This is a genomic window from Mesorhizobium sp. WSM4840, assembly GCF_055811755.1.
In genome coordinates this window covers 1-54059 of sequence record NZ_JBVVQD010000011.1, presented here as the reverse complement: position 1 = coordinate 54059, position 54059 = coordinate 1, and the positions used below count along the sequence as shown (strand labels likewise).

Below are 54059 nucleotides of genomic sequence, written 5' to 3'. Positions count from 1 at the left end.
CGAGTTCGCTAGCCTTCTCACCGAAATGAACACCGTAGACGTCGCTGCCACCCCGGCGCGCAGCGCGTCGTATGACGACGAATCCTACAATGCAGGTTTCCCGTCAGGGGCCGGAATCCAGTCAGCGGCCGGGTTCCAGTCAGGCTATGAGCCCGAACGCGTTGAAACGCGGACCTATGCGGCGAGACCCGCACAAGCGTCTGTCAGTGCGTCTTATGCCGATGCCGCCAGCGGCTTCGATTGGGGCGACTTGCCCAACGGCCGGCCGGCCTCGCAGGCCGACGACTTTGGATTGGACGAACTCGACTACGACCCCGAACTGGATGAGGCCATGTCGGTTCCCGGCTTGGCTGGGCACGATGCCGCGAGGCCGCGGAGCCGCGGCCTGCTGGTCGCCGCAGTCGTCGGCGCCGTGGCGCTCGCCGGCGGTCTCGGCGCCTTCGCGCTGTCTTTCGGCGGCGCCGGCGGCACCGATGCGCCGGTCATCGTCGAGGCGGACAACGCACCGATCAAGGTCAGGCCTGAAAATCCGGGCGGCACCGTCGTGCCGAACCAGGACAATAAGGTCTATGACGCAGTGGCCAAGGGTGGCGCAAAGCCTGCCGAACCGGTCCAGGAAAAACTGGTCACCAACACCGAAGAGCCGGTGGACGTGGCGGCCAAGGAGCCGCCGCAGAGCCGTGTGGTCGATCTTTCGCCCGACGATATCGACACGGCTGAAGCCCCCGATGCAATCCGCAATGCCGAATCCGCCGCCGCTGAAGGCGCCAATGCGATCCGCGGCACGCAAGCGGCCGGAAATGCCGACGTCGCCGCCGCGCCGGCACCCAAGTCCGAGGATCGTATCGCCCAGGTTCTGCAAGAGGCCGACCAGGGCATCGAGCCCGACGTCGTCGCCGTTGCACCGCGCAAGGTGAGAACCATGGTCGTCAAATCAGATGGCTCGCTGGTTGCGCGGGAGGATCCGGCGCCTGCGGCACCGCAGACGGCTGCCGTTGAACCTGTCGATCCGGCGCCTGCACCGCAGATGGCTGCCGTCGAACCTGTCGATCCGGCGCCGCAGCATGTGGCCCCAGCGGGACAGGCCGACGACGCAGCAGAACAGACCGGTACGGTACCGCCTGTTGCCGACCAGGCAAGTGGCGATCTGATGGGTGGCGACCCGGTGGGCGGCGATCAGACCGAAATCGCCAAGCCGGAAACAGCCAAGCCGGAAACAGTCGATCCGATAACCGCGCCGGCAGCCGCGCCTGAGGCTGAGGCCCAAACCGCCCAGCCTGCCAATACGCCGGCCACGGTTCCGGTGGCGCCGCAGCGTCCGTCCGACCAGCCGGTCGACGTCGTCGGCGAGGTCAAGCCCGACCAGGTTGCGTCCATCAGTCCGGCGGCCGCCTCGACCGGCGGTGGCTCGTGGTCGATGCAGATCGCTTCGCAACCGACTGTCGAAAGCGCCCAGTCGACCTATCAGGATCTGCAGCGCCGCTACGGCAGCGTGCTTTCCGGCCACACCGCCAACATCGTCAAGGCCGAGATCGCCGGCAAGGGAACGTTCTATCGCGTCCGCGTCCCGGCGAAGTCACGCAACGATGCGATCAACCTGTGCACCAACTACAAGGCTGCCGGCGGCAACTGCTTCGTGTCGCGCTAGCCATTTCGAATACCCGCCCTTGGGCGGAAAGAACCGGCGCGGTCACGAACCGCGCCGTTTTTTTGGTGGAAGGGAGTTCTTTGTGTGGAAGGGGTTGTGGCTCAACCGCATGTGGTTCGATGCGATTCCCTTTGTCCGCGTGAAGCTCTAAACTCCTGTTCATGACCGAATCAAAATCCATGATCCTCGGCTGCGCCGGGAAATCGCTCACACGCGACGAAATCAATTTCTATCGCAATGAATGCCCGTGGGGCTTCATCCTGTTTGCGCGCAACATCGGCGAGACCGAGCAGATCCGCGATCTGGTCGCGGCGATGCGCGACTGTATCGAGCGCCCGGACGCCCCGGTGTTCATCGACCAGGAAGGCGGCCGGGTGCAGCGCCTGCGGCCGCCGTTGGCGCCGAATTATCCGGCCGGTGGTGCGCTCGGGGCCTTGTGGCGCAACGATCACGATGCCGGCAACCGCGCCGCCTGGCTGATGGCGCGGTTGCACGCCTTCGACCTGCTGCGCTACGGCATCACGGCGGATTGCCTGCCGGTGCTCGACGTTCCGATCGAGGGCGCCAGCGACGTCATCGGCGCGCGCGCCTATGGCAAGGAGCCTCGTGCCGTCATCGAACTGGGTCGCGCCGCGGCGGAGGGCCTGATGTCGGGCGGCGTGCTGCCGGTGATGAAGCATATCCCCGGGCATGGACGGGCCTTTGCCGACACGCATTTCGAACTGCCGACGGTCGATGCCTCAATGAGCGACTTGCAGCGGCATGATTTCGCCCCGTTCAGGGAGCTCAATCATTTGCCGATGGCGATGACGGCGCATGTCGTCTACAGCGCGATCGACCCGAAGAACCCGGCCACCACCTCCGGCAAGGTCATCGACGAGATCATCCGCGGCGAAATCGGCTTCGACGGGCTGTTGATGAGCGACGACACCTCGATGAAGGCACTTTCTGGGGATTTCCCGACAAAGGCGGCCGCGATCCTTGCGGCGGGCTGCGATCTGGTCCTTCACTGCAACGGCGTTTTCGAGGAGATGGCCGGCATTGCGTCGCGCACAACAGGGCTTGAAGGCACGTCGCTGCAACGCGCGCAACGGGCGCTGACCTATATCAAGAAGCGCGATCGGGCTGATGAAGCCGAGATACGCGCCGAATTCGCCACCTATTTCGATGCGGTGGCCTAGACCATGATCCCGAAAAATGGGAGCCGGTTTTTCGGAACAGATCATGGTCAAACAAGAAGCTAGAAGCAAAGGAAAGCGACAGGAAGTGGCGGAAACATTGGACAGCAAGGCCGGCAAGGCCGCACCGATGGACCGTCTGTGGGCCGAGAACGACGATTCGCGGCTGACTGGCGATCCCGCGCTGGTCGTCGATGTCGACGGTTTCGAGGGCCCGCTCGATCTTCTGCTGCATCTTGCCCGCAACCAGAAGGTCGATCTGTCGCGCATCTCGATCCTGGCGCTGGCCGAGCAATATCTGGCCTTCGTCGAGAAGGTGAGAGCGCTCAGGCTGGAGCTTGCCGCCGACTATCTCGTGATGGCAGCGTGGCTGGCGTTTCTCAAGTCGAAGCTTTTGATCCCCAAGCAACCCGGTGACGACGGCGAAAGCGGCGAGGAGTTGGCGGCGGTGCTGCAATTCCGGTTGAAGCGGCTGGAAGCGATGCGCGACGCGGCGGCACGCCTGGTCAACCGTAACCGGCTCGGACGAGACGTGTTCGCCCGCGGCATGCCGGAAATGGTCATGGTCGAGAAACGCAACGCCTATTCGGCCTCGCTCTACGATCTGCTGACCGCCTATGCGGCGCAACGCCAGAAGCAGGCGATCACCAATGTGACGATCGCCAGGCGCGGTGTGTGGTCGCTCAAGGATGCACGCGACATCCTCAACAGGCTGATCGGCACGCTTGCCGACTGGACGGCGCTGGACAGTTTCCTGGTCGAATATCTGACCGGCCCGGACGAGCGGCGTACCGCGATTGCCAGTTCGTTCGCGGCCACGCTGGAACTGGTGCGCGAAGGCAAAATGGAAATGCGGCAGGACGAGGTGTTCGCGCCGCTCTATCTGCGCGGCCGTGCGCAAGGCATCAGGGCAGTCGAGGTGGCATCATGAGTGAACGCGCCAACGCTTCGGTCATTCCGTTCAACGTCGACGACGAGACCGAAGAGGGCGTGCTCGCCGGGGTACCGGCAGAAAATCAAGCCCAGAACTTGTCCCAGAATCCTGGCGAGCGGCTGCATATGGCGGAAGCCGTGCGAATGGCCGAGGCGATCGTTTTCGCCAGCGCCGAGCCGGTCAGCGAAAAGCAGCTTGCCGCGCGCCTGCCCGACGGCATCAGCATTGCCGCGGCGATGGCCGAACTGCAGCAGATTTATGCGCGGCGCGGCGTTAATCTGGTGCGCGTCGGCGATGCCTGGGCGTTCCGCACCGCCGGCGATCTCGCTTTCCTGATGAGCCGCGACACGGTGCAGCAGAGGAAGCTTTCCCGCGCGGCGCTCGAAGTGCTGGCGATCATCGCTTACCACCAGCCGGTGACGCGCGCCGAGATCGAGGATATTCGCGGCGTCGAGACCTCGAAGGGCACGCTGGACACGCTGATGGAGACCGAATGGGTGAAGATGCGCGGCCGGCGCCGCACGCCCGGCCGTCCCGTCACCTACGGCACCACCGACATCTTCCTCGACCATTTCGCGTTGGAGGAGATCCGCGATCTTCCCGGCATGGACGAATTGAAGGGCGCCGGGCTGCTTTCAGGCCGCATGCCGTCGAATTTTTCCATTCCGCTGCCGCCGGCGGATCCGGATGCGCTGACCGACGACGAGGATCCGCTGACCGACATCGACCTCGAGGAACTCGGCCTGTTGACGCCGCGCGTCGAGGAAGATTGACCGCAAACGACGTGCCGAAAGCCGTTGGTATTTCGCGGCTGCGCCGATTGGTAGCGGGCTATGGCGCCGAAAGTGCGTGACTTCGGCCACTCATTTATAAACTCTGTCGCGGTTGTGTTTGAATCCCGACGCGAAAGCGCATAGATCATCGTCAGAGAAAACTTTCGAGAGAGATTGTTATGGGTTCATTTTCGATTTGGCACTGGCTGATCGTTCTGGTGATCGTGTTGCTGGTGTTCGGCCGCGGCAAGATTCCCGAGCTGATGGGTGACATGGCCAAGGGTATCAAGAGCTTCAAGAAGGGCATAGCCGACGACGAGGTTGCCGAGGACAAGCGCACCGTTGAACACCGTGCCGACGAAACCGTTTCGGCAGTGAAGGAAAAGGCCAGCAAGAGCTGAGCCCAAAACTTTAGTCGGAACGTATCGCCATGTTCGACATCGGCTGGACCGAGATGCTGGTGATCGCGATCGTCATGATCGTGGTCGTCGGGCCTAAGGATTTGCCCAAGATGCTGCGCACTTTCGGCCGCACGACGGCGAAGATGCGCGGTATGGCAGCCGACTTCCAGAAACAGTTCAACGACGCGCTGAAGGAGGCCGAGCTTGACGACGTCAAGAAGTCGGTCGATTCACTCAGAAGCCTTAACCCGGCCGCCGAGATCAGGAAACAGCTCAACCCGTTCGAGCAGGCGGCAGCCGATGTCCGTTCGGGCGTCGACGCGGTGATGAAGCCGAAGCCGGCCGTCGACCCGGTCACGCCAGCTTCGACGCCGCAGGATACCGAGCTGAAGAATGGCGCGACAGTGCTGCCGGGCGTCAATGCCCCGGAAGCGGCGCCGGCGGCGCCAACCTTTCCGGCGATGACCGATGAGTCGGTGGTGACACCGCCTGTCGCGGCGGCGACGCCGGCTGCACCGCAAAAGGCCTCGGCGGCGAAGACGAAGGGTGCGCCAGCGAAAGCGATGCCGGCCTCCAAGGCTGCAGCGAAGCCAGCGGCAGCATCGGCAAAACCTGCTGCGACGAAGACCGCCGCTAAGAGGGCCGCCGGTAAGAAGGCCGAGCCGAAGCCTGCACCGGCAGCGGCGAAGAAGCAGGCTGCAGCCGCCAAAAAGACGGCGGGAGCCGCCAAGTGAGCATTTCGGAAAAGGACGAGATCGATAAATCGGCGGCTCCGCTGATGGAGCATCTGATCGAATTGCGCCGGCGGCTGATGTGGTCGATCGGCGGGTTCTTCGTTGCCTTCCTGTTCTGCTTCTTCTTCGCCAAGCAACTGTTCAACCTGTTGGTCATCCCGTTCAAATGGGCGACTCAATGGGCAGGGCTCGACCCGCACAAGGTCGAGCTTATCTACACGGCGCCGCAGGAATTCTTCTTCACCCAGGTCAAGCTGGCGATGTTCGGCGGCATGGTGATCGCCTTTCCGCTGATCGCCACGCAGATCTATAAATTCATCGCGCCCGGCCTCTACAAGAACGAACGCAACGCTTTCCTGCCGTTCCTGATCGCTTCGCCGATCCTGTTCCTGATGGGCGCGTCGCTGGTCTATTTCTTCTTCACGCCGATGGTGATGTGGTTCTTCCTCGCCATGCAGCAGGCCGGCACCGACGACCAGGTGCAGATTTCGCTGCTGCCGAAAGTGTCGGAATATCTCAGCCTGATCATGACGCTGATCTTCTCCTTCGGCCTGGTGTTCCAGTTGCCGGTGGTGACCAGCCTGATGACCCGGGTCGGCATGCTGTCGTCCGAGGCGCTGGTCGAAAAGCGCAAATGGGCGATCGTCATCGCCTTCGTCGTCGCGGCTGTGCTGACACCGCCCGATCCGATAAGCCAGATCGGCCTGGCCGTTCCCACGATCCTTCTCTACGAGGTCTCGATCTGGTCGGCCCGGCTGATCGAGCGCAGCAAGGAACGGGAACGTCTGGCGCGCGAGAAGCGGGAAGCTGCGGAAGCGGCGGCCGAAAAGCCGGCGGACGCGTCGTCTACATAAGTGCATCTACAAGGCCGCGTTCCTTCGCGCCGCCTCTGTCCGGCAAGACAGAGGGGGGCGCGAAGGAACTCGATCTTGACATCTTGCATCGGTCAAGGATGCAGTTTACGCCCTCTGACCTAGCTCAGGAGCGTTCAGGACCATGCTTGACATCAAATGGATTCGCGACAACCCGAAGGCCCTTGTCGAGGCGCTCAGGAAGCGCTCGTGGTCCGCTGAGGACGCGCAGTCCACGGTCGATGATCTGATCGCCAGGGACGAGGCGCGGCGCGAACATCTGACCGAGCTGCAGACCAGGCAGGAGCGCCGCAACGCTGCTTCGAAGGAGATCGGCAACGCCATGCGTTCGGGCGATGCCGCCCTTGCCGAAAAACTCAAAGCCGAAGTCGGCGAGATCAAGGCCTTTATCCAGAATGGCGAGGCGCGCGAACGCGAACTCGACAAGGCGCTGAACGACGCGTTGGCGGTGCTGCCCAATGTGCCGCTCGACGATGTGCCGATCGGCAGGGACGAGCACGACAATGTCGTCAAACGCATCGTCGGCAAGGTGCCGGCGCGCCCGAACTGGGCGAAGGAGCATTTCGAGGTCGGCGAAGCGCTCGGCATGATGGATTTCGAGCGGGCGGCGAAGCTTTCCGGCTCGCGCTTCACCGTGTTGAAAGGCGGGCTGGCGCGGATGGAGCGGGCGCTCGGCCAGTTCATGCTCGACCTGCACACGACCGAACACGGCTATGAGGAGATCCAGCCACCGCTGATGGTGCGCGATGAGGCAATGTTCGGTACCGGACAATTGCCGAAATTTGAAGAAGATTTATTTCAGACGCAAAAGCGCGTTGAAGAGCTTCCATCTTTTGAACGGTTTTTTGACAATGTAAAAGCCAAGACTTGGGCGGCGCTGCCAGAAGTTCAAAGAGAATACAAGGAGCGAACCGGAAAAGAGATGACCACCGAGGAGGCATTCTCCTGGTTTAATGCCGCTATTGAACAGGGTATGGTCGATTACCGGCGACAATATGACGAGGCAAAAGCTCTGGCCTCTCGGCTGTGGCTCATCCCGACCGCAGAAGTCCCACTCACAAACCTTGTGCGCGAGGACATCACACCGCATGAAAAGCTGCCGCTGCGCTATACGGCGCTGACGCCGTGCTTCCGCTCGGAAGCGGGCTCGGCCGGGCGCGATACGCGCGGCATGCTGCGCCAGCACCAGTTCTACAAGGTGGAACTGGTGTCGATCACCGACCAGGACTCCTCGCTCGCCGAGCACGAGCGGATGACCGAATGCGCCGAGGAAGTGCTGAAGCGTCTCGGCCTGCCGTTTCGCACCGTGACGTTGTGCACCGGCGACATGGGATTTGGCGCGCGCAAGACCTATGACATCGAGGTCTGGCTGCCGGGCCAGAACGCCTATCGCGAGATTTCGTCCTGTTCTGTCTGCGGCGATTTCCAGGCGCGGCGCATGGACGCCCGCTACAAGGACAAGGACGGCAAGAGCAACCGCTTCGTCCACACGCTGAACGGCTCCGGCACCGCCGTCGGCCGCGCTCTCATTGCTGTCATCGAAAACTACCAGAATGAGGATGGCAGCGTAACCATTCCTGAAGCGCTTCGGCCTTACATGGGCGGTCTGGAAAAGATCGAATCGAAATAATGCGCATTCTCCTGACCAATGATGACGGCATCCATGCCGAGGGCCTTGCATCGCTCGAACGTATAGCCCGCACACTGTCGGACGACGTCTGGGTGGTGGCGCCGGAGCAGGACCAATCCGGCTACGCGCATTCGCTGTCGATCTCGGAGCCGCTGCGCCTGCGCAAGATCGGCGAAAAGCACTTCGCCGTGCGCGGCACGCCGACCGACTGCGTCATCATGGGCGTGAAGAAGATCCTGCCTGCAGCACCCGACCTGATCCTGTCCGGCGTCAATTCCGGCGCCAACATCGCCGATGACGTCACCTATTCGGGCACGGTCGCCGGCGCCATGGAAGGCGCGCTGCTCGGCGTGCGTTCGATCGCGCTCAGCCAGGCCTATTCCTATCTCGGCGAGGATCGCGTCGTCCCTTACGAGACCACCGAGGCGCTGGCGCCGGCGCTGCTCAAGAAGCTTGTCGCCATGCCGCTGCCGGACGGCGTGCTGCTCAACGTCAATTTTCCGAATTGCCTCCCCGAAGATATCGCCGGCACGGTGGTCACCTCGCAAGGCAAGCTTGTCCACAGCCTATGGGTCGACGAGCGCCGCGATGGGCGCGGGCTTCCCTATTATTGGCTGCGCTTCGGCCGCGAGCCGGTCGAGGGCAAGCAAGGCACCGACCTCCACGCCATGCGCAACCGGCTGGTATCGGTGACGCCGCTGCAGCTCGATCTCACCGCTCATGAAATCCGCGATCAACTGACCAAGGCGCTCGCATGAACCTGAACCATGGTCCGACGGTCGACGACCGCGAAGGCTTCGCCGCTTTCCTGCTCCGTCTGCGTGGCAAGGGCGTGGTGCCGAAGGCGCTGATCGCCGCCTTCGAGGCGACGCCGAGGCGCGGCTTCCTTTCCGCGCAGTTCCATCCGATCGCCTGGTCGGACCGCATGCTGCCGATCGAATGCGGCGAAGCGATCGAGGGCGCCGATCTGCAAGCTGCGGTGATCGCAGCACTTGCCATCGAGCCGGGCAACCGCGTGCTCGAGATCGGCACCGGGTCGGGCTACACGGCGGCGGTGATGTCGCGGCTTGCTGCGCGGGTCGTCACCGTCGACCGCTACAAGACGCTGGCCGAGCAGGCCAAGCAGCGCTTCGACGCGCTCGGCATCGGCAATGTCATCGTGCGCCAGGCGGACGGCTCCAACGGACTGGCCAATGAAGCGCCGTTCGATCGCATCGTCGCATGGGCGGCCTTCGACAGCCTGCCGCGCTTCCTGCTCGACCAATTGTCGAGCGGCGGCATCGTCATCGCTCCGATCGGACCCGAGGAGGGCGAGCAGGTGCTGGCCAAACTGACCAAGGTCGGCAGCCGCTTCGAACGCGAGGACATCGGTCTCGTCCGCCTGCAGCCGATCCTGCGCAGCGTAGCCGCGGTCATCTAGGTTCTGTCGATATTCAGGTGATGGCGCAACCGACCTGTCTGGTCGCTTCGCGCCCGTCTGTGACTCGGCCCCAACCTCAACCCGACCAGGTCCAGCCTTAAATATTTTAAGAAAATTTGCGTCTGATTCTAGAGGTTTAACCGACCGGTAACATTAACGCGCTTTAATCACGGTCAGTCTGTACCGGGTATCTGCGGGTAAAAGCGATGCAATTCAGTATTTTGAAGGCAAACGGACGCAACCTGGCGCGTGGTTTCGCTGTCCTTATGGTTGCGGGCACCGCGGCGGGATGCAGTTCCCAGGTCTCGCGGTTCAACAGCGTCGACGACGTCTTCACCTCCTCGACCAACAACCAGCGCGCCATCATCGACAAGCAGGACGCCGCCCAGCCTTATCCGGGTGATGCGCCGGTGTCGGCCGCGCCGCTCGACGGCAGCCATACCCAGTCGGTCAGCCGCTCAAGCCTTGAACCGGTTACGACGCAGCAACTGCCGCCGGTCAGCCAGTCGCAGCCGGCCCCCGCCGCCAGTCCGGCTCGCACCGCTTCTGTGCCCGCCGCCGCACAGGTCGACCGTACTGCGACCGGGACAGCGGCAAAGCCGTTCAAGAACGCACAGCCTGATGATCCGCGCATGGCGACGGCAGGCGGCGAACCGCGTGCCGCCGAAATCATCGTCAAGGACGGCGAGACCATTTCCGGCCTGTCGCGGCGCTACGGCGTGCCGGCCGATGCCCTCATGAAGGTCAATGGGCTAAGCGCGACCAACGGGCTGAAGACCGGCCAGAAGCTCGTCATCCCCGCCTATGCCTATTCAGGCAAGAAACCGGCGCCGAAGCTTGCAGACGCCAAGCCTGCGAACGACACCAAGCACGATTTGCCGGCCAAGGCGCCGGAGATGGTGGCCGTGCTGCCGCAGCAGCCGAAGCTCAGGGAGGGCAAGTCCGCCGCGCAGGTGGATGCATCGGCCGCAACAAGCCAGCCGAAGGACGGAAAAGCCGCACCCAAGACGACTGGTGCCGGCGGCACCTACACGGTCCAGCAAGGCGATACTCTGTCGGCCATCGCCAGGAAGACCGGCGTCGGCGTGGTTGCGTTGAAGCAGGCGAACGGCATGCAGGATGGTCTGCTCAAGATCGGCCAGATCCTGAAGGTACCGGCCGGCGGAACCGCGACGGTTGCCAGTGCCAAGCCGGCAAAGGTCGATCCGGTTACGACCGCCACCACCCCGCCTGCGGCAAAGACCACGCCGTCGGAGACGCTCGCCGCCTACACGCCGCCGAAGAAGGATGCGAAGGTCATCGAGCAGGCCGAGGACGACGACGCGGTGGCGCCAAACGCCACCGGTATCGGCAAGATGCGCTGGCCGGTACGCGGCCGCGTGATCTCCAGCTTTGGCAGCGGCAAGGATGGTGTCGACATCGCCGTGCCGGAAGGAACCCCGGTCAAGGCGGCCGAGAACGGTGTCGTCATCTATGCCGGCGATGGTCTTAAGGAATTCGGCAATACGGTTCTGGTGCGCCACGAGAACGGGTTGGTTACAGTCTATGGCCACGCCCGCTCGATCGAGGTCCAGCGCGGCCAGAAGGTCAAGCGCGGCCAGGAAATCGCGCAGTCCGGGATGAGCGGCACCACCGACTCGCCGAAACTGCATTTCGAAGTCCGCAAGAATTCGGCGCCGGTCGATCCTTCGACCTATCTTGAATAAAAGAAAGTCGATCTTTCGACCTATCTTGTATAAAAGAAAATCGACCCTTCGACCTATCTCGAATAGAATAAGAAAAGCGATTGCGCGCCGCCTGACCTCCAGTCCGGCCCGCCGGCTCAGCCCGCCCGCAGGGGCGGGCTTTTTCAGTCTTTGTCCCTAATCTTTGAGAGATTTGCCGAGCCGGCCTGCCAGATCCTGGGTGAATTGCCAGGCAACGCGGCCCGAACGGCTGCCGCGCGTCGTCGCCCATTCCAGCGCCTCGGCACGCAACGTCTCGGGAGCGATGGCAAGACCGTGATGGCTGATATAACCGTCGATCATATCGAGATACTCGTCCTGCGAGCATTTGTGGAAGCCGAGCCAGAGGCCGAAACGGTCGGACAGCGAGACTTTTTCCTCGACCGCCTCTGACGGGTTGATGGCGGTCGAGCGCTCATTGTCGATCATGTCGCGCGGCAACAGATGCCGCCGGTTCGACGTGGCATAGAAGATGACATTTTCCGGGCGGCCCTCGACGCCGCCTTCGAGCGCCGCCTTCAGCGACTTGTAGGACGTGTCGTCGTGGTCGAAGGAGAGGTCGTCGCAAAACAGGATGAAACGGTAAGGTGCCGCCTTCAGCAAATTCATCAGCTTCGGCAGCGTGTCGATGTCCTCGCGGTGGATCTCGATGAGCTTGAGCGGCAGGTCCAGCTTTGCCGACGCGTTGATTGCGGCATGCACGGCCTTGACCAGCGAGGACTTGCCCATGCCGCGCGCGCCCCACAACAGCACATTGTTGGCTGCGTATCCGGCGGCGAAGCGCTCGGTGTTGTCGACCAGTATGTCGCGGACGCGATCGACGCCGCGGATCAGGCCGATGTCGACGCGGTTGACCTTGAGCACCGGCTCCAGATAGCCGGGATCAGCCTGCCAGACGAAGCAATCGGCCCCGCCGAGATCGGTTTCCGGCACCGGCGGCGGAGCGAGGCGGGCGACCGCCTCGATCAGGCGGTCGAGCTTCTTGTTCAGGGCTTCGATGGTGCTGTCGGTCATTTCTTGTCTTTTTGTTTCTGCATTCAGGAAGGCGTGACAACGGAACCTATTTGATTCCGGCGGTTTCGGAACCGGCTCCAACCTTTTGTTAGAGCATGATCTTTTCCGAAACCGCGCTCCATTTTTCGGGATCATGCTCTAACACGGCTCAACCAGCCCGAAAAGCAGCCGAAATGCCTGGCCGCAGTTGCATTGGCAACTTTACCGACTATATTCCGGCCAAATTTCACGGGGCCGCCAAATTTCCCCAGGACGGTTTGGCGGCTGTTTTTCAAAATTCAGGAGTACCTCGATGTTCGTGACACCGGCATATGCCCAAGGCGTCGGCACCTCCCCGGATATGTTCATCAGCATTTTGCCGTTTGTCCTGATTTTCGTGATCATGTATTTTCTGATCCTCCGGCCGCAGCGTACGCAGTTGAAGAAGCGCGGCGAGATGCTGGCGGCGGTTCGCCGCGGCGACACGGTCATCACCGGCGGCGGTTTCGTCGGCAAGGTGACCAAGGTGATCGACGACAACGAGCTCGAGATCGATCTCGGCGGTGGCACCAAGGTAACGGCGCTGCGCTCGACGATTGCCGATGTGCGCGTCAAGGGCGAGCCAGTGGCGAACCAGAACGCCAAGAAATAGCCGAAATTTCTGGGGGAGCGGTCCGCGGATACGCCCCTGACGGACGACGCCATTTGCTGTATTTTCGCACTTTAAGACGACACTGATCTGGCTGGCCACCCGGTCCAGGGCGCCAACATCTCGTGATGCCATTGCGCGCTGGTCTCTTGCCGGCAAGATTGACAATAGTGGAAGAAAGCCCGATGGCAGCACCAAAGTGAACTGCCTCGTGCTCGACAATCACCCATATGCTGACCGAGGCGAGCCGGTGGCGAACCAGAACGCCAAGAAATAACCCAATTCCAGGCGGAACGATCCGCCAGAATGCCCTGACGGACGACGCCATATGCTCTATTTCTCGCGCTTCAAGATGATCCTGATCTGGCTGGCCGTGGCCGCCACAGTGATCTTCGCTGCGCCCAATCTTTTCTCAGCCAGCACGCTGGCCAAGCTTCCCGACTGGGTGACGAAGCGCCAGATGACGCTCGGCCTCGATCTGCAGGGCGGCTCGCATATCCTGCTCAGGATGGATCCGAACGATCTGACCAAGGATCGGCTGGAGACGACGCGCGACCAAATCAGGACACTGCTGCGCGACGCCAAGATCGGTTACACCGGCCTTGCCGGATCAGGCCGGACCGTGCAGGTCCGCATCACCGATCCCGGTCAGGTCGATGCCGCCAAGACGGCGCTGAAGACACTGACCGACCCGGTGGCCGCCGGCCTGTTCAGCGGCGGCTCCGTCCAGGAGATGTCGCTGGATGATTCCGAGCCCGGCCTGCTCAAATTCACCGTTACCGATGCCGGCATCAAATACCGCACGTCGACGGCGCTGGCGCAGTCGCTCGAGGTCGTCGAGCGCCGCGTCAACGAACTCGGCACCACCGAGCCGATCGTGCAACGCCAAGGCGACGACCGCATTCTGGTCCAGGTGCCGGGCCTGCAGGATCCGCAAAGGCTGAAGGAAATTCTTGGCCAGACCGCCAAGCTGACCTTCCAGATGGTCGACCAGTCGATGCCGGTGCAGGACGCGCTCAACGGTCGCCCGCCGGCGGGATCCTCGGTTCTGTATTCGCAGGACGATCCGCCGGTTCCATATCTGATCGAGAACCGCGTCATCGTTTCGGGCGAAAATCTCGTCGATGCGCAGGCGACGTACAATTCCCAGACCAATGAGCCGGTGGTTTCGTTCACCTTCGATTCCAAGGGAGCGGCGCGTTTCGGCCAGGCCACCTCGCAGAATGTCGGCAAGCTGTTTGCCATTATCCTCGACAATCAGGTGATTTCGGCACCGCAGATCCGCGAACCGATCCTTGGCGGCAGCGGCCAGATCTCGGGCAATTTCACCGCCGAGAGCGCCAACGACCTCGCCGTGTTGTTGCGTGCCGGCGCGCTGCCGGCGACGCTGACGGTGATCGAAGAGCGCACAGTAGGCCCTGGGCTCGGCGAGGATTCCATTCACGCCGGCAAAGTCGCCGGCGTGATCGGCTCCATCCTCGTCGTCGTGTTCATGTTCGTGGCCTATGGCTTTCTCGGCTTCATTGCCAATATCGCGTTGGCGGTGCATGTGGCGATGATCATCGCGTTGTTGTCGTTGCTTGGCGCGACACTGACATTGCCCGGCATCGCCGGTATCGTGTTGACCATCGGCATGGCGGTCGATTCAAACGTTCTCATCTACGAGCGCATCCGCGAGGAGCGGCGAAACGGTCGCTCGGTAATCCAGGCGATCGACACGGGCTTTTCGAAAGCGCTGGCCACCATCGTCGATTCGAACGTCACCTCGCTGATCGCGACCGTGGTGCTGTTCTGGCTCGGGACCGGACCAGTAAAGGGCTTTGCCGTAACCTTCGCCATAGGCATTCTGACCACCGTCTTCACCGCCTTCACCTTCACCCGGCTGCTGGTGTCGATCTGGCTCCGCCGCGCCCGCCCGAAGGAATTGCCGCGCGCGCCGGTGACCTTCGTCCCGGCGGGCACGAGAATTCCGTTCATGGGCATCCGCCGCTGGACATTCGCGCTGTCCAGCATGCTGTCGATCCTGTCGGTCGTGCTGTTCATGACAGTCGACATCAATTACGGCATCGACTTCAAGGGCGGTTCGCTGATCGAGGTCCAGGCCAAAGATGGCACCGCCGATATTGCCGACATCCGCGGCAGGCTTTCGGAACTCAACATCGGCGAAGTGCAGGTGCAGCAGTTCGGCGACCCGAACGACGTCTTGATTCGCGTCGGCACGCAGGAGGGCGGCGAGAACGCCGAACAGACCGTCATCGACAAAGTGCGCGGCGAGTTGCAGGACAACTACGACTTCCGCCGCGTCGAGGTGGTGGGGCCAACGGTTTCCGGCGAACTCGCCAAGCAAGGCACCATCGCCATGCTCATCGCACTACTCGGAATCCTGATCTATGTCTGGTTCCGCTTCGAATGGCAGTTCGCGGTCGGCGCCATCATCGCCACGGTCCACGATGTGGTCATGACGATCGGCTTCTTCGTCATCACCGGTCTCGAATTCAACCAGTCGTCGCTCGCGGCGATACTCACCATCATCGGCTATTCGCTCAATGACACGATCGTCGTCTATGACCGTGTTCGCGAAGACTTACGAAAATACAAGAGAATGCCGCTGCCGCAATTGTTGAACAACGCCATCAACGAGACGCTGTCGCGAACGACGCTGACCTCGGTGACGACGATGCTAGCGCTGCTGGCGCTGGTGCTGTTCGGCGGCGAGGTGATCCGCTCGTTCACGCTGGCGATGCTGTTCGGCGTCGTCTTCGGAACGTATTCGTCGATCTTTATCGCCGCCCCGCTGCTCATCCTGTTCAAGCTGCGGCCGCAGGCCGCGACGGCCGATGAGGAGAAGCCGGTGGGCGGCGGCAAAGCCTTGGCAACCTGACGATTGCCGCGGCAGAAACATCTATTTGCTGGTGGTCCCTATCGTTCTAACATTCGCAAACGACGCTGTTGGAATGGGATGCGAATGTTAGAATCGGACCACTAGTGGCAAAAGGCATCGTCATCCGCGAAGCGCATTTCCCTGGCCGTGCGCCGATCGAGGCCTACGGCAATGGCGGGTTTCGTTTCGCCGACATGTCTCATCGCGGCTCGCTCCTGTGCCTGCCGTCGGGCATCTATGGCTGGGAGCCGGCTGATCCCCTGGCACTGACGGCGGCGGATTTCGCCAAGCTGCTCAACGAGGCTGACAAGGTCGAGATCCTGCTGGTCGGCGCCGGCAAGGATCTCAGGCCGTTGCCGGCGGCGCTGCGTGCTGCGCTGAAGGCGGCGGGCATTGCGGCCGATCCGATGTCGACTGGTGCTGCCGTGCGGACCTACAATGTTCTTCTGGCGGAAAACCGTGCGGTGGCCGCCGCACTGATCGCCGTCGAGTGACGTGACCGAAAACGCCAAAATCGTCATGGAAACGGTGCGAGCCGCCGACCATGACCGCTATGTTTGCGCGCTCTATGCGCCTGAGGACAAGCGTGACGCACTTTTTTCGCTCTATGCCTTCAATGCCGAGATATCAGGCATTCGCGACCGTATCCGCGAGGCGCTACCCGGCGAGGTGCGGCTGCAATGGTGGCGCGATGTCATCGCAACCGAGGACAGTGGGGACGGGGTTGGCCATCCTGTCGCGGACGCGCTAAAGGCTACGATTTCCGCCCACCACCTGCCGATACCCGCCTTCGAGCACATGCTCGAAGCCCGCGTTTTCGATCTCTATGACGACCCTATGCCGTCGCGCACCGATCTGGACGGCTATTGCGGCGAGACCGCAGCGGCGCTCATCCAGCTTGCAGCGATGGTACTCGATCCGGTCGCAGCACCGCGGTTTGCCGAACTTGCGGGCAGGGCAGGTTGCGCACAAGCGATGACCGGCCTTTTGCTACTGCTGCCATTGCACCGCAAGCGCGGGCAGTGCTTTGTCCCGGCCGACATTCTGGCCGCGGCAGGGTCGTCGCCCGAGGAGTTCGTTGCAGGCGATGGCGGGCCGGGCGCAGAACGCGCTGTCGCCGCGATGATCGCACTGGCGCAAGAACATCTTGCAGCTTTCGAAAGCGGCGCATCGGCGTTGCCGGTTTCGCTGCGACCGGCATTTTTGCCGCTGGCCTTGTCGCGCGCCTATCTCGCCAAGATGGAAAGTCATTCGCCTCTGAACGGCGTGGCGCGGCTCTCGCCCTGGCGCCGCCATTGGCTGCTGTTGCGCCGGGCGACTCGAGGCTGGCCTGCTTCAACCGGCTGATCTGGCGCCGAACTGGAACCATGAAGCGGCGGCGATCATAGAATCGCTTTCATTATGATGGTTCGCTAGGCCCGCTATCGCGCATCAGTGTCTCGTAGTCGCGCCCGCCATAGAAGATGTTGACGATGCGTACGAGATCGTCATCGACCATGTAAGCGATGACGGCAGAATGCTCGAACGGAACTGTTCGCAAGCCTGGCACGATGTCGTCGCGCGGGCGGCCACCGCGAGGGGCATTGCCGATGTTTTGGCAGCGGTCTTCGATACGCAGAACGAATTTCAGTGCGATGTCAGCACTTCCGCTAGCCTCGACCATATGTCTGAAAATTGCTGCCAGATCACCGCTGGCGCTTTCGCGATACTCGACCTCAAGCCGCCGAATCATCGGCGCGGCTCGAATACTGCGCGAAAAATCCCTTAAGACGGTCGCGAACCTCCTCCCCAGAAAGGTTCGGTCTCGTGTCCTCGATAGATGCCTTCACGCGCGCCCTGATCGAGGCCATGCGCTCGGCATGCTCTTCCTCCTCGCGCTGGAAGGCGCGAAGTGCTGCGCGGATGACCTCGCTTGCCGATCCGAAGGAGCCGTCCTCGACTTTTTTGCGGATCATGCGCGCCATTGCGGGCGTCACCGTGACGGACAGTTTCTCGGCGGGCTCCATGGAATTGCTCCCTATGATGGAGAGTAGGATAATATCCTACTCTCCTGTCGCCCGATCGACAAGAACAGACAGGCGGACTATTCCGCCGCTTCCGTCGCCAATGATGCAAGTCCCAGCCATTCGCGGCAGTCGGCCAGTGCGCGTGACGTCACCGCACGCCGCTTGGCGACGGTCTTGTCCTTGCCGCGCAGGCGCTTTCCCTCGGCTTTCGGCGCTTCCACAGGGGGAAACAGGCCGAAATTGATGTTCATCGGCTGGAAGGAGCGCTTTCCCGGCTCGTCGTCGGAAACGATGTGACCGCCGGTAATATGGTTGAGCAGCGCCCCAAAAGCTGTGGTCATCGGCGGCAGCGCCGGCGCGTGGCCCAACCGCTCGGCGGCGGCAAAGCGCCCGGCAAGCAGGCCGATGGCGGCACTTTCGACATAGCCTTCGCAGCCGGTGATCTGACCGGCGAAGCGCAGGCCGGGCCGCGACTTCAGCTGCAGCGATTGGTCAAGCAGCGTCGGCGAATTGATATAGGTGTTGCGGTGCAGGCCGCCGAGGCGGGCGAATTCGGCGCTTTCGAGGCCCGGGATGGTGCGGAAGACGCGCACCTGCTCGGCGTGCTTCAGCTTGGTCTGAAAGCCGACCATGTTGTAGAGCGTGCCCAGCGCATTGTCCTGTCGAAGTTGCACGACGGCATAGGCCTTCACCGATGGATTGTGCGCATTGGTAAGCCCCATCGGCTTCATCGGCCCATGGCGCAGCGTCTCGACGCCGCGCTCGGCCATGATCTCGATCGGCAGGCAGCCGTCGAAATAGGGCGTGCCTTCCCATTGCTTGAATTCGGTCTTTTGGCCCGCCACAAGCGCCCCTACGAAGGCGAGATATTGCTCCTTATCCATCGGGCAGTTGATGTAGTCCTTGCCGGTGCCGCCGGGCCCGACCTTGTCGTAGCGTGACTGGAACCAGCAAATGTTCATGTCAATTGTGTCGAAATGGACGATCGGCGCGATAGCATCGAAGAAGGCGAGCGCGTCGGCGCCGGTCACTTCCGCGATCGATTGCGCGAGCCCAGGTGAGGTCAGCGGGCCCGTGGCGATGATCGCCTGGTCCCAGTCCGCCGGCGGCAGGCCGGGTACTTCCTCGCGCCGGATGGTGATGAGCGGATGCGCTTCGAGCTTTTTGGTCACCGCTTCGGAAAATCCGTCGCGGTCGACGGCCAGCGCACCGCCGGCCGGCACCTGGTGCGCGTCGCCGGCGCTCATGATCAGCGAACCGGCCAGCCGCATTTCGGCGTGCAGCAGGCCGACGGCGTTGGTCTGCGCATCGTCGGAGCGGAAGGAATTGGAACAGACCAGCTCGGCCAGCCCATTCGTCTTGTGCGCATCGGTGCCGCGGACGGGACGCATTTCATGCAGGACAACGGGAACGCCGGCCTCGGCGGCCTGCCAAGCGGCTTCGGAGCCGGCGAGACCGCCGCCGATGACGTGAATGGGATTCTTGCTCATGAGCGCCGAAATAGTCGCTTGTAGCTGCGATTGCAATTGCCCCGCTTAGCGGCGCTGTTGCCGCCAAGTGCTGCAATCGTCTACTGTCGGAGAATGGACGGGAGTCTCGGGGTCTTTGCCAGAGCGGCATTTCTGACAGTCTTGATCGCTGTGGGCGAAACAGCCGCCGCCGGCGAACTGGCCGCGACGGCTTCCAGGCGGATCCCCATATGCCACGGCTACAGTTGCAACTATCGCACGATGCTGGCGCTTGGCCCCGGTGACGGCGCGCGTTTCCGCGCTATCCTGCGTGCGGGTGCGGGTTCGCCCCAGGCCGAGCGTTCCGCTATTTCGAAGGCTGTCCGCTATTTCGAGCAGCGCATTTTCCGGGCCACCGGCATTCGCGATCTGCCGCAATCGGAATTCGGTGCATCGCGCATCAGGGGCCAGATGGATTGTGTCGACGAATCGACCAATACGCATGCGCTGCTGGTCTATCTTGCCGAGCGAAAACTGCTCAGGTTTCACAAGGTCGAGGACAAAGCTTCGCGAGGCCTGTTTGTCGACGGACGCTATCCCCATTGGACGGCGGTGATCAGCGACCGCGGCGGCACCGAATGGGTGGTGGATTCCTGGTATGCGCCGATGGGCGGCGCACCGGACATTTTTCCGTTGAGCCAGTGGAAGAAACGGGGCGTTCTGGAAAGCGGTGCGCTGGACTGACAGGGACATGCCGCCAAAACGGCTCCCAGAGTGCCTCGACCCTGAAAAAAACAACACCCGCCGGGGGAGGAGGTCCGGCGGGTGTCGTTTTGCTGGTCGATCCTCGGGAGGAGGTGAAGATCGACCGTATTCGTCATCGCCGGGGAGGAGGTCGGCTTTGACGAAATTCCGTTCGCCTGATGAAAGGGGGCGAAACCCTTTTGGGACGAAATTCCTTTCGCCCCTGGGACGAAATTTCGTTCCGGGGAAACAGCGCCCGCCGCGGGAGGAGGTACGGCGGGCGCCGTTTTTGTGGTCAACCCTCGGGAGGAGGTGAAGGCTGACCGTATTCGTCAGGGTCGGGGAGGAGGTCGACCCTGGCGAAATTCCTTGACTAGATCGCCTTGCGGGCGATGCTCTTGATCTCTTCGCGGACGATGCCGAGATCATGCAGCTGGCGGTTCGAAAGGCGACCCAGCTCGGTAACCGTCGAGCGATAAACGCGCCAGTTACGATAGTTGCGGATCAGGTTCATTGTCGTTCTCTTTTCAAGTCAAACTGGTTCGGACCATTTGCGGTCCGAAGAGGATTAGACCGCCTTGCGGGCGACGTAGTGGATGTCGCTGCGGCTGATGCCGAGGTCGGTCAGTTCGCGGGTGCTCAGGCGGCTCAGCTCGGAAACGGTGTCCCGGTAGCGGCGCCAGTTGCGGTAGTTGCGGATCAGGTTCATGGTATTTCTCGTTTCGTCTTTCTTCCGGATCATTCCGTCTTTGTGTACGCCCTGAAGATAGGTGGGGTCATATCGATTTAAAAGCGCTATTGGTGCATGGCAGCAATGCAAATTGTGCAATGCACCATCGCCGCCAAATCACGTCTTCGACATAGATAGGCCCGAATCGGAAAATGCCGTAGCGTCAACGGTTTGGCCGGATCGGCTGAAAAAAAGAGCAAGCTGGGGGAGAAAGGCATGGCGAGCTATTCGTCACGCGTCAGGACCGATATCGATGATGGCTGCGCTGCTTTTTGGTGCGGCCGTCCTTATCTTCGTCGCCGCCAATTGGGAAGCCATCCCGCGGCTGGCGCGGGTGGCAGCGCTCTTCGCCATCATCCTCGCCGGCTATGTCGGCGGCGCGGTGCTGAAGACACTCGACCATGCTGCTATCGGCGAGGCACTCTGGATCGCCGCCGCGGCGGCATTCGGCGGATCGATCGCGCTGATCGGCCAGATGTATCATTTATCCGGCGACGAAACATCGGCCTTGATCACCTGGGGCGCTGGCACGGCCTTAGCGGCGGTTGCGCTGCGCTCGAACCCACTGACCGTCGCTTCTGTCGGCATTGCCGACGCATGGCTGTTCCTGAGGGGGTTTGACTATTTCGGGCGCGCGGAATTTCCGCATCTCTTCGTCGTCATGGCGAGCGTGTTGTTCGCCATTTCGTTCTGGACCCGCAGCCAGGCGGCTCGGCACCTGATCATCCTGTCGGTCATTTTCTATCTCGTGCTGTTGTTTACGGAATACGAAACGCTGCAGGTCCCGTCCCGCTCATTGTCGTGTCGACGCTGCTTTTCGCGGCTGCGATCTTCGCTGCCGGGCCCGTCGACCGGATATTGCAGCTTGGCGGCCGTCTGCCCTTACACGCGCTGATCGGATTTCTCACCGGCCTGGCGATGATCCAGTTCGAACTAGCCGGTGAGAGCAACAACGGCGGCTTCGGCATTGCCTCGGCCGTTGCGCTTGCCGGCATTGTCGCGGCGATTGTGCTGGGAGGCCGCGAGAGCAGGGGCTTGCGCTGGGTTGCCTATGCCGGCTTCGCCCTCGAACTCGCCATCATCTATGTGGTGATGTTGCAGTCGATGCTCGACACAGCAGGCTTCTTCCTTGCAGCCGCTGTGCTTCTTGGCCTGCTTGCCCTTGTCATCCTCCGCGTGGAAAAGCGCATGAGGGCCTCGAGCGTGGAAGGAGCGGCGGCATGATGACCGGTAAAAGACTGATCGTTTCGGCGGTGGTGCTGGCGCTCGTCCAGATCGGCTTCCTGAGCTGGATCATCGCCGGCCGGGCGGCGATCCTGCGCGACGGCAGGCAAGTGCTGCTGAGGGTCGAACCGATCGATCCGCGCGATCTCCTGCGCGGCGACTTTATTCGCCTTGGCTATGAGATTTCGCGCATACCGGTGAAGCTGATCGCCAACATTCCGGCCGGTAAGCTCACGAGCGACGACACGCCGATCGTCGTCAGGCTGAAGCAGGGCGCCGACGGCTATTGGGAGGCGACCGCGGCCTGGTTCGGGCAAGCGCCTGCGCCGGCAGCATCCGACGAAGCCGATATCGTCGGGCATGTGGCTGCGGGGTGGGATCTCAGTGCAGCCACGACGATCGCGCCGGATTACGGCATTGAACGCTTCTATCTGCCGGAAGGCGAGGGGATGGCGATCCAGAACGACATGCGGGTGCGGCCGTTCGGCGTCCGCGTCGCAATCGCAGCCGATGGCGCCGCGCAGATCAAGGCGCTGATGGACGGCGACAAGACGCTGTTCGAGGAACCGCTTTATTAGAATTGGCCCGGATTAGAATTGGAAAGCGTGGCCGGCTCGGACAGCATCAAACATGACAATTATCCTGACGACACGAGAAGACATAGATCTCAGCTCTGTTTTCCGCGTCGCCTGGAAGAAAGACACGGTGCAAATCAGCGGCAATGCCTTGCAGCGCATCGCAGAGTGTCGCGCGTCGTTCCTCCGTCTCATCGAGACCGACCCTGTACCGGTCATCTATGGCGTGACCACCGCCATGGGAGAACTGGCGAGCAGGCGGCTCGAACTTGGCGAGCGGGATCGCCACGCGCGCATCAAGGCTTTCGCAGCCGCCACATCGTTCGGCGAGCCTTTGCCAGATCGCGTGGTGAGGGCGATCGTGCTCGCCCGCCTGGCGAATTTCCTCGAAGGAAATGCTGCGACCACACCACGCGTGGCGCTCGCCGTCGCTGCGATGCTGGATGGCGGACCCATGCCCCTGGTGCCATCCTCCGGCCAGGGCGGTGCCGGTGAAATCCTCGCCCTCTATCCGCTCTTTGCAGAACTTTCGACGCGCTTCGACCTGGAAGTCAAGGAACGGGGATCTTTGATCAATGGCTCGCCCTGCGCTGCCGCACTTGTGGCCGACGCGGCCTTGGCGGCTCGCCGCCGCATTCGCCTTGCCGAAAAAGTCTTTGCGCTTTCGATCGAAGCGTTTCGCGCGCCGCTCGAACATTACGACCCGGCGCTCGACGCGCTTTGGGGCGATGAACACGAAGCAGCGGCCCTGCGCGGATTGAGGGAGTTTCTTGCCGGCGCCGGCACCGGGCGCCGCAATTATCAGGCGCCGGTCAGCTATCGCATCGTTCCTCGCATCCTGGGGCACGCGCATCGCGCGCTAGCATCGGCGGAACGCGCGGCCACCGTGTCGCTCGCCTCGGTCTCGGACAACCCGGTCTACATCCCGCCTGACGACGGGCATCCGCTCGGGCGCTGCATCAGCACGGGCGGCTATCACAATGCCATGGCAACACCCGCCCTGGATGATCTGGCGGCGATATGGGCCGATACCTGCCTGTTGTGCGACCGCCACGCCTCGAAGCTTTTGAACGGCAAGGTCTCGCTCCTGCCCGATCTGCTTTTGACGGGGCGGGACTGGAGCGACAGCGACGGCCACGGCAATGTCGGCTATGTGCCAATGGCGATCACGGGTTATCTGGAGCAGGCGAAACTCGCGGCCCAGCGAACCTTCATCCCGGGAACGGAATCGGCCGGCGCCGGGCAGGACGATGTCGCCGCGACGGTCTTCCTCGCATGGACGAAGGAGGCACGCGCTGGCCGCTGCCTCGATGCGGCGATGGCGATGCTGGCTGTGATCGCCTCGCAGGCGCTGCATGTCACCGAGCGCGTGACTCCTCCGGCGCTTCAGTCGTTCGTCGCAGATGTCAGAGGCATCGTGCCGCCGGTCGGTGACGATCGCGTGCTGGGGCCTGAACTTGCGACTTTGACCGGATGGTTCACGCGCCAGGTCTTTGAGGAGTAGGCACCAAATTGGTGCGGATGAAGGGACTCGAACCCCACGCCTTTGGGCACTGGAACCTTAATCCACTGTTCGAGGGGAGCAGTGGTGCGGGTAGAGGGACTCGAACCCCCACGTTCTCACGCCAGAACCTAAATCTGGTGCGTCTACCAATTCCGCCATACCCGCTGGCTTCGTGTCACCGTAACACGTCTATGTCACAAGCCGTGACATAAGTTCAAGACTTAGATTTTCGAGGTTTTTGGGCCTGGCGTTGGCGTCTACGCCGTTCGCTTGGGCAAGTCCCAGCCCGTGGACCGTGGGCCTACGCGCGCCATGCATCGGCATCGCGCTCAAACTGGCGGTCATATAGCGCTGGAGCACAAAGTCGTGACGGGACATTCGGTTTCCTTGCAAAGCTATCTGCCAAGACGAGCACCAGATAGTGCCGTCGGCGGCCACGGCGCGGACCTTCCGTCCAAAATAGGCGAGGTGGCGCGAACGAACTCGTTCGCGGTCAGGTCTTCCTGGCCGAGGATGTATTCCCAAATTCTTTCAAATTGATTCAGAATATTTTGCTACCCGTAAGCTACGATCGCAAACATAGTTTCGTGTTAGCAATTCGAAAACTCTCTGAGTTCGTTATCGCTAAAGTAGCAGGCGCTGAAACTGCTGCTGTGGGGTAACTACCAAAGGAGAGTGTCATGGCAAATGTCGTTAAGAGTTTCGCCACAGCTTTGGCCGGTGGTGCACTTGTTTTATCTTTATCTTTTCCCTCCAGCGCAGGCGGCATTAGCGTCGGCGCCGGCGCATCGGTCGGCGGCCAAGGCGGCGTAAACGCCGGTCTCGGCGCCTCGGTCGGCGGCAGTGGCGGCGTCAATGCGGGAGCCGGCGCCTCGATCGGCGGCAGGAGCGGAGTGAATGCCGGCACCGGTGCATCGATTGGCGGCCGCAAGCGCTTTACCACTGGTGCCGGCGCCTCGATCGGCGGCAGGAGCGGGGTAAATGCCGGCGCCGGTGCATCGATTGGCGGCAGTAGGGGCGTTAGCGCTGGTGCCGGCGCCAATGTGGGCGGCACTGGTGGCGTCACGGCTGGCCTGGGTGCCAATGTCGGTGGCACTGGTGGTATCACTGCCGGCGCAGGCGCCAATGTGGGCGGCACCGGCGGAATTATGGTTGGCGCAGGCGCAAATGTAGGCGGCACCGGCGGCATTACAGCGGGCCTGGGTGCCAATGTCGCTCGCACGAGCGGTGTCGGTGTCGGCGTCGGCGGCGGAACGCCTGCTGCGACGCTTGGCACTCTTGGAACACCGGGCACTCCCGGCATGCCGAGCGTGGTCGCGCAGATGTCCAGCAGCCAACTGATGCGCATGAAGAAACGCTGTGTCGACGTGCTCAGCAGCGAAGGCACCTATGACCGCGACTTGCGGCAGCTTTGCATGCTGATCGCGCGTCGCTGAGCACTCGCAAACGAGAGTGCGCATCGGCCGTGGAGGCTTTGACAATACTCTCCTGGCCTCGCGGCCAGCCCGCCACTCGTAAGGTGGCGGGCTTCTTTGCAGTCAGGGTCGCTGCCCTGAGCGGCTGACTACGGCGGGGTAGCTACGCTTGCGGAGCAAGACCGAGTGGAACCTGAACTCAGGGCGTCTGCCAATTCCGCCACAACCGCGTCGCCCGGCGCTCCCATGTAGCCATCATTCTGTCAATGTCGCGGTCAAAATAGGGGTCGTTCGCCGGCGCATGGTCCCGAAAATCGAAAAATCGTTTTTCGGGATCATGCGCCAAAATCAAGGTGCTACAGCGTCCTTGCGCGTCCAAGAAGGACGCGCGGCGCTGTAGACGCGAAGATGGTTGAAAATTAGCCGCGCCTGTGACAAAAGGCGTGTCGAATGTGACGGGATGCGACGATCCGCTTCTGCAGAATGTGATAAGAAGTAGGAAAAACAAAGACTTATTCACATTTTGGAGCGTATTTCTGGAGGATTTGAGCCGCGTTGGGCGGACAAATTGCCAAGTCCCGCACCAAAAGCCATTCCCGGCAAGATCATACCGGCAGGCTGTAAACGGCAGGAGCCGTTTGGCTGCCTCATTGGTGGAAACAAAGGTTCTATGATGCAGGTCACCGAAACGCTCAACTCCGGTCTCAAGCGCGAGATCAAGATCACCGTGCCGGCCGGTGACATGGAAGCCAAGCTGATGGCGCGGCTTTCCGATGCCAGGAGCAAGGTCCGCATCAACGGCTTCCGTCCCGGCAAGGTGCCGGTGCAGCACCTCCGCAAGGTCTACGGCAAGTCGTTCATGGCCGAAGTGGTCAACGAGATCCTCAACGATTCGACCCGTTCGATCATTACGGGGCGCGGCGAAAAGGCTGCCATGCAGCCCGAAGTAATCATGACCGAGGACGAGAAGGAGGCCGAGAAGATCCTGGCCGGCGGCGCCGACTTCGAGTTCCGGCTGAACTACGAGATCATCCCGCCGATCGAGATCAAGGATTTCTCCGACATCAAGGTGACACGTCAGGTGTTCGACGTGCCGGATTCGGAAATCGACGAGCAGGTCCAGCGTGTCGCCGAATCGGCGCGCACCTACGAACCGAAGGCCGGAAAGGCCGCCGAAGGCGACCGCGTGACGATCGACTATGTCGGCAAGATCGACGGCGAAGCCTTCAGCGGAGGCGCCGGCACGGACCAGCCGCTGGTGCTCGGTTCCAAGGAATTCATTCCCGGCTTCGAGGATCAGCTCATCGGCAGCAAGGCCGGCGACGAGACGCAGGTCACGGTCACGTTCCCGGAAAACTACCAGGCGGCGCATCTTGCCGGCAAGGAAGCGACCTTCGACGTCACCGTCAAGGAAGTGTCCAAGCCCGGTGCGTTGGAAATCAACGACGAAACGGCCAAGAATCTCGGCCTGGAATCGCTGGAGCGCCTGCGTGAGGTGGTGCGCGGCCAGATCGAGAACCAGTTCGGTTCGATGACGCGCCAGAAGATCAAGCGCCAGCTGCTCGACCAGCTCGACGCCGCCTACTCGTTCGAGGCGCCGTCGAAGCTCGTCGAGGCCGAGTTCAACAACATCTGGAACCAGGTCAACCGCGATCTGGAAGCCGCCGGCCGCACCTTCGCCGACGAGGAGACGACGGAAGAAGAGGCGCGCGCCGAATATATGCGGCTTGCCGAGCGCCGCGTGCGTCTCGGCCTGGTTCTCGCCGAAATCGGCGAGAAGGCCGGCGTCACCGTGTCGGACGAGGAATTGCAGCGTGGCCTGTTCGAGCAGGTGCGCCGCTATCCGGCCGCCCAGCAGCAGGAAGCCTTCGAATTCTACCGCAGCAATCCCGAAGCGCTGAACACGCTGCGCGCGCCGCTGTTCGAGGAGAAGGTGGTCGACCATCTGCTCAGCCAGATTTCGGTCACCGACGTCAAGGTAAGCAAGGAAGAGCTGATGGCCGACGACGAGGACAGCGAGACGGCCAAGGCGAAGCCGGCGAAGAAAGCTGCCGCGAAGAAGGCCGACGCCAAGAAGGCCGACGATGCGGAAGAGCCCAAGAAGAAGGCCGCGCCGAAGAAGAAAGCCGCCAAGGACGCCGAATAACACGGCATTCTGCGAATTGCGAAAGGCCGCCCTCGAGGCGGCCTTTTTCGATGCTGTCGACGTCGCAAGGCCGCTGCCGCCCTAGTTGCCAGGCAATTGATTGACGAGGATCCGCATCACCGTCACTCGTTGGGGCAGTTCAACGAGAAACTCTTCGTCACGCGGCAGGTGATGGATCTTGTGCGGGTCGCCGCCGGTGAAGCTCGCCATGGCTTCGACGTCAGGCCAGTACGAGATCGTCACGAACTCTGTTTCTTCTTCACGATCTTCGCGAAACAACTGCACGCCAAGTGCCTTCTCCTGAAGCGGCGGAATGCCTTCGCGGCGTAAATATGGCTCGTAGACGTCTGCCAGATCACGGCGTGTCCTTCCCCGCCAGATCCGGGCGATTGTGGCGTTGTCGATCATGGAGTGCGCTCCTCTCGATGGGTTGTGATGAGGATGGGGCAGCGATGGCGAATCCGCTGCGGTGTTGTGCGGGGCGACTAATCCAGGACCTTGCCCAGAAACCGTCGCACCAATGGCAGGGCGACCTCGAAATGGGTCTCCAGCAGCCAGTGCCCTGCGTCGTCCAGCAAATGCAGTTCGGCCTCGGGGAGATCGCGCAGATAGGCGCGCGCTGCCGGCTCGGGCATGTATTCGTCCTTCGGGCCCCAAAGGATCATTGCCGGCGGCTGTTGCTCGCGCAGGTATCCCTGGTAACGAGGGAACCAGTCGAGATTAGCCTTGAGCTTCTCCATCAGTCCGACTGAAAGCGCACGGCGCACGGGCGTATCCATCAGCGGCCAATGCAACTTCCACATATCGGGCGGGACACGTTGGGCGACGTGTTCATCGACTTCGCCGACGAACTCGGCGCGAAAGCCGTCCTCGCTCACCGCCTTTTCCAACGGCGCGCGGTTCTCTGGTGACGGATCCCGCCAGAAGCGCCGGATCGTTTCGTATTTAGGGCCAAGAGCATCCGCGTAGATGTCGCCATTCTGGATGACGAGGCCCCTGATCCGCGATGGATGCGCTATAGCGTGGCGCAGGCCGATCTGCGAGCCGTAATCGTGCAACCATAACGCGTAGCTGCCGAGCCCGAGCGCGTCTGTGAACCGCTCCAGGAAAGTCGCGTAGGCGTCAAAATCATAACCGAACCGTGCCGGATCGGGGGTTCCACTATAGCCAAAGCCGGGGAAGTCCGGCGCGACCGTTCGCCAGCGATCGGCGAGTGCCGGCATCAGCCGGCGATATTGGAAGGATGAGCAGGGATAGCCACCGGCGCGGCGGCAGGACCTGCTTCTCTGTAAAAGACCGTGTCGCCATCGATCGTGCGGGTGCCTGGCGCACCTCCAGGACGCTCCTGTCGTTCATGGACGCTTCTCTGATCTTTGATCTTGCAGACGTTGAACCGACCGTAGCTGGTCTAACGCCGTTAGCCGGTATGCGTTCCGACTGCGCTCGACGCCGATCGAGCGGCCTTATCGTTTCGGCGGCAATCCTGCTGATCGACTTGTTCTATCTGCCGGCCAGATTCTGTGGTATGTAGATGCCGCAATTCCATACGGGAGACGCGGATATTCCGCTCTGTCGTGCAAGGGGCGCATGGCGGCGAAAGTGTCGGCAGGCGCAGATCGTCCAAGACAGGTTTGGCGATCGGGGAGGGAATGCCATGCGTGCAATCTTTGTCGCTGTCGTGTCCGTTGCGACGTTCATCACAAACCAATCGCAGGCACAGGATGCCGCCGCGGGTGAGAAGGTCTTCGCCAAATGCAAGGTCTGTCACGTCGTTGACAAGGACCAGAACAAGGTCGGTCCATCGTTGAGCGGCGTTATCGGCCGGACGGCCGGCACGCATCCGGGGTTCAAATATTCCAAGCCCATGACCGAGGCGGGTAAATCCGGCGTCAAATGGGACGAAGCCACGCTGACGGCCTATCTTCGCGATCCCAAGGCCATGATCAAAGGCACGAAGATGGCGTTTCCCGGCCTCAAGAAAGACGAGGATCTCGCCAACGTCATCGCCTATCTGAAGCAATTCTCCAAATGATCCGGTTTTTCCGCCAGGAAGTAACCCGGTTCTTCCGCCAGGAAGTAACCTGGCTCTTCCGCCGGCCGATGGGCCGGCCAGATTGCCTGCCCCCATCGGTGGTCGCCTGAAATGTCGGTTCGGGAAAGCGGCCTCAAGGATACCGGTATCCAGATCTCGGAAGCGACCGTCGGTGATTTCTTCGCGCTTCTGAAACCACGCGTCATGGCGCTTGCTGTTTTTACCGCTTTCGTCGGCCTGATGGTGGCGCCTGGGGCGATGAATCCGGTGATCGCCGTGATTGCAATTGGTGCAATTGCAGTTGGAGCGGGAGCGGCCGGGGCACTCAACATGTGGTACGATGCCGATATCGACGCGTTGATGTCGCGCACGTCAAAGCGGCCAGTCCCTTCAGGCCGGGTCATGCCAGGCGAAGCTCTCGCCTTCGGCCTCGTGCTTTCCGTACTTTCGGTCATGACGCTCGGCGTGCTGGTTGGGTGGCTTGCCGCATCGCTGCTGGCTTTCACCATATTCTTCTACGTGGTCATCTACACGATGTGGCTGAAACGCTCGACGCCGCAGAATATCGTCATAGGCGGCGCCGCGGGTGCCCTGCCTCCTGTCATCGGGTGGGCGGCGGCCACCGGCGCCGTCGGGGCTGAAAGTCTCATCCTGTTTCTGATCATCTTCCTCTGGACGCCGCCGCATTTCTGGGCGCTCGCGCTGTTCAAGATCGGCGACTATGCTGCTGCCGGCATTCCCATGATGCCGAACGTGGCCGGCCAGGCTTCGACCAGAAAACAGATCTTCGTCTATTCACTGATCCTGGCACCAATCGGCGTGCTGCCTTGGGCTTTTGGATTCGCGAGCGGATTGTACGGGATTGTTTCGGCCGCATTGGGCGCGGGCTTCATCTGGCATGCCTGGAAGCTTCTGGTCGACAAAATGCGTGTTGAAGGGTGGGAGATGAAACGCGCAAAGGCGCTGTTTGCCTATTCGATTCTCTATCTTTTCGCGATCTTTGCCGTGCTGCTTGCCGATACCATTGCAATGCGTGTCGTCATGTCAGCCGGAAATTGACGGTATGATCTGCCTCGTGGCTGCATTGAATCCTGATGTTCTCGGATTGCTTGCCGGGTTAAGAATCGGCGAATTGCTGAACGAGGTGCGCCCCGAACCTGCTCAAACCTCACATTGGCACTGCGCAGAACCCCAGCAACAGCAGAATAACTACGCCAAGGCCGAGCATGAGAACGGTCTTTCCATCCATGACCTTCACCCTTCAACCCAGCTTGGAGAATATCGAAGAAATGCGGTTAGAGCTAGCCGGATCACCGGAGCCGTCCTCTCAAGACAAAGGGCGGCGACAAATCCCCTGCAAGAGCGTATGTTGATCATGGTGCAGGTCGCGGTTTTGCGTGGCCAGTCACGCTGAACGGCAGCACCGTAAAATCGCGACCTTACCGGACCTGGTCTGGAGGAATGGTCATGGCAAGTTTTCACGTGATTGCAGGCGCCAGCGAGACGCTGGAGCACACCAGAATTCGAAAGATCGGCGTTTCCGACCTTTTCGACGCGCTCAAGCGCGGCGTCGACGATTTCATGGTCAAACCGTCGCATATCGTTTTCCTCTGCCTGATCTATCCGCTTGTCGGCGTCGTGCTCGCCGTCTGGACGTCGGGCAACAATGCGCTGCCGCTGTTGTTTCCGCTGGTGTCGGGTTTTGCGCTGATCGGTCCATTCGCGGCGATCGGCCTCTATGAGATTAGCCGGCGACGGGAGGCCGGGCTCGACGCCTCCTGGAGCCACGCTTTCGGGGTCAGGAATTCTCCGGCGCTGCCGGCCATCGCGGCGGTCGGGATCATGCTGCTTGCGATCTTCATCGCCTGGCTTTTGACCGCGCAGATATTTTACCAGCAAGTGTTCGGCCCGGCCCCGCCGGAATCGCTCTCCAGCTTCATCAGTGAAATATTCGCCACCGGACGCGGCTGGACGCTGATTATCCTTGGCCACGCTATCGGCTTTGTCTTCGCCGCCGTGGTGTTGTGCACCACGGTCGTCGCGTTCCCGTTGTTGCTCGATCGTGATGTCGGTGCCTACGAAGCCATCCACACCTCAGTGCGTGTGGTCCTGGCGAACCCGATCGTGATGGCTGTCTGGGGACTGATTGTCGCCGTCGCGCTGATCATTGGTTCGCTGCCGGTGTTCGCCGGGCTAGCGGTGGTGCTGCCGATCCTCGGTCACGCCACCTGGCACGTCTATCGGAAAGTTGTGGAATCGCCGGCCTCCACCAGACCGGCTAACTGACAAAATCCTGCCTGCCGCACCGGCGAGAGCATCGGTGCGGCAAGTTGGCCAGGGTGTTCAGTAAGCCGGGTAGCTAAAGCGGGCCTGGCGTGCGTCGCTGGTCAGGTTGCGGAAATCCTTGCCGCTGACATGCACGAGCGTCCTGTGGTCGCCGCCCTCGAAATAGATGTCGGCGGCATTGCCGAGGCTCTCATCGAGAATCACCGGCACATCGTAGGCCGCGCCGATCGGCGGGATGGCGCCGGTGTCGCAATCCTCGAAGAGCGAAACCACCTCGTCTTCGGAGGCGAGTCCGATACGTTTGTCCATGACATCCTGCAACGTGCCGAGCTCGATCCTGTGCGTGCTAGGAACCACGGCCAGCGCATAGCCGAGTTCGTGGTGAACGACCACCGATTTGGCCATTATGCTGCCGGGCACATGCGCCGCTATGGCGGCCTGCCTGCTTGTCGACGTGCGGTGGTGCTCGACGGTGTCATAGGAAATTCCTTTCCCGTCGATAAAGTCCTTCAGTCTGTTTGCGATCGTCATCCTGAGCCTCCCTTGCTGGAGTTCGCGACGCATGTGGAAACGCAGGCAATCATTCTCCTTCCGTCGTTTCCCGTGCTAACAAAAATGGGCCAGCTGTCGATTGTTTCAAGGCAGACAGGAGCGGACCGCAACTAGCGCTTCCAGCTCTTGACGGGAGACGCCGTCGACCCTGTACCCGGATTGCGCGTCAGGGCTCGGCCCCAAAAAACACCATCCGGGTGAGAAGCGTGTAATCCGATTCGAAGACCATCATTGTCACGAACACCAGCACCAGTATCGGCGGCAATATGATCGCGTATGTCAGCGCCAGCCGTTCCCAGGCCATGTGCATGAAGACCGCGACGATCAGCCCGGCCTTGAGCATCATGAAGATCAGGATCAGCGACCATCTGAGATAGCCGTGGATGCCGAGATAATCGACCATATAGGAGCAGGCGCTGAGGATGAACAGCCATGCCCAGACGACCAGATAGAGCTTGATCGGGTGCTCCTGATGAACCTCCGCGGGGGCGATGCCGGTTGCTGTCGCATCATGCGCTTGAGCTCCGTGCAGCGTATGTTGCCCCAGGCCATTTGCGGTTGCTTCAGCCATATCTGCCTCTCACCAAAGCCATATCTGCCTCTCACCAAAGATAGAAGAATGCGAAAATGAACACCCAGACCAGGTCGACGAAATGCCAGTAGAGCCCCATGATCTCGACGTTCTCGTAGCGACCCCTGCGGCTGGTGAAGAAACCAGGCCGTCCCGTGTCGTAATCGCCGCGCCAGACCTTTCGCGCCACGATGATCAGGAAGATCACCCCAAACGTCACATGGGTGCCGTGAAAGCCGGTGATCATGAAGAAGGATGACCCGAACTGCGCCGCACCCCACGGATTGCCCCAGGGCCGTACCCCTTCGGTGATCAGCTTGGTCCATTCGAACGCCTGCATGCCGACGAAGGTCGCGCCGAGTGCTGCGGTCAAAAGCATGAGGATCGCCGTTTTGCGGCGGTCGCGGCGATAGCCGAAGTTGACCGCCATGGCCATCGTTCCGCTGCTCGAGATCAGCACGAAGGTCATGATGGCGATAAGGATCAGCGGAATGTCCGAGCCGCCAATGTGAAGGGCAAAGACCTCGCTCGGATTGGGCCACGGCACTCGGGTAGACATGCGCGCGGTCATGTAGGAGAGCAGGAAGCAGCCGAAGACGAAGGTGTCGCTGAGCAGGAATATCCACATCATGGCCTTGCCCCAGGACACGTTCTTGAACGCTCGCTGATCCGAGGACCAGTCGGCGGCGACGCCTTGCAGGCCCGCCGGCCGCGGCTGTGCTTGGCCAGTATGCGTCAGTGTCGTGTCTGCCATCCGCCCGGCCCTCCTAGGTCAGCAACTGTCGGCAAATCTCGATAAAAGTAGCGGCCCAGCCGGCCAGAAGTGCGAAGATGGCGAGCCAGACGAAAAGCAGGAAATGCCAGTACATGGCGCACAATTCGACGCTGAGGCGAAGCCGCTCCGGCGGTGTTCCGTTCCACGCGCCGGCAGTCGTTCTGCTCAAGGCGACCAGCCCTCCGAGTATGTGCAGGCCATGCATCCCGGTTATCAGGTAGAAAAAACTGTTGGCCGGATTGGCGGTCAGCAAGTAGCCGTCGGCGGTCAGTTCCCGCCATGCCACAAGCTGTCCGATCAGGAAGCCAAGTGCGGTGAGCCCAGCTGTGACGAGGCCAAGCCTGACCGTGTCGATTTGGCCCCGGCGCGCAGCGACCGAGGCGCATTGCAGCGCGATGCTGCTCAGGACCAGCACGCCTGTGTTGAACCAGAGCACGCGCGGTAGCGGCAACGCCTGCCAGTCCGACAGCGCCATGCGCATGAAATAGGCGCTGGTGAAAAGCGCGAACAGGCAGCCGACGACGGCGAGGAAGACGCCGAGGCCGATCTTGGCGGTCGGCAGCGCCGATCCTTCCGAGCCGATAACATCCCCGATCACACCTTGCTCGAGCCATGGCTTGGCCATCAGCCGTTGGTGGGAGAGCCACCATCCGGCAAAGCCGGCGATCACGAGGAGGAAGACCAGAATGACGCTCATGCCGGCTCTCTTGAGGATCCGAAGGAGCCCGGCATGTTTTGCGGGATAAAGTCCTCTTTGGCGCCCGGCACGCTGTAGTCATAGGCCCAGCGATAGACGATCGGCAGTTCTTTGCCGAAATTGCCATGGGCGGGCGGTGTTTCGGGCGTCTGCCATTCGAGCGTCGTGGCGCGCCACGGATTGCCGCCGGCTTCCCGGCCATGGCGGATGCTCCAGATCAGATTGAACAGGAATACTATCTGGGCGAAGCCGACGATAAAGGCCATGACGCTGATGAACGAGTTCAGGTGGTGGGCCGATTCCGTCATCACCGTCATGTCGGTCAGTTCGTTGTAGCGGCGCGGCACGCCCATCAGGCCGATGTAGTGCATGGGAAAGAAAATCAGGTAGGCACCGAGGAAGGTGACCCAGAAATGGAACTGGCCCATTGCCTCGTTCATCATCCGGCCAGTGACCTTCGGGTACCAGTGATAAATCGCCCCGAAGATCACGAGAATCGGGGCGACGCCCATGACCATGTGGAAATGGGCGACGACGAACATCGTGTCCGACAGCGGAACGTCGACGACGACGTTGCCGAGAAACAATCCGGTCAGCCCGCCATTGACGAAGGTGACGATGAAGGCCAGGGCAAAAAGCATCGGTATTGTGAGGTGGATGTCGCCGCGCCACAGCGTCAGTACCCAATTGTAGACCTTGATCGCGGTCGGTACAGCAATGATCAATGTCGTGGTGGCGAAGAAGAAGCCGAAATAGGGATGCATGCCGCTGACATACATGTGGTGGGCCCAAACCACGAAGCTCAGCGCGCCGATGCCGACGATGGCCCAGACCATCATCCGGTAGCCGAAGATGTTCTTGCGCGCATGGGTGCTGATCAGGTCGGATACGATGCCGAAGGCCGGCAGCGCCACGATATAGACCTCGGGGTGGCCGAAGAACCAGAACAGATGCTGGAACAGGATCGGGCTGCCGCCGCCATGCTGCAACTGTTCGCCCATCTCGACGATCGCCGGCATGAAGAAGCTGGTGCCGAGCGCACGGTCGAACAGCATCATCACGCAGGCGACAAACAGCGCCGGAAAGGCGAGCAGCGCCATGACCGTCGCGGTGAAGATACCCCAGACAGTCAGCGGCAGGCGCATCAGCGTCATGCCGCGTGTGCGGGCCTGCAGCACCGTCACCACATAGTTCAAGCCGCCCATGGTGAAGCCGATGATGAACAGGATCAGCGAGATGAGCATCAGCATGATGCCCCAGTCCTGGCCGCCTGGTGTGCCGGTCATGATCGCCTGCGGCGGGTAGAGCGTCCAGCCGGCACCCGTCGGCCCGCCGGGCGCAAAGAAGCTCGACACCAAAACCAGTACGGCGAGCAGGTAAATCCAGTAGCTCAGCATGTTGACATAGGGAAAGACCATGTCGCGCGCGCCGACCATCAGTGGGATCAAGTAGTTGCCGAAGCCACCCAGGAAGAGTGCCGTGAGCAGGTAGATCACCATGATCATGCCGTGCATGGTGATGAACTGGTAGTAGGCTTCCGGGGTGATGAAGTCGAACGTGCCGGGGAAGCCGAGCTGCAGCCGCATCATCCAGGACAGCACCAGCGCCACCATGCCGATTGCCGTGGCCGTCGCCGAATACTGGATGGCGATGACCTTGGCGTCCTGCGAGAAAACGTATTTCGTCCACCAGCTGTGCGGATGGTAGAGTTCCATCTCCGGGACTTCGGCCGGCGGCACCGCATCTGCAGGCGTGATATCGACCATAGGAACACCTCCGTGCCCTTCTCGGCCAGGCTCGACAGTTTCGAGCCCTGCCGCAATTTCAACCCACGTCGCCGTCTTTCACGGCGTCTACTCTGCCGAGCCCACCTGCTGGGGGGCCGACAATTGCGCAAAAGTCTGCTGTTCGCCGAGCCAGGCCGTATAATCTTCCTGCGTGTCGACCATGACCACACCATGCATCAAAGGATGCCCCTGGCCGCAAAGTTCGGCGCACAGGACCTGGAAGGTTCCGGTCTTGGTCGGGGTGAACCAGAAATAGGTGACCGAGCCCGGGATCATGTCCATCTTGGCGCGGAATTCAGGGACATAGAAATCATGCAGCACGTCGATCGAGCGAAGCAGCATCTTGACCGGCTTGCCGACCGGCAGATGCAGATCGGCGGCTTCGACGACGACATCGTCCTGGCCACTGGGATCGTCGGCAATGACGCCCAGGGGATTTTCAGGGCTGACGTTACGGGTGTCGGATGTGCCGAGCTTGCCGTCCTTGCCGGGCAAGCGGAAACTCCATTGCCATTGCTGGCCGACGACTTCGACCACAGTTGCGTCGCTTGGGACGCTGACGAACTGGTTCCAGACGAACAGGCCGGGAACCAGCATGGCCGTGACCCCGGTTGCGGTGACGATCGTCAGCCACCATTCGAGCCGCTTGTCCTCGGGTTTGTATGCCGCCTGATTGCCTTCCCGATGACGGAAGCGGAAGACGCAATAGGCCATGAATAGGACGACGGCGGCGAAGACGACGCCGGTGATCCAGAAGGTGATGATGATGGTGTTGTCGATATAGTCCCAGTTCGAGGCAATCGGCGTCCACCACCATGGGCTCAGGAAGTGGAACAACACTGAGCCCACAACTACCAAAACGAGTACAAGCGCGATGGCCATATCCCGTTTCCTCCCGGCATTCCAAGGGCGCGAAGCCGTCCCAGGAAATGCCAAGTGCATCATAGCTCGATTTCCGGTCGAAATTCTAGTGCGGTCGTCCGGTCAGCCGAAAACGCAATGGCGATGATGTGGAAAAACCTAAGAAGAAGAAGGCTGCGGCGAAGAAAAAGCCCGCCAAAAGCGCCGAACAACACGGGTTTCCGCCGAATTGTGAAAGGCCGCCCCATGGGCGGCCTTTTCGTTTGTGACCTTAGAGCGATGTGCGGCCACTTAGACGGACAAAGTACACTCTGCACTCTCACTATCTGCACATCGTGCTGTCCGCGAATCGATCCCGATTCGAGCCGATGCGGCAGGCGATAGATTCGTGCCCAAGCAGCGGTTGGCGGCTGGCGATACGAGGTTTTGATCATTATCTGCGCCGAGTTGCAAAGTGCAGGTCGTTGGAGGGATCGTTGAAGCTATTCGTCGGCATTGGAGGCGCGGTCGCCACGGCGTTCCTCCTCGCGCTGGAGCGCATGGCTGCAGTTGCACGATGCCGTCTCCGCCAGCCGGACGATCACCGTGTCGGTGACCGTCGACAAGGCCCAGCAAGGTCAAGCTGGTCGGTCGGCAAGCGCGGGAGGAGGCTGGTTCGGGATGGTGTCGACGGGATCAGGCGATTGGTTTCCGCAGACCGGCTCCAGCTGTCCTGGCGGTTCGGGCTGCTGTCGGGGCGAGGCGAGGCCGATTTCGACTTGCCGGGCTCAGCGAGGCGGTCGGCCAGATCGCCGGCACCTGCAACACCGAGTTGCCGTGATCGGATCAGCAACGCTCGCCTCAACCACTAAGAAATCCAGTGAGTTATTCCGGCGCAAACGTCTCGAACGCAACCGCGCAGCCAGCGATGCGCCGGATCGGCATCGAGCCGCGGGTGCCACAAAAGTGAAACCGTGATTTCCGGCAAGGGAACCGGCAAAGGGAACCAGAACATCCCGTCGCGCAGGTTCCCCGTATAGCGTTCGGGAACGCTGGCGATCAGGTCCGAGGCACGCGCCAGGGCCAGAGCTTCCGAAAAGCCGCCGACGACCGTCACGATCTCTCGTTTCAACCCCAACGGCTCAAAGGCATCGTCGATCGGCCCCCTGTCGAGCCCGCGACGGGAGATGAGGATGTGCCGGCAGGCTGCGTAACGGGCAGGGGTGATCGTCAGCTCGCATAATGGATGCCCCATCCGCACGACGCCGACGAAACGATCACTAAACAGCGCTTGCGCGCGCACCTCCGGTCCCGTGGCCTTTCCGACGACGCCGGTTTCAAGATCTACGCTGCCGTCGCGCAGAGGCGTGCTGTCCTTGTCTGGCTTCAACACAAAACGCAGCCGCACGCCCGGTGCTTGTTGGCCGACGCGCGCAATGAGATCCGGTCCGAAATTCTCGACAAAGCCATCCCTGTTTCGAAGCGTGAAGGTTCGCGCGAGGCGTTTCAGGTCGAGCGTCTCAACAGGACGCAGAACGGCTCCGGCGTCCTCCACAAGCTGACCGACGCGCTCGCGGAGCTCGATGGCTCGAGGTGTGGGCACGAGGCCGCGTCCAGCCCTGACCAGCAGCGGATCGCCGGTCGTCTCACGCAATCGCGCCAGCGCCCGGCTCATTGCCGACGGGCTCAGCCGCAGCCTCTTGGCGGCGCGCGCAACGCTGCCTTCAGTCAGCAGCACATCAAGGGTGACAAGCAGATTGAGATCGGGATGCGACATGTGCTGAGCGTAGCACGGTTAGCACGATCTGACATAGCGTCAAACGCAATGATTAAGTGCAAATGATGCATCTTCCGCCATATTAGGCAAAGGACTACGTCTCTGACAGCTCCGTTTTAGGAGCCGCCAGAAAACGGAGTTCATGTTGAAGCCAATCGATGCAGCACTGGCAGTCGCTGGAAATCCAGAACGGGCACCTTCGGTTCGGTGGGCACTCGCCAGCCTTTCGTTGTCGATGTTGCTGTCCTCACTCGGGATCAGCATCGCCAATGTCGCCTTGCCGACGTTGGCGCATGCGTTCAGCGCCTCGTTCCAGGACGTCCAGTGGATCGTGCTGGCTTATCTCCTCGCCATCACCACCCTGATCGTCAGCGTCGGACGGCTTGGTGACATCACCGGCCGCCGGCGCCTGCTGCTGGCCGGGCTCTTCCTGTTCACGACGGCCTCAGTCCTGTGTGGCGTCGCGCCGACGCTCTGGCTGCTGATTGCAGCCCGGACCGCCCAAGGTTTGGGAGCGGCCATCATGATGGCCCTGACCATGGCTTTCGTCGGTGACACGGTTCCGAAGGCAAGGACCGGCAGCGCCATGGGGCTGCTCGGAACGATGTCGGCGATCGGCACCGCTCTCGGTCCATCGCTCGGCGGCCTTCTGATTGCCGGAGCCGGTTGGCGGGCGATCTTCCTTCTCAACGTGCCACTGGGTTTGCTGGCATTTGGTCTCGCCTATCGCTATCTGCCGGCTGATCGCCGGGGGCCGAAGACGGATCGGGCCGGCTTCGACATTGTCGGCACGCTGCTGCTTGCCTTGACGCTTGGCGCCTATGCGCTCGCGATGACGATCGGGCGTGGCAGTTTTGGTCCGCTCAACATGGCTCTGTTGGTGGCAGCCGTTTTCGGAGCCGGCCTTTTTGTGCTTGTGGAGGCGAGAGTGGCGTCGCCTTTGATCCGATTGGCGGCGTTCCGCAATGCGATGCTGAGTGTGAGCCTCGCCATGAGCGCGCTCGTTGCAACGGTGATGATGGCGACGCTGGTGGTCGGGCCGTTCTATCTGTCTCGTGCGCTCGGGCTCGACGCGGCTCTTGTTGGCATCGTCATGTCGGTCGGTCCGCTCGTCGCCGCGCTGACCGGTGCGCCAGCTGGTCGCATAGCCGACCGTTTTGGCGCTGGGCGCATGACCATCATTGGGCTCATCGCGATAGCCGCCGGTTGCTTCATTCTATCCGTGATGCCGGCAATATCAGGCATCCCCGGCTACATCGCCCCGATCGCAGTCATCACATCGGGCTATGCGCTGTTCCAAACCGCCAACAACACCGCTGTCATGTCGGATATCCGCGCGGACCAGCGGGGCGTCATTTCCGGCTTGCTCAATTTGTCGCGCAATCTGGGACTCATCACTGGCGCATCCGTCATGGGTGCTGTGTTCGCGTTCGCCTCAGAGGCGATCGACATCACTACGGCGCGCCCCGAGGCCGTTGCCGCCGGTATGCGGATCACGTTCGCGGTCGCGGCTATACTGATCGTCGTCGCGCTCGCCATCGCGGCTGGCAGCCGTGCTCCCGCGACACGTCCTTCGCTGCCTGGCGTGTCATGACACAAGACGGGACGCTTTCGGCCAGAAGCCGACGCAAGTTCTAACAGGGCGTCAGATCAGCAGCAGGCCCTTCATGCTGGCATGACCCTTCTTGCCGATGATGATGTGATCGTGGACAGCGATGCCGAGCGGTTTGGCTGTCTCGATGACCAGCTTGGTCATCTCGATGTCGGCGCGCGACGGCGTCGGATCGCCTGACGGATGATTATGCGCCAGAATGATCGCTGTGGCGGAGAGTTCGAGCGCGCGCTTGACCACTTCTCGCGGATAGACCGGCGTGTGGTCGACGGTGCCGACCTGCTGCACCTCGTCGGCGATCAGTGCGTTCTTCTTGTCGAGAAACAGGATACGAAACTGCTCGCGCTCCTCGAAGGCCATGACCGACCGGCAGTATCCGAGAACCTGCGTCCAGGACGACAAGACCTCGCGGCCTTTGATCTCGCTACGTGCCGCGCGATGGGCGGCCGCGGCAACGATCTTCAGATCGAGCGCCACCGCCGGGCCGATACCCCTGACCTCCTCAAGCCGCGCGACCGGCGCGCCAAGCACCTCGGCCAGCGTGCCGAAGCGCGCCAGCAATGCCTTGGCGACGGGCTTGGTGTCGGCGCGGGGGATCAGGCGAAAGAGCAAGAGCTCCAGCAATTCGTAATCGGGGAGGGCGTCGGAACCCGCGGCCGCGAACCGTTGGCGTAAACGGTCGCGATGGCCGAGATAATGCGGCTTTTCGACCGACGTGGCTTTCGCGAGCGATTTTGTCGGTCTCTCGGGAAAGAAACCCCGCTCGTCGTCGTCGCTGGTTGTCCCCATGGCCGCCCGCATTTTCTTGACCGGAAAGATCCGGCCCTTGCACAAACACTAGGCCGGCAGGCCGGGACGGTCGAGGCTTTTTGGCGACAGCGTGAAAATCTCGCATCCGGTCTCGGTGACGCCGATCGTGTGCTCGTACTGCGCCGACAGCGAGCGGTCGCGTGTCACCGCCGTCCAGCCGTCCGACAGCACTTTTACGTGCGGCCGGCCGAGATTGATCATCGGCTCGACGGTGAAGATCATGCCCGGCCGCATCTCGACGCCCTCGCTGGCGCTACCATAGTGCAGGATGTTCGGCGCATCGTGAAAGAGCTGGCCGACGCCGTGGCCGCAGAAATCGCGCACCACCGAGCAGCGCTCGCTTTCGGCATAGGTCTGGATGGCGGCGCCGATGGCGCCGGTGCGGGCGCCGGGCTTGATCGCCGCGATGCCGCGCATCAGGCATTCATGCGTGACCTCGAGCAGGCGCTCTGCGGCGCGCTTGATCGTGCCAACCGGATACATGCGCGAGGAATCGCCATGCCAGCCATCGAGGATGTAGGTGACGTCGATGTTGACGATGTCGCCGTCCTTCAACGGCTTGTTGTCGGGAATGCCATGGCAGACAACGTGGTTGATCGAAGTACAGGACGACTTCGTGTAGCCGCGATAGTTGAGCGTCGCCGGCAATGCACCGTGATCCATGCCGAACTCGAAGACGAAGCGGTCGATGGTTTCGGTGGTGACGCCCGGCGCGACGATCGACACCAGTTCGTCGAGGCAGCGCGCGGTGAGGTCGCAGGCCTTGCGCATGCCGGCAAAGCCTTCTTCGCCATAGAGGCGGATCTGGCCGGTGTTTCTGAGTGGTGCCGTGGCGGCGTCGAGATAGGTGACCATTGTGTCCGTCTTGCTGGAAGAAAGGGCTTCGGATGAGCCCGCGTGAAAAGTCTCCCAGATTTGGCACCGGACGGCGCCAGGTTCAAGGACGAACTGCCAGCGATGGGCTCAAGCCGGCAATATTCATGTCTTGCGGCTTCATCTTGTGCCTATCCGGCCCGTGCCGGGGTGTTCGTCCGCACTGACGACATATTTCTGAACAAGAAGAGAGGCCTGAGCGAAAAGCCGGTCAAAGCAACTTTTTGCGGCGAGCGGCGCTGCTGCGGGAACGCGTTCTGGAGAGACAGGAATGGACAGATTGCAATTCGAGGTGCCGGTGCGCATCACGACCGCGCCTGGCCTGCCGGTCGAGGAAATCTACAGCGTCGAACAGGCGCTGGATTTCCTGCAAGGCTGGCCGGTTCGCCGGCAAGGCCCGGTCTATCAGGCCGCATTCAATGCCTGCTTCGGCGCCACGGTCGACCTGGTCGAGACCGAGGAGGCTTGCCGGGCGTTCATGGCGTTCTGCCGGGTGAGCCGCCTCCTGGCCAGGGATATGATGGTTCCGGGCAAGCGTTCTGGCGCGGCGAGGGGGCTGAGGGCTTAGCGGCCGAGCTGGCATCCCGCACTTCCATGCGTTCGACGAGCGGCAAATCTGCCCCAGAGCGGCATGCCCTTCGGTGATGCTGTGCCAGCCAGACACGAATCGGCTATGCCTCGCGCATGCAGGAAACGTCTCTTTACATGCCGGTGAAGCGGTTTCTTGAGGGCCTGGAATTCACCGTTAAAGGCGAAGTTGGCGGCTGCGACGTCGTGGGGTTGCGCGACGGCGAGCCGCCCGTGGTCGTCATCTGCGAATTGAAATTGCAGTTCAACCTCGAGCTCATACTTCAAGCTGTCGATCGTGCTGCGTCATGCGATGAGGTCTGGCTTGCGGCGAGGATGTCAAGTCGAGGCAAAGGCCGCGAGCACGATCGCCGGTTCCGTGCACTCTGCCGGCGGCTCGGCTTCGGCCTACTCGGGGTTGGCTCCGCCGGCAACGTCGAATTGCTGCTCAGTCCGGCCGCCTTGCCGCCCCGGCGAGACCCGAGGCGAAGATCGCGCCTGGTGGACGAGCATCGGCGCCGGCGCGGCGATCCTGTGGTCGGCGGTGGCTCGCGTACGCCGATAATGACCGCTTACCGCCAGGATGCGCTGGCCTGCGCCGCTGCGATGATCGACGGCCCGAAGCGCCCGCGCGACTTGAAAACCATTTCACCACGCGCTGCCAAGATCCTGCTTCACAACGTCTATGGCTGGTTCGCCAGGGCCGAGCGCGGCGTCTATGCGCTTACAGAGGCTGGCCAAGCAGCCTTGCAGCGCTGGCCCCAACCGGCTCCATGACGAGGCGGCACGAGTCGTTTGAGCGGCTTGCAGCGGCAGGGGACCTCTCCCGACTTGATTGCCGTTGCGTTTGGCCGCTCTGGACGGGCCAATCGCGTGCTGATCCTAAGGCAAGCCCCTCGTCAAGTAACAGAAGAGATGGAGCGGCTTGTGGTTGCCGGCCGCGCAACCTTGAGCAGATTTGTCAGCCCCAGCGGCACCGACGGCTGGATGACGGGCGTCTCGCGCTCAGGTTTCTTTAGAATGTAGAGCGGCTTGGCTGTCCTCAACTGCTGCAATTGTCGCCGGGCCTTGGCGCGCAGGGCAGTTTCCGCGGGCGCGGGCGATCCATTCTCAAGCACCAGCGTGAAAGCCTGGGCCGCCTCATCCATCCGCTGAAGGGCGAGAAGGCTGCGGCCCCGTGCATAACGCGCTAGGGTGAGGCCCGGGTCGAGGTCCGTGGCTCGTCCAAACGATTCGATGGCTGCGGAGTGGTCGTTTAGCGACTGCTGCGCAATGCCCAGGCAAAGCCAGGCGTTTACAGATTGCGGCGACATAGCTGCAAGCGCGCCGAAGCATTCCGCAGCCTGACGGTTATCGCCCTTCGTACCCAGAACGTGACCGAGTCCATACAGCGCCTGATCATGCGGGGCTCGGTGTTCAGGATTTGGCGATAGACGTTCTCAGCCTGGATGAACCAACCTTTCTGTGGAAGCGGGCCGCCTCCAGCGGGGCAGGTCTGTTCAATAGCCATGCGAACCAGCTTGAGGGCGGCCCAGGCGTTGCGGATGTTCTCTTGGGCTTCCATGCTTCCTCGCTGAGATGGACTGTCTCAGCGTCAACCGTGAAGGCGAGGCCTGTTCCATCAAAGTCTAACGACTGGGAAAACGCACTGGAAAGCACGTGCGGTAACAGTTGTTTCAACCATTACTGGTATTTTGGAGGAGTGTGGTAGCGGCTCCGACAGTGGCGCGGGAAGGCGAATTGCCGGAGCCGCCAGCGCAGCCCGTTTGGGGTTTAGACCGCGCCGTCCTGTTCTGGGACAGCGCGGTCAACGATTCATTAAAATTTTCCGGAACTAATTAAGAGCATGCTAATTGAATCGCGGTTTTGCGAGTCAATGCATGCGTTTGAAGTTTGTCCCGCCGATGATGCCCACCTTGGTTGAGAAGCCTCCCCAAGGCGATGACTGGATGCATGAAGCCAAATTCGACGGCTACCGCTCCCAGATCATCATCGACGCCGGCGGCGCTCGGATTTTCACCCGCCGCGGACTCGACTGGACCTCCAAATACCGCGACCTAGCTGCGGCGGCGCGAACGCTGGACGTCGAGAATGCCATCATCGACGGCGAAGTCGTCGTCTTGAATGAGGCTGGCCTTTCGGATTTTGCCGTGCTGCGCAAGGCCATCACCAGGCGCCAGCACGACCTCTATTTCGTCGCCTTCGATCTCAAGCACCTAAATGGCCACGACTTACCGCGATATCAGAATCCCGCTGTTTCACATCACCGGCACGAGAGATGGCAATGCGGTGCCCGGCAACAAGGAATTCGATCCGATACAACGGACCCTTCCTTACGAAGCGCTGACCATCCCTCATCAATATCTGCTCGTTCTCGACTGTGCTGACCACAATGCGTTTTCCGGCCTGAAGCACGGACCACACTCCCACGGCCCCGAGGAGGAGACCCGTTACACTCGCGTTGTACAAGACGGAGCAGTGCTGTTCTTCGATGCCTACCTGAATGAGAAAATGGCGTCTCTGGCGGCCCTTCGCCATAAGTTTAAATCCAGCCTTGAGCCGACCGATAGGTTTGAATGGAAATAGCCGGAAAGTCCGCCAGCGTTCGCCGACAGTTATTCGACCTAGATTCGACGTGTCAGGATGGGGAAGCAGCTAGTTTGATTTTTGTCTGGTACGTCCAAGGGGAATCGAACCCCTGTTACGGCCGTGAAAGGGCGTCTGGTGCCGCCAGCGCAGTTCGGTGGGGCAACGGGTCAGCTTTTACACCGTTTCAATTATCGCTTTGGCCAGCGCTTCGCCCTCGTGGACCGGCTCGGGACCATAGAGCAGCAGGACAGCTTCCTCGCTCGGCAGCACGCCAGCCGGGCAGGTCTGTTCAATAGCCATGCGAACCAGCTTAAGGCCGGCCCAGGCGTTTTGGATCGTCTCTGGCGCTTCCACTGCATCCTCGCTGAGATGGTCGGCCCGACAGCCGCTGCGGAGTAGGCAACCGACCGCCGGGCCTCACCGGCGGGGTGTGGGCGTGTCCGCCGGCTGGGAAGAATAATAAGCCGTTTCATGCAGAATTGCTAATTTAGTAAATGATCATGATCCGTTCCCCTAGCCACCAGATGGGACGGGCCTAGACTCGAATTTGTGCGTAAACCATCGATCAGAATTGGAGGCTGCGCAAATGAACCTCATTGAACAACTAGCTCGTAAACTAAGTCAGGATCGTCGCGCAATGGCGCTGATGGAAAAGCTAGCTGGGCAGTTAAGTAAAACCAAGCGTTTCAAGCGCGCGACCGAGCAACTCAGCCAAGAACGTCCCGGCAGCTCGGCCCGATTCATCCCCTTAGCCAGACACAATAACGTCTTGTTTGTTTGTCCCTCCCAGTCAAAGAATGCCGCGCCGGTTCCACCTCAACATCTGTGGGAAGGATACGCCCAGACTGAATTAGACTATTTGAAATGCGGACAAGATGACGTGGCACAAATGCTTTGCATCCTCAATGAAGTCGGGCAACCGCCTATTCCGTTGACACGCGTGCTCGATCTCGGATGCGCCAGTGGCCGCATGCTGCGATTTCTTCCGCGAGACGAGACATCAGAGCATTGGGGCCTCGACATTAATGCCGAGCATATCGCCTGGTGCCAGGAACACCTTAATCCGCCGATGCTCTTCGCAACCAACACCACAGCACCGCATCTTCCATTTGAAGACAGCACCTTCGACTTGGTTTACTGCGGATCGGTTTTCACGCATATATCCGAATTGGCTGAGGCGTGGCTCCTCGAAGTTCGGCGCGTTCTCCGTCAGGACGGTTACGCATATATCACCATTCATACTCGGCAGACGATTGATCTTCTGCGAACGAAGTATCGCGATGATCCACTTTTCTCTGACCTACTTGCAGAACTGAACTCCAACTTCGCCGAAAATAATCCTGATGGAGTCGAGTGGTCGGTGTTTACCTTCGGCGCTGACCCGAACTCTCAGGTGTTTTATGACGTCGCTTCCTTGGAGCGGCGGTGGGGCCGGATCATACCAGTTGTCGCTGTGAAGGAGCAGGCGCACGATCATCAGGCCGCAGTGGTTATGCGAAAATGAGATATACAGCCGCCGTGATGTCGAAGGAGCTTTATGACCCCACGGTCACGCTGACTGGATCAACGGTCAACTCCAAAAAGCTTGGAGTGTCATGACGCGCTGTCAATAAGCCCTTGTTGACCGGAACGTCACGCGGCGGCCAATGTAGGTTTCGTCCGCCTCGACGGTCTTGCCGTCGCCGCCCATCCGCATGAAGTCATCCGAGCGCATTGCCTCGCGAATGCGATGGGCCAGGAACCACGCGGTCTTGTAGGTGCATTCCAGAACGCGGTGCAGCTGATGGGCGCTGATGCCGTCCGTCGTGATTGGCGGCGTCCCTTGCGAAGGGCACTCACGTTCTGGTTCGCGTGTGAACCATTAGGGCCGGCGGCACGTTTCTCTGCGAATCCAACACAATTGACGGCATGACCGTGGAGGAACCAAAGCATCAGCATGCGCTGGAGAAACAAGGCACGCCTGGTGCCTTGGCGAACTTTCCTTATGACCGAATGACAGTCGAACGATTTCGGGCGGCATTTCCGCGAGCGAGGTGGAGCGACGAGCGCAGGAGCTGGTTTGTACCAGGCAAGACGGCGGCCCGCCGGGTTGGCCGCTGGCTGGCGCGTGAGGCCGAGTTGCTGGCGATCCACGCCGACAGCAAGGGGCGCGACGCGTTCGCTTTCGATCCGATCTCCAGTCCCTATCTCGAGGTTGCCGACGACCTGCGCATTCGGACACCCTATTCGAAGACCGTCCTTCGGGAACTACACGAAATTCCCTGGGCAAGTTGGGACGATGAACTCCGGGCGTGGCGCGTGCCGTTTCGATCCTATGAGGAACTGCGGCGCCGATGGCCGACAATCGAAGAGGCTGCCAGACGTAGCGAACCCGAGGAAAGGAAGCGACGACGCGAGGCGGAGAGGGACTCGGAAGCTCAAAGAACCACGCGGTTGCGATATGCGGAACGCCGCCGCCATCGCTATCCGTTGCCTGCTGAAGACTTGCCTCCGATGGGCCGCGCTGTCGCAACAGAGCAGTACGGCATTGTCGTCTTTACCGATGTGTCAGGGGAAATTGCCGAGCCGTCGGCAGTAGCTGCTTTCTACCCACATGCGACGCGGACCGACATCGACTACGTGTGGGGAACGTGGCGCTCGGCAACGCTGACGGAACTCATCAGGACATGGCCCGCTCGTCGTGAAGCCGGGCCAATGGAACATTCCCGGGGCTGGTGGCAGCCGACGCTCACCGAACTCAGAGTCGCTCGTCGAAACGCTCGCATCATCGAGCGTCGAAGGCGAAACCGCGATCTCGGTCCAACGTCATGAAACTCAGACCGCGACCCGAGCGGCCCGCTCTCTCCGCCAGAGGCGCGGGCTTTCATTTGTTCGGCGGTCCGCTGGCGGGGGACGGAGATTGAAAATCTGCGGCGATCTGTCGAGTTACACGATGGGCTGCCTGAGAAAGCCGGCGGTTACCGTTCGGACGCCCTAAGGCTCCGCGCCGCCTCATCGAGCGCCAGCGGATCGTCACCGAGGCGGTCGATAAGCTCTTGAGCTTGATCGCCGGTGATGCCTGTTCTCATCGCCAGTGCTTCCGCCGCCTCAACATCCGATTGACCAGCAGCACGCTTGCCTTGTTTCTCTCGGCTTTGGGTCTGCGCGGGAACTGGTACATCGGCACCAGATATTGCTGGTGGCCGAGCACCGAGCGAGCGGTCTTCGGTCTCGATCTCCAGCGTTGCCTGATTCCAATGGCGCTCATGCAAGCCGTGCGTCTGGCCTTCTCGTTCCCATATCTCATAAGCGCGTCGCCTAATGCGTTCGTGTTTCTCGTCTGACATGTTCATTCCTCCCGTTGCCTTTTCTCCAACGCGTGGGGCCACGGAACGATCCGATCCTACGCGCCGATTTCGGACAAAAGAGGGACGAAAGACTGGCTTCCGGAGCACCGTGCCTGCCGCGTGTTGCGACGCCGCGATGCGTTAGGTGGCCTGGAGAAAATCCTCGTGCGCTGCTGGGGAGCGATACCACGAGGGAACGCGACCGCCGCTCCGCTCGTTGATTACTTTTGATCTAGCTGCCGTCATGCCATCCACCTCAATACGCAAAACGGAATACGATCCGGAAAGCCGAATCCTTTCGGTGTGGTTCGTCGCCAGCGGAAAACGATATGAGTTTGAGGGCGTGCCGCCGGAGACTTTTGCCGCATTCAAAGCGGCCTTCGCCAAGGGCCGCTACTTCAACGACCACATCCGCAATCACTTCCGGTACCGTCGGGTTGCGGCCGGCAACGAGACGGGATGATCTGGATCTGCTGACATCGGAAGGCCATCCATCGAGACCATCGGGCTGGCTTCGCCTCACGTCAAAGGCGGCTGATGCGTAATTTGGAAAAGCGATCCGTCCCAATAAGTTCATACGAGAGGGGTTAACTATGCGATCCGCAACGGTTCTCTCCTCGTTGCTCGCGCCGGCTCTATGGGCGGCTCATCTTTTGCTTGTCGTCTGGGGACTTAATGCCGCAGCCCGGTCCGATCCGGTGTTTTGTTCCAGCGATTCATCGAACCAGAAGGTGTTTTGTTCCAGCGATTCATCGAACCAGAAAACGGGGACCGCCACGGCATGTCCGTTCGTGCTCGCGGGATCATCAAGCAACGGATCGGGGTGATTGTGCTTTGGCGTTGCGAACTCACAGCAGCGGGCGGCCTGTGCTCTTGGTCAGCGTTGGCCCAGGCTCGGCCAGGTGCGCCGCTGGCATAGGTCAGGGTGACGAACTCACGCCATCCCTCCTGCAGGCTAGGCTGATCGATCTGACGCTACCAATCCGAAATAGCAGAAGGAATATGAGGGGGCGGCATGATAGACGACGAAGCAACGCCCACCGCCAGCGCGCGGAGGGCTCAGCCCGCGAAAGGACGACGATGCAAACGGCTGAAGTCGACTGTCAGCGTCAGAGCTCAAAGCGCCGAGCCTAGAGACCGGGCAGCCTACGCGGCGCGTCGTTGAGCGAGGTGGAAACCCGAACGGGCTCGACGAGGCTCGACGGCGGTCACGATGCTGTGGTGGTGATCACAGTAGACGCGATCCGGCGAAGTTGGCCCAGCGCAAAAACGGTAACCGCCAGGTACTGACGGGTCTTCGCTCACCGGAAAGCGGCACTGATAGAGGCCTAGCTGAATGAGGGGGACATCCCTCGACGTTAGTCTGGTGTTTTCAGGCATGATGTCTTTCTAGTTTCCTAAGGTTGGCCGTAGGCCATCGCCATGATCCAATAGTCTGATTTCCCCTGTGGAGGGCAGCGCGACTGCGTCGAGTTTATCTCGCTTGGCTGGCTATGGACCACCATATGGTGTCGGGAACTGCTTCAAGCAATTACTTGCGGCTAGAAGCCACACCGCTGCTGATGGGGTGCGCGAAGCAGGCATCCTTGTCCGTGCCGGTCGCCCCCCGGGTTGCGGCAGGCGGGGTGAGGGTGGCTTGTGGGGGCCCCATGACGCCGCACGAGGGCGTGAGCCGACCCGATATTGGCGAGCTATTCCTGCGTCAGGCCGATCTTCTTGCCTATGGTGCGCACTGTTCAGGCGTCCTGGCTCAGGCCACCTTGACCATCGAGCGCCCGGTCGTCTCGTCGAACAGGCTCTGCTTGAGGACGGACAAAGCCCGCCTGAAAGACCTCGTAGGCGCAGGCGGTGCCGAAGCGGGTGACGTAGCCGCTGACGTAGCCGCTGACGTCGATGACGAGGATGTCGGCGGTGTTGGTGTCAGTCATGGTTCACTCCTTCGGGGGCAGCAGTTTCTGAACGCGGGCAAAGCCATCAAGCTGGCGTTCGATGCAGTCGGCTTCCTTGCTGTAGTCGGGCACGCCGCCGTCGATGCCGCCGGCTTGCCTGCCGCCATTGCGGGCGAGAGTCCAGAAGCTGCCTAGCCGGCCGGCAACAAATCAACGCGGTGGGCACCGGGTCAGCTTTTCCACCGTCTCAATGATGGCTTTGGCCAGCGCTTCCCTCTCATGGACCGGCTCAGGACCATAGAGCAGCAGGACAGCTTCTTCGCTCGGCAGCACACCAGCGGGGCACGTCATTTCGATAGCCATGCGAACTAGCTGTAGCCCTGCCCGTTCACCGCGTTCGTTTGCGGCACTCTCTCTGATGCGGCTGCGGAGCTTCTCGGCAAATCCTGCTCCGGCCCGCTCATCTTGGTGCTCCTGGTCGCGCGATCGTATCAAGCGCAACGTGGGTAGCAACAAAACCGTCCGGCCAGCGTTTTGCGGTCAGGAGGTGTGGAATGGCCGACGACCGACAGAAAGTGTTTGAGCGGATCAGAGCGAAAGCGAGGGGCGGACCGACGCTCACCGACACGGTGAAGGCCATTCGGAACCGTCCGCGGACGAATAGTGAAGCGACTGGCTTCAAGGGGGAGCGCCACGATGGCCCGGTGCAGGACGAAGCGAAGCATTTCCAGATTTGCCCTGTCTGCGGGCAAGAAATGGACATGCGCGATCTTGGCGAGGCTCTTCACCACGCTACGCCAAGCCACAAGCCTTTGAAGTATCCCGACTAGCGGGCTGGAGGCACGTCAGAACTGCTCGTCCTGGCGCATGGCCCGGGAGCGCGGTACATGCGGCAGATGTGCAGACGGGCTGCCCAGCGGCCGGCCTGGTGTGGCCCCAAGTCTGAGAGTTTGGTCATATTGTGCCGGCAAGGCGGAGTGTATCGGAGCCATGCCGAGGCGGGCATTATGGCCGCCTTGCGCCTGGCCCTGTCGTAGTTGCTCTTAGCTCACGTTCAGAAATCAGTGGCCACCCATGATAACTTTTGCCATCAAGTCACGAAGCCTGTTAGCGTCATAGCCTTTACCGATAGCACCGGCGCGTCGCTCTCGGGCGGTTCGAGTTACAAGATCAACCTGCCGCCGAACGTTCCAGCCGCCAACTTCTGGTCGGTGACGCTCTACGAAGCCGAGAACGCCTCGGGCCTGGCCAACGGGCAACCATTCCCGTCGCTCGGCTCGCGCGACAAGCCGGTGCAGAACGCCGACGGCAGCACGGACCTTTACCTCGGCCCCAAAGCCCCAGAGGGCAAGGCCGGCAACTGGCTCGCGACTGTGCCGAACAAGGGGTATTTCGCCATCCTCAGGCTCTACGGCCCGACCGAAGCTGCCATCGACAAAAGTTGGAAGCCCGGCGATATCGAGAAGGTGAATTGACGACAGCTGCCGATGCCGGGCGGTGAACCATTGGTCGAGATGCGACCTTCGCTGCATTACTGCAAAGGTCCGGGACTGGCGCTATTTGCTCGTTCCAATCGATGAGACGAATGACAACATTCTATCCTTTGGAGTCGTTCGTTCGCGAGTGTCGCATGACACGATCTGACCCTCGGTTGGCGTCGGGCCTTACGGCAGCCCATCGGCGCTTAGCGGAAGTTTCGTGGGCCGATCTGAAAGCGTCCTTTAGTTAGCCACAATGTGACATGGATGAACGCGCCCGCCGGTAATCTCATGAGCGCTGACGGAAAAGGTCCGGTCACGGAAAAATGGCAGGCAACGCTGCCCGCCATCTCCGACTTCACCAAACCGGCAGCGTTTACTGGTGGCCAACCATCGTGCAGAAGTCGCCATGCGACTGGTCATCAGTGGCTATGTCGCCGCATTCCTGCTTTATCGCGGCGCGATCCTCGTCTTTCAACCCCGTCCACGCGGCCTTGAAGTCGTCTTCCGACTTTAAGGTCTTCATATCGGCAGCGGTGTAGAAGGGCGCCATTTTCGTCGGCTCGTCGAGGGCGCCGCCGTGTTCGGCAAGTGCGGCGCCGGTCATCATCGAAAACGCCATCGCGCCCGTGCAAAGCATCTTGAGGTTCATGGTCATTTCCTCTCTTGGTTGCATTTATTTCGTGCTCGTGCGGGATCGGCACGGGTCGGGCCTACCCCTAGGTCAACCATAGGAGAGCACTTGGCTCCGCGATATTGTCCTTTAGGGAACTTGCGGTGGAGTCTCGTCGCCCAATTACCGGCAGCCGGAAGCGCCACCGTCACGCCCTCGCACTGATATTGTCAATGCCTATGTCATCGCCCCAGATGACGAGGATGTTGGGTTTTTTCCCGGTCTGAGCCAGCGCCTTTGGCACGGCCGGCAGCATTGATGCTACCAGCAACGAACAGCCGCTGAGCAATAGGTCGCGCCGTTTCATCCGTCCGCCCGTTTGCTGCACTCCGTGCCGGCGATCACTACCATGATTACCACTCATGACGAGCTTCCCATCTCTTGTTCACGCCTGCCATGCCAAGCGGTACTGTCAAAGCTGGCATCAAAAAAGTGTTGGCGGTATTGCCCTTTGGGGCAAAATATTCTGAACAGAACCGCTCTGCGACTTCTTCAACCAGCCAGCCTGGTACTTTTTCATCCAGGGGTAAGTTAGCAATAGGGTCCGCTCGCAGTGCGTGCGCGAGGCCCTTCGCGAAAATCTCATGCCTCAATGGGCGCGCGCTCAGCCTAGGACCCGCGTCCTCTGCGGCCCCCAGCGTTGTGCGACCAGTCGTTCCTCAATCAGTCGCCGTCAAGGTGACGGTGGTGACACCACCCGCTATGTTGATGCCTTGCTGACCCTCGACGGAGATCGGCTGCAAGGAGAGCGAGCGGTCGCTGCCGCCGACGAGAATATTGGCGCCAGCGCCGGCGCCGAACGATGCGTTGGCGCCCACACCGGCATAGGTGCCCGCCAGCGCGCCCGCCGGGAGGCCGCTTGTCGCCGCCGCCACGCCCCAGATCAAATGCCCATTCTTAACCTCGCCGAGTTCCACGCCGAACTGATCAATTGAACCGGCATAGTTTTCGACCTTGCCGCTCTGGTCTTGGAAAACGCAGGCAAGTGTCTGCTTTTCGACCACGAACATGCCGATCCCGCGTGACACGTCGCACGACAATGTGCCGACCTGTGTCGAGTTCTGGGCAGTCGCAGCGAGGGGGATCGATACTACGAAGAGCGCAAAGCATGCGCTGCGAAGATAGGCCATTGTCATGTCTCCCTTTGAATTGATGTCGCTTCTAGCGATGGCCGCTCCCTGGGGAGCGAGCCACCAAACGTTGGAAGTGCCATTTCCTCCTAGTGTCCTGATTCCGAAGTTCTGACGATTTTAGCCTGTTGGTCGCCGGTTTTGAGGGTTGCGAGGCAGAAGCGTT

56 protein-coding genes, 1 tRNA gene and 5 pseudogenes (1 of these 62 running past the window's edge) are annotated in these 54059 nt (G+C 61.3%); 35 read left to right on the top strand and 27 right to left on the bottom strand.

Features of this window, described 5'->3' with window-relative positions; all coding sequences use genetic code 11:
* From AC0L3I_RS16475 to AC0L3I_RS16425, 11 genes are all read left to right on the top strand, one after another.
* On the top strand, positions 1-1648 hold the final stretch of the coding sequence (locus tag AC0L3I_RS16475; protein WP_473527565.1) for an SPOR domain-containing protein. Its footprint begins 2324 nt before the window's first position; 1648 of the gene's 3972 nt are visible here — the last part of the coding sequence; its start codon lies beyond the left edge, outside the window; its stop codon occupies positions 1646-1648.
* A 161-nt stretch (positions 1649-1809) separates the two neighbouring features.
* Positions 1810-2829 (top strand): beta-N-acetylhexosaminidase, encoded by a 1020-nt coding sequence (gene nagZ, locus AC0L3I_RS16470; RefSeq protein ID WP_292185835.1) that lies wholly within the window; start codon positions 1810-1812, stop codon positions 2827-2829.
* 127 nt (positions 2830-2956) lie between these two features.
* Positions 2957-3757 carry a segregation and condensation protein A gene (locus tag AC0L3I_RS16465; RefSeq protein WP_473489522.1) on the top strand — a complete coding sequence of 267 codons (801 nt, stop codon included), beginning with the start codon at positions 2957-2959 and terminating at the stop codon, positions 3755-3757.
* Complete coding sequence (gene scpB, locus AC0L3I_RS16460; protein ID WP_292185833.1) at positions 3754-4533, top strand: SMC-Scp complex subunit ScpB; 780 nt, start codon at positions 3754-3756, stop codon at positions 4531-4533. Before AC0L3I_RS16465 ends, scpB begins: the two co-directional genes overlap by 4 nt.
* Positions 4534-4712: 179 nt before the next feature.
* Entirely contained in the window at positions 4713-4934 is a 222-nt protein-coding gene (locus tag AC0L3I_RS16455; protein ID WP_095493766.1) for a twin-arginine translocase TatA/TatE family subunit, read from the top strand.
* 29 nt (positions 4935-4963) lie between these two features.
* The gene (tatB, locus tag AC0L3I_RS16450; RefSeq protein WP_473527564.1) at positions 4964-5668 is read left to right on the top strand and encodes a Sec-independent protein translocase protein TatB; all 705 of its coding nucleotides are present in this window, start codon (positions 4964-4966) and stop codon (positions 5666-5668) included.
* Positions 5669-5712: 44 nt separating this feature from the next.
* A complete protein-coding gene (tatC, locus tag AC0L3I_RS16445; RefSeq protein WP_473527659.1) occupies positions 5713-6522 on the top strand; it encodes a twin-arginine translocase subunit TatC in 810 nt (269 codons plus the stop codon).
* 142 nt (positions 6523-6664) lie between these two features.
* On the top strand, positions 6665-8170 hold the full coding sequence (gene serS / locus AC0L3I_RS16440) for a serine--tRNA ligase (RefSeq protein ID WP_473527563.1): 1506 nt from the start codon (positions 6665-6667) through the stop codon (positions 8168-8170).
* Positions 8170-8928: a 5'/3'-nucleotidase SurE gene (surE, locus tag AC0L3I_RS16435; protein ID WP_473489519.1), complete on the top strand. Its 759-nt coding sequence runs from the start codon at positions 8170-8172 to the stop codon at positions 8926-8928. Before serS ends, surE begins: the two co-directional genes overlap by 1 nt.
* Positions 8925-9590, top strand: coding sequence for a protein-L-isoaspartate(D-aspartate) O-methyltransferase (locus AC0L3I_RS16430; protein WP_208867856.1), 666 nt, complete (start codon positions 8925-8927; stop codon positions 9588-9590). The genes surE and AC0L3I_RS16430 overlap by 4 nt, the downstream gene beginning before the upstream one ends.
* 206 nt (positions 9591-9796) lie before the next feature.
* A complete protein-coding gene (locus AC0L3I_RS16425; RefSeq protein WP_473527562.1) occupies positions 9797-11296 on the top strand; it encodes a peptidoglycan DD-metalloendopeptidase family protein in 1500 nt (499 codons plus the stop codon).
* A 156-nt stretch (positions 11297-11452) separates the two neighbouring features.
* Here the strand turns inward: AC0L3I_RS16425 and AC0L3I_RS16420 are convergent, their stop codons facing one another.
* Positions 11453-12328 carry an ATP-binding protein gene (locus AC0L3I_RS16420; RefSeq protein WP_473489570.1) on the bottom strand — a complete coding sequence of 292 codons (876 nt, stop codon included), beginning with the start codon at positions 12326-12328 and terminating at the stop codon, positions 11453-11455.
* Between the two features lie 292 nt (positions 12329-12620).
* Between AC0L3I_RS16420 and yajC the strand changes: the two genes are divergently transcribed.
* The 4 genes from yajC to AC0L3I_RS16400 all read left to right on the top strand — a co-directional run bounded on the left by yajC (position 12621) and on the right by AC0L3I_RS16400 (position 17184).
* A complete protein-coding gene (gene yajC / locus AC0L3I_RS16415) occupies positions 12621-12959 on the top strand; it encodes a preprotein translocase subunit YajC (RefSeq protein WP_123150653.1) in 339 nt (112 codons plus the stop codon).
* A gap of 325 nt (positions 12960-13284) precedes the next feature.
* Positions 13285-15837, top strand: a complete 2553-nt coding sequence (secDF, locus tag AC0L3I_RS16410; protein WP_473527561.1) for a protein translocase subunit SecDF — start codon at positions 13285-13287, stop codon at positions 15835-15837.
* Positions 15838-15941: 104 nt separating this feature from the next.
* Positions 15942-16331, top strand: a complete 390-nt coding sequence (locus tag AC0L3I_RS16405; protein WP_126106226.1) for an Mth938-like domain-containing protein — start codon at positions 15942-15944, stop codon at positions 16329-16331.
* A 25-nt stretch (positions 16332-16356) separates the two neighbouring features.
* A complete protein-coding gene (locus AC0L3I_RS16400; protein ID WP_473527658.1) occupies positions 16357-17184 on the top strand; it encodes a phytoene/squalene synthase family protein in 828 nt (275 codons plus the stop codon).
* Between the two features lie 52 nt (positions 17185-17236).
* On the opposite strand, the gene AC0L3I_RS16395 is transcribed toward AC0L3I_RS16400, so the two are convergent.
* The 3 genes from AC0L3I_RS16395 to trmFO all read right to left on the bottom strand — a co-directional run bounded on the left by AC0L3I_RS16395 (position 17237) and on the right by trmFO (position 19333).
* Positions 17237-17569, bottom strand: coding sequence for a type II toxin-antitoxin system RelE/ParE family toxin (locus AC0L3I_RS16395; protein ID WP_473527560.1), 333 nt, complete (start codon positions 17567-17569; stop codon positions 17237-17239).
* Positions 17553-17843 (bottom strand): type II toxin-antitoxin system ParD family antitoxin, encoded by a 291-nt coding sequence (locus AC0L3I_RS16390; protein ID WP_473489573.1) that lies wholly within the window; start codon positions 17841-17843, stop codon positions 17553-17555. The genes AC0L3I_RS16395 and AC0L3I_RS16390 overlap by 17 nt, the downstream gene beginning before the upstream one ends.
* A 77-nt stretch (positions 17844-17920) precedes the next feature.
* Positions 17921-19333, bottom strand: a complete 1413-nt coding sequence (trmFO, locus tag AC0L3I_RS16385) for a methylenetetrahydrofolate--tRNA-(uracil(54)-C(5))-methyltransferase (FADH(2)-oxidizing) TrmFO (RefSeq protein WP_473527559.1) — start codon at positions 19331-19333, stop codon at positions 17921-17923.
* A 93-nt stretch (positions 19334-19426) separates the two neighbouring features.
* Here trmFO and AC0L3I_RS16380 point away from each other — a divergent pair, with 93 nt between their 5' ends.
* Entirely contained in the window at positions 19427-20035 is a 609-nt protein-coding gene (locus AC0L3I_RS16380; protein WP_473489575.1) for a hypothetical protein, read from the top strand.
* Positions 20036-20408: 373 nt separating this feature from the next.
* Here the strand turns inward: AC0L3I_RS16380 and AC0L3I_RS16375 are convergent, their stop codons facing one another.
* Positions 20409-20549, bottom strand: coding sequence for a DUF1127 domain-containing protein (locus AC0L3I_RS16375; RefSeq protein WP_023802557.1), 141 nt, complete (start codon positions 20547-20549; stop codon positions 20409-20411).
* 54 nt (positions 20550-20603) lie between these two features.
* Positions 20604-20744, bottom strand: coding sequence for a DUF1127 domain-containing protein (locus AC0L3I_RS16370; RefSeq protein ID WP_091596947.1), 141 nt, complete (start codon positions 20742-20744; stop codon positions 20604-20606).
* Between the two features lie 61 nt (positions 20745-20805).
* Between AC0L3I_RS16370 and AC0L3I_RS16365 the strand changes: the two are divergent.
* The 3 genes and pseudogenes from AC0L3I_RS16365 to AC0L3I_RS16355 all read left to right on the top strand — a co-directional run bounded on the left by AC0L3I_RS16365 (position 20806) and on the right by AC0L3I_RS16355 (position 24068).
* Positions 20806-21989 (top strand): annotated as a pseudogene (locus AC0L3I_RS16365) (DUF2157 domain-containing protein).
* On the top strand, positions 21986-22567 hold the full coding sequence (locus AC0L3I_RS16360; RefSeq protein WP_473527558.1) for a GDYXXLXY domain-containing protein: 582 nt from the start codon (positions 21986-21988) through the stop codon (positions 22565-22567). The pseudogene AC0L3I_RS16365 and the gene AC0L3I_RS16360 overlap by 4 nt, the downstream one beginning before the upstream one ends.
* Before the next feature lie 52 nt (positions 22568-22619).
* Positions 22620-24068: an aromatic amino acid lyase gene (locus AC0L3I_RS16355; protein ID WP_473527557.1), complete on the top strand. Its 1449-nt coding sequence runs from the start codon at positions 22620-22622 to the stop codon at positions 24066-24068.
* A gap of 82 nt (positions 24069-24150) precedes the next feature.
* Here AC0L3I_RS16355 and AC0L3I_RS16350 read toward each other — a convergent pair.
* Positions 24151-24233 (bottom strand) — tRNA-Leu (locus tag AC0L3I_RS16350).
* 515 nt (positions 24234-24748) lie between these two features.
* Between AC0L3I_RS16350 and AC0L3I_RS16345 the strand changes: the two genes are divergently transcribed.
* Both AC0L3I_RS16345 and tig read left to right on the top strand, forming a co-directional pair.
* Entirely contained in the window at positions 24749-25504 is a 756-nt protein-coding gene (locus AC0L3I_RS16345) for a hypothetical protein (protein WP_473527556.1), read from the top strand.
* Positions 25505-26156: 652 nt separating this feature from the next.
* The gene (gene tig, locus AC0L3I_RS16340) at positions 26157-27629 is read left to right on the top strand and encodes a trigger factor (RefSeq protein ID WP_473527657.1); all 1473 of its coding nucleotides are present in this window, start codon (positions 26157-26159) and stop codon (positions 27627-27629) included.
* 81 nt (positions 27630-27710) lie between these two features.
* Here tig and AC0L3I_RS16335 read toward each other — a convergent pair whose 3' ends face one another.
* Both AC0L3I_RS16335 and AC0L3I_RS16330 read right to left on the bottom strand, forming a co-directional pair.
* Positions 27711-28037, bottom strand: a complete 327-nt coding sequence (locus AC0L3I_RS16335) for an antibiotic biosynthesis monooxygenase family protein (RefSeq protein ID WP_473527555.1) — start codon at positions 28035-28037, stop codon at positions 27711-27713.
* Between the two features lie 77 nt (positions 28038-28114).
* Positions 28115-28941 (bottom strand): annotated as a pseudogene (locus tag AC0L3I_RS16330) (alpha/beta fold hydrolase).
* Between the two features lie 342 nt (positions 28942-29283).
* Here AC0L3I_RS16330 and AC0L3I_RS16325 point away from each other — a divergent pair.
* The 4 genes from AC0L3I_RS16325 to AC0L3I_RS16310 all read left to right on the top strand — a co-directional run bounded on the left by AC0L3I_RS16325 (position 29284) and on the right by AC0L3I_RS16310 (position 31947).
* A complete protein-coding gene (locus AC0L3I_RS16325) occupies positions 29284-29661 on the top strand; it encodes a c-type cytochrome (RefSeq protein ID WP_473527554.1) in 378 nt (125 codons plus the stop codon).
* A 111-nt stretch (positions 29662-29772) separates the two neighbouring features.
* On the top strand, positions 29773-30720 hold the full coding sequence (locus AC0L3I_RS16320; protein WP_473527553.1) for a heme o synthase: 948 nt from the start codon (positions 29773-29775) through the stop codon (positions 30718-30720).
* 4 nt (positions 30721-30724) lie between these two features.
* Positions 30725-31075, top strand: coding sequence for a hypothetical protein (locus AC0L3I_RS16315; protein ID WP_473527552.1), 351 nt, complete (start codon positions 30725-30727; stop codon positions 31073-31075).
* Between the two features lie 53 nt (positions 31076-31128).
* A complete protein-coding gene (locus tag AC0L3I_RS16310; protein ID WP_473489585.1) occupies positions 31129-31947 on the top strand; it encodes a DUF2189 domain-containing protein in 819 nt (272 codons plus the stop codon).
* A gap of 57 nt (positions 31948-32004) precedes the next feature.
* On the opposite strand, the gene AC0L3I_RS16305 is transcribed toward AC0L3I_RS16310, so the two are convergent.
* From AC0L3I_RS16305 to AC0L3I_RS16275, 7 genes are all read right to left on the bottom strand, one after another.
* A complete protein-coding gene (locus tag AC0L3I_RS16305; protein ID WP_123150665.1) occupies positions 32005-32478 on the bottom strand; it encodes an aminoacyl-tRNA deacylase in 474 nt (157 codons plus the stop codon).
* A gap of 187 nt (positions 32479-32665) precedes the next feature.
* The gene (locus tag AC0L3I_RS16300; protein ID WP_473527551.1) at positions 32666-33070 is read right to left on the bottom strand and encodes a cytochrome C oxidase subunit IV family protein; all 405 of its coding nucleotides are present in this window, start codon (positions 33068-33070) and stop codon (positions 32666-32668) included.
* Positions 33071-33101: 31 nt separating this feature from the next.
* Positions 33102-33824, bottom strand: coding sequence for a heme-copper oxidase subunit III family protein (locus AC0L3I_RS16295; RefSeq protein WP_473527550.1), 723 nt, complete (start codon positions 33822-33824; stop codon positions 33102-33104).
* 13 nt (positions 33825-33837) lie between these two features.
* Positions 33838-34542 carry a cytochrome c oxidase subunit 3 gene (locus AC0L3I_RS16290; RefSeq protein WP_473527549.1) on the bottom strand — a complete coding sequence of 235 codons (705 nt, stop codon included), beginning with the start codon at positions 34540-34542 and terminating at the stop codon, positions 33838-33840.
* A complete protein-coding gene (gene ctaD / locus AC0L3I_RS16285; RefSeq protein ID WP_473527548.1) occupies positions 34539-36308 on the bottom strand; it encodes a cytochrome c oxidase subunit I in 1770 nt (589 codons plus the stop codon). Before ctaD ends, AC0L3I_RS16290 begins: the two co-directional genes overlap by 4 nt.
* An 87-nt stretch (positions 36309-36395) precedes the next feature.
* On the bottom strand, positions 36396-37211 hold the full coding sequence (gene coxB / locus AC0L3I_RS16280; RefSeq protein WP_473489590.1) for a cytochrome c oxidase subunit II: 816 nt from the start codon (positions 37209-37211) through the stop codon (positions 36396-36398).
* An 826-nt stretch (positions 37212-38037) separates the two neighbouring features.
* The gene (locus tag AC0L3I_RS16275) at positions 38038-38946 is read right to left on the bottom strand and encodes a LysR family transcriptional regulator (protein ID WP_473527547.1); all 909 of its coding nucleotides are present in this window, start codon (positions 38944-38946) and stop codon (positions 38038-38040) included.
* A gap of 142 nt (positions 38947-39088) precedes the next feature.
* Between AC0L3I_RS16275 and AC0L3I_RS16270 the strand changes: the two genes are divergently transcribed.
* Complete coding sequence (locus AC0L3I_RS16270) at positions 39089-40540, top strand: MFS transporter (protein WP_473527546.1); 1452 nt, start codon at positions 39089-39091, stop codon at positions 40538-40540.
* A 51-nt stretch (positions 40541-40591) separates the two neighbouring features.
* Here AC0L3I_RS16270 and radC read toward each other — a convergent pair whose 3' ends face one another.
* On the bottom strand, positions 40592-41347 hold the full coding sequence (gene radC / locus AC0L3I_RS16265; protein WP_473527545.1) for a RadC family protein: 756 nt from the start codon (positions 41345-41347) through the stop codon (positions 40592-40594).
* A 48-nt stretch (positions 41348-41395) separates the two neighbouring features.
* Positions 41396-42223 carry a type I methionyl aminopeptidase gene (gene map, locus AC0L3I_RS16260; protein WP_258116633.1) on the bottom strand — a complete coding sequence of 276 codons (828 nt, stop codon included), beginning with the start codon at positions 42221-42223 and terminating at the stop codon, positions 41396-41398.
* A 289-nt stretch (positions 42224-42512) separates the two neighbouring features.
* Here map and AC0L3I_RS16255 point away from each other — a divergent pair, with 289 nt between their 5' ends.
* Complete coding sequence (locus AC0L3I_RS16255) at positions 42513-42809, top strand: DUF982 domain-containing protein (protein ID WP_258116635.1); 297 nt, start codon at positions 42513-42515, stop codon at positions 42807-42809.
* A 116-nt stretch (positions 42810-42925) separates the two neighbouring features.
* Complete coding sequence (locus tag AC0L3I_RS16250) at positions 42926-43585, top strand: DUF2161 domain-containing phosphodiesterase (protein WP_473527544.1); 660 nt, start codon at positions 42926-42928, stop codon at positions 43583-43585.
* A gap of 122 nt (positions 43586-43707) precedes the next feature.
* On the opposite strand, the gene AC0L3I_RS16245 is transcribed toward AC0L3I_RS16250, so the two are convergent.
* Both AC0L3I_RS16245 and AC0L3I_RS16240 read right to left on the bottom strand, forming a co-directional pair.
* Positions 43708-44178 carry a tetratricopeptide repeat protein gene (locus tag AC0L3I_RS16245; RefSeq protein ID WP_473527656.1) on the bottom strand — a complete coding sequence of 157 codons (471 nt, stop codon included), beginning with the start codon at positions 44176-44178 and terminating at the stop codon, positions 43708-43710.
* On the bottom strand, positions 44103-44372 hold the full coding sequence (locus AC0L3I_RS16240; protein ID WP_473527543.1) for a hypothetical protein: 270 nt from the start codon (positions 44370-44372) through the stop codon (positions 44103-44105). The genes AC0L3I_RS16245 and AC0L3I_RS16240 overlap by 76 nt, the downstream gene beginning before the upstream one ends.
* A 316-nt stretch (positions 44373-44688) precedes the next feature.
* Here AC0L3I_RS16240 and AC0L3I_RS16235 point away from each other — a divergent pair.
* A pseudogene (locus AC0L3I_RS16235) lies at positions 44689-44988 on the top strand (ATP-dependent DNA ligase); the annotation flags it as partial.
* 40 nt (positions 44989-45028) lie between these two features.
* Positions 45029-45394, top strand: coding sequence for a hypothetical protein (locus AC0L3I_RS16230; protein WP_473527666.1), 366 nt, complete (start codon positions 45029-45031; stop codon positions 45392-45394).
* Between the two features lie 177 nt (positions 45395-45571).
* On the opposite strand, the gene AC0L3I_RS16225 is transcribed toward AC0L3I_RS16230, so the two are convergent.
* Entirely contained in the window at positions 45572-45697 is a 126-nt protein-coding gene (locus AC0L3I_RS16225; RefSeq protein ID WP_473527542.1) for a hypothetical protein, read from the bottom strand.
* A gap of 286 nt (positions 45698-45983) precedes the next feature.
* On the opposite strand from AC0L3I_RS16225, the gene AC0L3I_RS16220 reads away from it, so the two are divergent.
* Positions 45984-46901, top strand: coding sequence for a class I SAM-dependent methyltransferase (locus AC0L3I_RS16220; protein WP_473527541.1), 918 nt, complete (start codon positions 45984-45986; stop codon positions 46899-46901).
* Positions 46902-47021: 120 nt separating this feature from the next.
* Here AC0L3I_RS16220 and AC0L3I_RS16215 read toward each other — a convergent pair.
* A pseudogene (locus AC0L3I_RS16215) lies at positions 47022-47195 on the bottom strand (IS1595 family transposase); the annotation flags it as partial.
* A gap of 110 nt (positions 47196-47305) precedes the next feature.
* Between AC0L3I_RS16215 and AC0L3I_RS16210 the strand changes: the two are divergent.
* Positions 47306-48208 carry a hypothetical protein gene (locus AC0L3I_RS16210; protein ID WP_473527540.1) on the top strand — a complete coding sequence of 301 codons (903 nt, stop codon included), beginning with the start codon at positions 47306-47308 and terminating at the stop codon, positions 48206-48208.
* Positions 48209-48354: 146 nt separating this feature from the next.
* Here AC0L3I_RS16210 and AC0L3I_RS16205 read toward each other — a convergent pair whose 3' ends face one another.
* Entirely contained in the window at positions 48355-48723 is a 369-nt protein-coding gene (locus AC0L3I_RS16205; RefSeq protein WP_473527655.1) for a DUF2934 domain-containing protein, read from the bottom strand.
* Positions 48724-48868: 145 nt separating this feature from the next.
* Here AC0L3I_RS16205 and AC0L3I_RS16200 point away from each other — a divergent pair, with 145 nt between their 5' ends.
* On the top strand, positions 48869-49186 hold the full coding sequence (locus AC0L3I_RS16200) for a KTSC domain-containing protein (protein ID WP_473527539.1): 318 nt from the start codon (positions 48869-48871) through the stop codon (positions 49184-49186).
* Between the two features lie 1273 nt (positions 49187-50459).
* Here AC0L3I_RS16200 and AC0L3I_RS16195 read toward each other — a convergent pair.
* Positions 50460-50651, bottom strand: a complete 192-nt coding sequence (locus tag AC0L3I_RS16195) for a hypothetical protein (RefSeq protein WP_473527538.1) — start codon at positions 50649-50651, stop codon at positions 50460-50462.
* A gap of 515 nt (positions 50652-51166) precedes the next feature.
* On the opposite strand from AC0L3I_RS16195, the gene AC0L3I_RS16190 reads away from it, so the two are divergent.
* On the top strand, positions 51167-51442 hold the full coding sequence (locus tag AC0L3I_RS16190) for a hypothetical protein (protein WP_473487207.1): 276 nt from the start codon (positions 51167-51169) through the stop codon (positions 51440-51442).
* Between the two features lie 282 nt (positions 51443-51724).
* Positions 51725-52087: pseudogene (locus AC0L3I_RS16185) on the top strand (DUF1214 domain-containing protein); the annotation flags it as partial.
* 379 nt (positions 52088-52466) lie between these two features.
* Here the strand turns inward: AC0L3I_RS16185 and AC0L3I_RS16180 are convergent.
* From AC0L3I_RS16180 to AC0L3I_RS16170, 3 genes are all read right to left on the bottom strand, one after another.
* A complete protein-coding gene (locus AC0L3I_RS16180; protein ID WP_473527537.1) occupies positions 52467-52742 on the bottom strand; it encodes a hypothetical protein in 276 nt (91 codons plus the stop codon).
* 169 nt (positions 52743-52911) lie between these two features.
* A complete protein-coding gene (locus AC0L3I_RS16175) occupies positions 52912-53127 on the bottom strand; it encodes a hypothetical protein (protein WP_473527536.1) in 216 nt (71 codons plus the stop codon).
* 295 nt (positions 53128-53422) lie between these two features.
* Entirely contained in the window at positions 53423-53893 is a 471-nt protein-coding gene (locus AC0L3I_RS16170) for a DUF992 domain-containing protein (RefSeq protein ID WP_473487211.1), read from the bottom strand.
* Between the last annotated feature and the right edge of the window lie 166 nt (positions 53894-54059).

What these genes read in the sequence shown, in the direction of transcription:
- AC0L3I_RS16205 (WP_473527655.1), bottom strand. Translation starts at nt 48,723, where the DNA reads ATGTCAGACGAGAAACACGAACGCATTAGGCGACGCGCTTATGAGATA.
- AC0L3I_RS16355 (WP_473527557.1), top strand. Translation starts at nt 22,620, where the DNA reads ATGACAATTATCCTGACGACACGAGAAGACATAGATCTCAGCTCTGTT.
- AC0L3I_RS16270 (WP_473527546.1), top strand. Translation starts at nt 39,089, where the DNA reads ATGTTGAAGCCAATCGATGCAGCACTGGCAGTCGCTGGAAATCCAGAA.
- AC0L3I_RS16180 (WP_473527537.1), bottom strand. Translation starts at nt 52,742, where the DNA reads ATGAACCTCAAGATGCTTTGCACGGGCGCGATGGCGTTTTCGATGATG.
- AC0L3I_RS16300 (WP_473527551.1), bottom strand. Translation starts at nt 33,070, where the DNA reads ATGGCTGAAGCAACCGCAAATGGCCTGGGGCAACATACGCTGCACGGA.
- scpB (WP_292185833.1), top strand. Translation starts at nt 3,754, where the DNA reads ATGAGTGAACGCGCCAACGCTTCGGTCATTCCGTTCAACGTCGACGAC.
- AC0L3I_RS16210 (WP_473527540.1), top strand. Translation starts at nt 47,306, where the DNA reads ATGACCGTGGAGGAACCAAAGCATCAGCATGCGCTGGAGAAACAAGGC.
- tatC (WP_473527659.1), top strand. Translation starts at nt 5,713, where the DNA reads ATGGAGCATCTGATCGAATTGCGCCGGCGGCTGATGTGGTCGATCGGC.
- radC (WP_473527545.1), bottom strand. Translation starts at nt 41,347, where the DNA reads ATGGGGACAACCAGCGACGACGACGAGCGGGGTTTCTTTCCCGAGAGA.
- AC0L3I_RS16360 (WP_473527558.1), top strand. Translation starts at nt 21,986, where the DNA reads ATGATGACCGGTAAAAGACTGATCGTTTCGGCGGTGGTGCTGGCGCTC.
- AC0L3I_RS16250 (WP_473527544.1), top strand. Translation starts at nt 42,926, where the DNA reads ATGCAGGAAACGTCTCTTTACATGCCGGTGAAGCGGTTTCTTGAGGGC.
- ctaD (WP_473527548.1), bottom strand. Translation starts at nt 36,308, where the DNA reads ATGGTCGATATCACGCCTGCAGATGCGGTGCCGCCGGCCGAAGTCCCG.
- AC0L3I_RS16175 (WP_473527536.1), bottom strand. Translation starts at nt 53,127, where the DNA reads ATGAGTGGTAATCATGGTAGTGATCGCCGGCACGGAGTGCAGCAAACG.
- AC0L3I_RS16225 (WP_473527542.1), bottom strand. Translation starts at nt 45,697, where the DNA reads ATGGCTATTGAACAGACCTGCCCGGCTGGCGTGCTGCCGAGCGAGGAA.
- AC0L3I_RS16290 (WP_473527549.1), bottom strand. Translation starts at nt 34,542, where the DNA reads ATGAGCGTCATTCTGGTCTTCCTCCTCGTGATCGCCGGCTTTGCCGGA.
- AC0L3I_RS16305 (WP_123150665.1), bottom strand. Translation starts at nt 32,478, where the DNA reads ATGACGATCGCAAACAGACTGAAGGACTTTATCGACGGGAAAGGAATT.
- AC0L3I_RS16255 (WP_258116635.1), top strand. Translation starts at nt 42,513, where the DNA reads ATGGACAGATTGCAATTCGAGGTGCCGGTGCGCATCACGACCGCGCCT.
- AC0L3I_RS16315 (WP_473527552.1), top strand. Translation starts at nt 30,725, where the DNA reads ATGATCTGCCTCGTGGCTGCATTGAATCCTGATGTTCTCGGATTGCTT.
- surE (WP_473489519.1), top strand. Translation starts at nt 8,170, where the DNA reads ATGCGCATTCTCCTGACCAATGATGACGGCATCCATGCCGAGGGCCTT.
- AC0L3I_RS16390 (WP_473489573.1), bottom strand. Translation starts at nt 17,843, where the DNA reads ATGGAGCCCGCCGAGAAACTGTCCGTCACGGTGACGCCCGCAATGGCG.
- nagZ (WP_292185835.1), top strand. Translation starts at nt 1,810, where the DNA reads ATGACCGAATCAAAATCCATGATCCTCGGCTGCGCCGGGAAATCGCTC.
- AC0L3I_RS16465 (WP_473489522.1), top strand. Translation starts at nt 2,957, where the DNA reads ATGGACCGTCTGTGGGCCGAGAACGACGATTCGCGGCTGACTGGCGAT.
- AC0L3I_RS16420 (WP_473489570.1), bottom strand. Translation starts at nt 12,328, where the DNA reads ATGACCGACAGCACCATCGAAGCCCTGAACAAGAAGCTCGACCGCCTG.
- AC0L3I_RS16190 (WP_473487207.1), top strand. Translation starts at nt 51,167, where the DNA reads ATGGCCGACGACCGACAGAAAGTGTTTGAGCGGATCAGAGCGAAAGCG.
- AC0L3I_RS16395 (WP_473527560.1), bottom strand. Translation starts at nt 17,569, where the DNA reads ATGATTCGGCGGCTTGAGGTCGAGTATCGCGAAAGCGCCAGCGGTGAT.
- AC0L3I_RS16345 (WP_473527556.1), top strand. Translation starts at nt 24,749, where the DNA reads ATGGCAAATGTCGTTAAGAGTTTCGCCACAGCTTTGGCCGGTGGTGCA.
- coxB (WP_473489590.1), bottom strand. Translation starts at nt 37,211, where the DNA reads ATGGCCATCGCGCTTGTACTCGTTTTGGTAGTTGTGGGCTCAGTGTTG.
- AC0L3I_RS16320 (WP_473527553.1), top strand. Translation starts at nt 29,773, where the DNA reads ATGTCGGTTCGGGAAAGCGGCCTCAAGGATACCGGTATCCAGATCTCG.
- serS (WP_473527563.1), top strand. Translation starts at nt 6,665, where the DNA reads ATGCTTGACATCAAATGGATTCGCGACAACCCGAAGGCCCTTGTCGAG.
- AC0L3I_RS16375 (WP_023802557.1), bottom strand. Translation starts at nt 20,549, where the DNA reads ATGAACCTGATCCGCAACTATCGTAACTGGCGCGTTTATCGCTCGACG.
- AC0L3I_RS16370 (WP_091596947.1), bottom strand. Translation starts at nt 20,744, where the DNA reads ATGAACCTGATCCGCAACTACCGCAACTGGCGCCGCTACCGGGACACC.
- AC0L3I_RS16335 (WP_473527555.1), bottom strand. Translation starts at nt 28,037, where the DNA reads ATGATCGACAACGCCACAATCGCCCGGATCTGGCGGGGAAGGACACGC.
- AC0L3I_RS16275 (WP_473527547.1), bottom strand. Translation starts at nt 38,946, where the DNA reads ATGTCGCATCCCGATCTCAATCTGCTTGTCACCCTTGATGTGCTGCTG.
- AC0L3I_RS16455 (WP_095493766.1), top strand. Translation starts at nt 4,713, where the DNA reads ATGGGTTCATTTTCGATTTGGCACTGGCTGATCGTTCTGGTGATCGTG.
- AC0L3I_RS16380 (WP_473489575.1), top strand. Translation starts at nt 19,427, where the DNA reads ATGGACGGGAGTCTCGGGGTCTTTGCCAGAGCGGCATTTCTGACAGTC.
- map (WP_258116633.1), bottom strand. Translation starts at nt 42,223, where the DNA reads ATGGTCACCTATCTCGACGCCGCCACGGCACCACTCAGAAACACCGGC.
- AC0L3I_RS16195 (WP_473527538.1), bottom strand. Translation starts at nt 50,651, where the DNA reads ATGACTGACACCAACACCGCCGACATCCTCGTCATCGACGTCAGCGGC.
- AC0L3I_RS16310 (WP_473489585.1), top strand. Translation starts at nt 31,129, where the DNA reads ATGGCAAGTTTTCACGTGATTGCAGGCGCCAGCGAGACGCTGGAGCAC.
- AC0L3I_RS16425 (WP_473527562.1), top strand. Translation starts at nt 9,797, where the DNA reads ATGCAATTCAGTATTTTGAAGGCAAACGGACGCAACCTGGCGCGTGGT.
- AC0L3I_RS16170 (WP_473487211.1), bottom strand. Translation starts at nt 53,893, where the DNA reads ATGGCCTATCTTCGCAGCGCATGCTTTGCGCTCTTCGTAGTATCGATC.
- AC0L3I_RS16220 (WP_473527541.1), top strand. Translation starts at nt 45,984, where the DNA reads ATGAACCTCATTGAACAACTAGCTCGTAAACTAAGTCAGGATCGTCGC.
- AC0L3I_RS16240 (WP_473527543.1), bottom strand. Translation starts at nt 44,372, where the DNA reads ATGGAAGCCCAAGAGAACATCCGCAACGCCTGGGCCGCCCTCAAGCTG.
- AC0L3I_RS16325 (WP_473527554.1), top strand. Translation starts at nt 29,284, where the DNA reads ATGCGTGCAATCTTTGTCGCTGTCGTGTCCGTTGCGACGTTCATCACA.
- AC0L3I_RS16295 (WP_473527550.1), bottom strand. Translation starts at nt 33,824, where the DNA reads ATGGCAGACACGACACTGACGCATACTGGCCAAGCACAGCCGCGGCCG.
- AC0L3I_RS16230 (WP_473527666.1), top strand. Translation starts at nt 45,029, where the DNA reads ATGGCCACGACTTACCGCGATATCAGAATCCCGCTGTTTCACATCACC.
- AC0L3I_RS16400 (WP_473527658.1), top strand. Translation starts at nt 16,357, where the DNA reads ATGGAAACGGTGCGAGCCGCCGACCATGACCGCTATGTTTGCGCGCTC.
- trmFO (WP_473527559.1), bottom strand. Translation starts at nt 19,333, where the DNA reads ATGAGCAAGAATCCCATTCACGTCATCGGCGGCGGTCTCGCCGGCTCC.
- secDF (WP_473527561.1), top strand. Translation starts at nt 13,285, where the DNA reads ATGCTCTATTTCTCGCGCTTCAAGATGATCCTGATCTGGCTGGCCGTG.
- yajC (WP_123150653.1), top strand. Translation starts at nt 12,621, where the DNA reads ATGTTCGTGACACCGGCATATGCCCAAGGCGTCGGCACCTCCCCGGAT.
- tig (WP_473527657.1), top strand. Translation starts at nt 26,157, where the DNA reads ATGCAGGTCACCGAAACGCTCAACTCCGGTCTCAAGCGCGAGATCAAG.
- AC0L3I_RS16430 (WP_208867856.1), top strand. Translation starts at nt 8,925, where the DNA reads ATGAACCTGAACCATGGTCCGACGGTCGACGACCGCGAAGGCTTCGCC.
- tatB (WP_473527564.1), top strand. Translation starts at nt 4,964, where the DNA reads ATGTTCGACATCGGCTGGACCGAGATGCTGGTGATCGCGATCGTCATG.